We start from the raw sequence: 57,671 nt of genomic DNA on the forward strand, positions 1-57,671 counted from the left end.
GTTCCAGCCGGTCGGACGGTTCTCGTCACGGTAGAACTGACGCAGGTAGGTGTAGAGCCAGTCGGCACCGGAACCATCACCCGAGTTGCGCTGACGCGCAATCAGCGACAGATCCGGCGGCGTGGCGCCAAACCATGCCTTGGACTCTTTCGGACGCATCGCGATGGTCATCAGGTCACCGACACGCTCGCCAGCAAACATCAGGTTATCGCGAATCTGGTCTTCGGTCAGACCGATCTCGGTGAGCTTGTTGTAACGCACGAAGCTCGCCGAGTGACAGTTCAGACAGTAATTCACGAACAGCTTGGCGCCATGCTGCAGGGACGCCGGATCCATGCTGACCGGCGCACGGTCGAGATCGACCGAGGCCGCGGCGCCGAAAGCCAGCGCCGGCGCAAACAGCGCTGCCGCCGCGAGCCGCTTGAGGGACTTGATCATGCGGATTGTCATTTGAAGGTCACCCTTTCCGGTTCCGGTTTGCACTTGTCGATCTTGGTGTACCACGGCATCAGCAGGAAGAACGCGAAGTAGATCACCGAGCAGATCTGCGCAGCCAGCGTACGGCCCGGCGTCGGCGCCAGCACGCCGAGGTAGCCGAGGATGAAGAAGGAAACGATGAACACGAACAACGCGGTCTTGTAGATCGGGCCGCGGTAGCGGATCGACTTGGCCGGGCTGCGGTCCAGCCACGGCAGGAAGGCGATGATGACCACCGAAGCGCCCATTGCCACGACACCCCAGAACTTGGCGTCGAGACCGAACAGCGGGAAGGTGACCGCGCGCAGCACCGAGTAGAACGGCGTGAAGTACCACACCGGCGCGATGTGCGGCGGCGTCTTCAGCGGATCAGCCGGGATGAAGTTGTTGTATTCGAGGAAGTAACCGCCGCCCTCGGGATAGAACAACACCACGGCCGAGAAGAAGAACAGGAACACACCGACACCGACCATGTCCTTGACGGAGTAGTACGGGTGGAACGGAATGCCGTCGAGCGGGATGCCGTTGGCGTCTTTCTTCTTCTTGATCTCGATACCGTCCGGGTTGTTCGAACCCACTTCGTGCAGCGCGATGATGTGCGCGGCAACCAGGCCGATCAGCACCAGCGGTACGGCAATCACGTGCAGCGCAAAGAAGCGGTTCAGCGTCGCGTCACCGATGACGAAGTCACCACGAATCACTTCCGACAGGTCCGGCCCGATGAGCGGAATGGCGGAGAACAGGTTGATGATGACCTGTGCGCCCCAGAAGGACATCTGACCCCACGGCAGCAGATAGCCCATGAAGGCCTCGGCCATCAGGCACAGGAAGATCAGCACGCCGAAGATCCACAGCAGTTCGCGCGGCTTGCGGTAGGAGCCGTAGATCATGGCGCGGAACATGTGCAGATACACGACCACGAAGAACGCCGAAGCGCCGGTCGAGTGCATGTAGCGGATCAGCCAGCCACCCGGCACTTCGCGCATGATGTATTCCACGCTGGCGAAGGCGATGGGGATGCCCGACGCGTTGAGCGAGGCGTCCGGCTTGTAGTGCATGACCAGGAAGATGCCGGTCACGATCTGGATCACCAGCACGAGCAGCGCCAGCGAGCCGAAGAAGTACCAGAAGTTGAAGTTCTTGGGCGCGTAGTACTCGGAGAGGTGCGCCTTGTAGTTCGACGTCAGCGGGAAGCGCTCGTCGATCCAGTTGAGCAGAGCCTGAGATTTTGTCGTCATGGCTTAGGCCTTGTCTTCACCCACGAGAATCGTGGTGTCGGAGAGATACATGTGCGGAGGCACTTCGAGGTTGGTCGGCGCGGGCATGCTGCTGTAGACGCGACCGGCCAGATCGAACATGGAGCCGTGACAGGGGCACAGGAAACCGCCCGGCCAGTCAGCGCCCACGCCGCTCTCGGCACCCATCTTGAACTTCTCGGAGGGCGAACAGCCAAGGTGGGTACAAATACCGACCGTGACCAGATACTCTTCCTTGATCGAGCGGTGCTTGTTCTGCGCGTACGCAGGCTGCATCTCCCTCTCGGAGGCCGGATCGCTGACCTTGTCTTCGGTCTTGTCGAGCGAAGCGATCATCTCGGGCGTACGACGCAGGATCCACACCGGCTTGCCGCGCCACTCGACCGTCATCATCTCACCCGGAGCGAGCTGGCTGATGTCGGCCTCGACCGGCGCGCCGGCCGCTTTGGCACGATCCGAGGGGGTCAGGCTTGCGACAAATGGCACGGCGACAGCGACCGCGCCGGCGCCGCCGACCACCGACGTCGCAACCAGCAGGTTGCGGCGACTACTGTCCATCTCTTGTTCCACGCTCATGGCCTCTTCCTGAAGGAATACAGAATTCCGGTTCAAAAAACTTGCGCATTATAGGGGATAAAGGCAGGTCAGAAAAAGCCCGCAACGACAGACGTATGCCAATTACAGCGCGCGACGGTCCAGTAGCGCCTGCGCGACGGTGCCTGCATCGACATGCTCCAGCTCGCCTCCGACCGGAACCCCGCGCGACAGACGCGATATGCGCACGCCACGCGCCGCGAGCAGCCCCGACACCATGTGGGCCGTGGCCTCCCCCTCATTGGTGAAGTTGGTCGCGAGGATGACTTCCTGCACTTCGCCGTCCGTGGCTCGCGCAATCAGGCGCTCCAGCCCGAGTTCGCGCGGACCGATGCCGTCGAGCGGCGACAAGCGCCCCATCAGCACGTAGTACAGCCCCTTGTAGGCATGCGTCTGGTCGATCACGGCCAGGTCCGCCGGCATCTCGACGACACACAACAGACTGCGATCATGCTGCGGATCGGCACAGCGCCGGCAAATCGCGTCCTCGGTGAAGCTGTTGCACATCTGGCAATGACGCAATACCGCCAGCGCATTGTGCAAGGCTCCCGCCAGCTTTGCCGCGCCGCGCTGGTCGCGCTGCAGCAGATGGTAGGCCATGCGCTGGGCGGATTTAGGCCCGACGCCCGGCAAGCAGCGCAGGGCTTCGATCAAGGCGTCGAGACTGGATGGGGACATGGGGAATATTCACGTCGGTCGGAGAAGGGCAGTACATCTGACGTTCTGCGCCTGCAGAAACCCAGCACGCCAGATGCACGCAAACCGATCTGACCTGCAAGGAGATTCAGAACGGCAGCTTCATGCCCGGCGGGAGGTTCATGCCGGCCGTGACACCGGACATTTTCTCCTGCGTAGTGGTCTCGACACGGCGCACGGCATCATTCACCGCTGCGGCCAGCAGGTCTTCGAGCATCTCGCGGTCGTCCATCACCGAATCGTCGATGGACACGCGGCGCACGTCGTACTTGCAGGTCATCTGCACCTTGACCATACCGGCGCCGGACTGGCCCTCGACTTCGATGGAGGCCAGCTGGTCCTGCATCTTCTTCATGTTTTCCTGCATCTGCTGGGCCTGCTTCATCAGCCCGGCGATTCCGCCCTTCATCATTTCTTCGTACTCCAGGTTGTTTTTACAGCGGCTTGACCGACTCTTCGACAAAACGCGCGTCGAATCGCTCGATCACCTCGCACACAAAAGGATCGCTCTCCAGCGCCTCGACCGCAGCAGCATGCCTGGCGCGACGCTCGATCTCGTGACGCTGCGCCGGGGTCTCGCTCTCGATGGCTCCGATCTCGACGCGCGCCCGCAAGGGGCGCCCGGCGCGTGCAGTGAGCAGTTCAGACAGGCGTGCCGCAGCGCCGGCATTCATTTCCAGCAGGTGATGGTGCGTCTTGGCCAGACGCAACACCAGCGTGTCATCGGCAAAGCCGACCCACTCGCAGTGCAGGCACAGCTCACGCAGCATGCCGCTCGGGCCCAGCGCCCGCTGCAGCGCATGCCAGTCCGCCGCGGCCAGCGCAGCCGAAACCTCGCCGGTAGCATCGGCTGCCACCGGCGCCTGCACGGCTGCAGAGACGGGGGCTTCATCGAAGATTTCCTGCGCCGAAACCGGGCGGTCATCAGGCATTGCCGACGGCACGTCTTCCCAGGGCGGCGGCTCGGCAGCGCGGGACGGCGGCGCGACCGGCTCGGCACGACGCGCTTCGGGAGCCGGCGCAGGTGCAGGTGCTGCGGCCGCAGGCCTTGCGACTGGAGCAGGTGCCGCCGCACGTGCGGGCATCGACTGCGCCCGCCCTGCGCCACCGCCCGCCGCCGGCGCAGCACCGCCCAGCGCAGACGGCTGCTCGGGTCGGAAGGCGTGCAGACGCAGCAGCGTCATCGTGAAACCAGTGTATTCATCCGGCGCCAGCGCCAGTTCGTCACGCCCGTGAATCGCAATCTGATAGGCGAGTTGCAGGTACTCGGCGTCGAGCGCCTCGGCATACGGCACGATGCGGGCGCGCTCGGTGTCATCGGCAATCGCACCCGGCGCGAACTGCGACAGTGCGATGCGCGACAGCAGCGAGGCCAGCGCCTGCAGCGCGGAGTCGAACGACAGGCTGCGCATCTCCATCGCCTCGGCGACCCCCAGCATGGCCTGCACGTCACCTGCAATCAGGCCGTCGAGCACGCCGTAAAGGTGGTCGTCACCCACCGTGCCGAGCATGCGCGAAACGCCCTCTTCCTCGACCTTGCCGGCGCCGTGCGAGATGGCTTGATCGAGCAGCGACAGCGCGTCGCGCATCGAGCCGCCGGCCGCGCGCGCGATGTGCGACAAGGCCGGGCGCTCGAATTCGACGGTTTCCTCGCCGAGGATGTGCGACAGGTGGTCGACGATGGCGCCCTGCGACATCTGCTTGAGGTTGAACTGCAGGCAACGGGACAGCACCGTGACCGGAATCTTCTGCGGATCAGTGGTGGCAAGAATGAACTTGACGTGCTCGGGCGGCTCTTCGAGCGTCTTCAGCATGGCGTTGAAGGCATGCCCGGTGAGCATGTGCACTTCGTCGATCATGTAGACCTTGTAGCGCCCCTGCACCGGCGCATACACGGCGCGGTCGAGCAGCGCTGCCATGTCATCGACGCCGCGGTTGGACGCGGCATCCATCTCTACATAGTCCGGGAAACGGTCCGCATCAATGGCCAGGCAGGCGCCGCACTTGCCACAGGGCTCAGCCGTCATGCCGGTTTCGCAGTTGAGCGCCTTGGCGAGGATGCGGCTGATGGTGGTCTTGCCCACCCCGCGTGTGCCCGTAAACAGCCAGGCATGGTGCAGCCGGCCGGTCTCCAGCGCATGCGACAGCGCACGCACGACGTGATCCTGCCCCACGAGGGTGGCAAAGGAACGGGGGCGCCATTTGCGCGCGAGGACCTGGTAGCTCATGGCGTCGGATTCTAGCAGGCGCGAACAGTCCGCCGGGCAAGCAGCAGGATCATTGCCAAAACCAATCGAAGGAATACTTACGATCCATTAGCTCTATCAAAAACGGAAACCTAAGCTTCATCTGTCCGCAGCCCTTTGCTGCGACCATGAGGAGAGGTAAAGGAGTATGTTGCGGATGAACACCGTCTTCGACTTGGTACTCGAAACCTTGTGCGCCGTACTCGCAGATCTGGCCGAAACGGCCTGATCGGCAGCTGCAGTTCCCCAGGCAAATCCAGAGGAGGATGAAACCATGAGCAAATGTCCCGTAATGCACGGCAGCAACACCGAGAGCTCCAGTTCGGTGACCGAGTGGTGGCCGAAGACACTGAACCTCGACATCCTGCACCAGCACGACACCAAGACCAATCCGCTGGGCGAGGACTTCGACTACCGCAAGGAAGTGAAGAAGCTCGACTGTGCTGCGCTCAAGAAAGACCTCACCGCGCTGATGACCGACAGCCAGGACTGGTGGCCGGCTGACTGGGGCCACTACGGCGGCCTGATGATCCGCATGGCCTGGCACGCTGCCGGCTCCTACCGCATGGCTGACGGCCGTGGTGGCGGCGGCACCGGCAACCAGCGCTTCGCCCCGCTCAACTCCTGGCCGGACAACGCCAACCTCGACAAGGCCCGCCGACTGCTGTGGCCGATCAAGAAGAAGTACGGCAACAAACTGTCCTGGGCCGACCTGATCATCCTCGCCGGCAACGTTGCCTACGAGTCCATGGGCCTCAAAACCTACGGTTTCGCCTTCGGCCGTGCCGACATCTGGCATCCCGAGAAAGACGTGTACTGGGGCTCCGAGAAGGAATGGCTGGCCCCCACCGACAATCCCAACAGCCGCTATTCCGGCCAGCGCGACCTGCAGAACCCGCTCGCTGCCGTGATGATGGGCCTGATCTACGTGAACCCGCAGGGCGTGGATGGTCAGCCCGATCCGCTCAAGACCGCCAAGGATGTGCGCGAAACCTTCAAGCGCATGGCCATGGACGATGAGGAAACCGCCGCGCTGACGGTCGGCGGCCACACCGTCGGCAAGTGCCACGGCAACGGCGACGCGGCGCTGCTCGGCCCCGAGCCCGAAGCCGCCAACGTCGAGGAGCAGGGTCTGGGCTGGAACAACCATACCAAGCGCGGCGTCGGCGCAGATGCCGTCACCAGCGGACTGGAAGGCGCCTGGACCACCAACCCGACCAAGTGGGACAACGGTTATCTTTACCTGCTGCTCAACTACGAGTGGGAGTCGAAGAAGAGCCCGGCCGGTGCGTTCCAGTGGGAGCCGATCAACATCAAGGAAGAGGACAAGCCGGTCGACTCCGAGAACCCGTCGATCCGCCGCAACCCGATCATGACCGACGCGGACATGGCCATGAAGATGGACCCCGCGTACCGCAAGATCGTCGAGCGCTTCTACAAGGACCCGGACTACCTGGCCAAGACCTTTGCCCGCGCCTGGTTCAAGCTGACCCACCGCGACATGGGCCCGAAGGTCCGCTACATCGGCCCCGAAGTCCCGGCCGAAGACCTGATCTGGCAGGATCCGGTACCGGCCGGCAACAAGAGCTACGACGTCAACGCGGTCAAGGCAAAGATCGCCGCGGCCGGCCTGAGCCAGTCGGACATGATTTGCACCGCCTGGGACAGCGCCCGCACCTATCGTGGTTCGGACATGCGTGGCGGCGCCAACGGTGCGCGTATCCGCCTGGCTCCGCAGAAGGACTGGGCCGGCAATGAGCCGCAACGTCTGGCCAAGGTCCTGGCGGCGTACGAAAAAATCGCCAAGGAATCCGGCGCCAGCGTGGCCGACGTGATCGTACTGGGCGGCAACGTCGGGCTGGAGCAGGCCATCAAGGCGGCCGGCTTCAACGTACCAGTGCCGTTTGCGCCAGGCCGTGGGGATGCCAGTCAGGAGCAGACCGATGCCGAGTCCTTCGAGCCGCTGGAGCCGGTACACGACGGCTTCCGCAACTGGCTGAAGCAGGACGACTACATCCCCACTCCGGAGGAGATGCTGCTCGACCGCGCCCAGCTGATGGGTCTCACCGCGCACGAAATGACGGTGCTGATCGGCGGCATGCGCGTGCTCGGCACCAACCACGGCGGCAGCAAGCATGGCGTGTTCACGGACAAGGCCGGTGCGCTGACGAACGACTTCTTCGTCAATCTCACCGACATGGCCTACACGTGGAAGCCGACCGGCAAGAACACCTACGAGATCCGCGACCGCAAGACTGGCGCGGTGAAGTGGACGGCCAGCCGTGTCGATCTGGTGTTCGGTTCCAACTCCATCCTGCGGGCCTATGCCGAGGTGTATGCGCAGGACGACAGCAAGGAGAAGTTCGTGCGTGACTTCGTCGCAGCCTGGACCAAGGTCATGAACGCCGACCGCTTCGACCTCGCCTGAGCCTTCGGGCCCAGAGACAGGCTTCAGGGCCTGTTCTCATTCGCTGCCGCCCGCCGGAGCCAATGAGAACAGGCCCTGAAGCCGTTTACAGCATGACCGGACGCCTTCATACAGCGCACAAAGCACTGAAAGATTGGTGGTTTACCCGACCAAACAGGCTAAGTTAGAGTAGCCCCGGATTTTCCGGTGTCCGCCGCGCCACGCGACGAACAGGCAAGCTCCGGCCCGCCGTGGCCTCAAACCTTGTTCAGGGAAGAGGAAAACGATGGAACAGGCAAGCTCCGCAACCGAAACCTCCCGGCGTCTTCCCGCCCGTCACGGCGGTCATTCGCGGGTACCGCCACACCTGCCCGTCGCGCCGCGACGCAAGGACCGCGCCGCGCTCGACGCGGTGGCCGACCTGCTCGCCGAGGCCGATGTGCAGATCGGCGGCGATAGACCCTGGGACCTGCACTTCCACCACCCCGAAACGGCCGAGCGCATCCTCGCGCGCGGCAGCCTTGGGCTGGGCGAGAGCTACATGGAAGGCTGGTGGGATTGCGACCGACTCGACGAGTTCTTTGCGCGCGTACTCACTGCCCGGCTCGACGAGAAGGTCGGCAACATGACCATGATGGTGCAGGGTCTGCGCGCCCGGCTGTTCAACCTGCAGAGCATGCGCCGCGCCTGGCAGGTCGGCCACGAGCACTACGACATCGGCAACGACCTGTTCGAAGCCATGCTCGACGAACACATGGCCTACACCTGCGGCTACTGGGCGCAAGCCGAGACGCTGTCGGATGCACAGACCGCCAAGCTTGACCTGATCTGCCGCAAGCTCGGCTTGCAGCCCGGCATGAGCATGCTCGACATCGGTTGCGGCTGGGGCAGCCTGATGCGTTACGCCGCACAACATTACGGCGCCCGCTGCAGTGGCGTCACGGTATCGAGGGAACAGGCCGACTACGGCGCTGCACGCTGCACCGGCCTGCCGGTGGAGTTCCTGCTCAAGGATTACCGCGAGCTCAAGGGGCAGTTCGACCGCATCGCCTCGGTCGGCATGTTCGAGCATGTCGGCCGCAAGAACCACCGCATCTATTTCGAGACGGCGCGCCGCGTACTCGCCGACGACGGCCTGTTCGTACTGCACACCATCGGCAAGAACCGCCGCGGCGTGCCGACCGATCCGTGGATCGACCGCTACATCTTCCCGAATGGCGACCTGCCCTCGCTGGGCGAAATCGCCGACACCGCCGAGCCCTTCTTCGTGGTCGAGGACGTACATAATTTCGGCGCCGACTACGACCGCACGCTGATGGCCTGGCATGCCAATTTCGAGGCGGCCTGGCCGCAGTTCGCGGACAAGTACGGAGAACGCTTCTATCGCATGTGGCGCTACTACCTGCTGGCCTGCGCCGGCACCTTCCGCGCGCGCACCACGCAACTGTGGCAGTTCGTGCTGTCGCCGTCGGGCGTACCGGGGAGTTATCGCTGCCCGCGCTGACTATCCGCAATGGCTATCGGATAGTTGACTACGTTTAATTGGAACTATTGACGCCCGCCCGCGATACTTGAATCGTCTTCAACGCATTCAAGGAGTTCGCCATGGTCGCCAAAGTTGCCCGCCTGCATTTCCAGCGCGCCGGCCTGCCGGGCTTCCTGCGCGCGCTCAGCGGCTGGAGCATTGCGCTCACCGGCCTGTCCCTGTTGTTGATGCAGATCGCACACACCCCGCCAGCCCTGCCCGAAGGCCTGCGCGGGGCGCTGGCCGGCGGCACCATGGCTGCGCTCGCCACGGCGCTGGGCGCCATTCCGGCACTGGTCATGCGCCGCATCTCCGCCGGCGTGCAGGGCGCGCTACTGGGCTTTGGCGCCGGGGTGATGCTGGCCGCCAGCGTCTTCTCACTGCTGCAGCCGGCCTTCGACACGGCTATCGCGCGCGGCGCCAGCGACACCGGCGCGGGGCTGCTGGTAGCGGGCGGCCTGGCCATCGGCGCACTGTTGCTGCTGGCCATGGACCGCGCACTGCCGCACACCCACCAGCCCGGGGTCGAGCGCAGCGTCGGCGCGGTATGGCTGTTCGTGTTCGCCATTGCCGTCCACAACATCCCGGAAGGCCTCGCCATCGGCGTGGCGGCGTCTGAGGCCGGCACCGGCAACGCCGTGGCCACCGGCATCTCGCTGCAGAACGTGCCGGAAGGCCTGATTGTCGCCATCGCGCTGGTCACGGCAGGCTACGGCCGCAAACTGGCCTTTGGCGTGGCAGCGCTGTCGGGACTGGTGGAACCGCTTGCCGCCATCATCGGCTCGGCCGCCGTCACCCTATCGGCTGCGTTGCTGCCCTGGGGGCTGGCCGCGGCCGCAGGCGCGATGCTGTTCGTGGTCAGCCACGAGATCATTCCGGAGTCACACCGCCGCGGTCACGAAACCCTGGCCACGGCCGGCCTGATGCTCGGCTTCGTGACCATGATGCTGCTCGACACGCTGCTGTGAACGAAAACGGGCGTCGCTTCACGCGACGCCCGTCTGGATGTTCAGGGTGGCGAGCCTGACCCCCGGCACTTGCAGGTTGCAGCTGTGGCTGCTGCCTTCCGGCCCTGACCAGGTTCACCGCTCTGCAATGCGGGGAGACCCGCCACGGCGTGCATTGTATCAGTTTCGGCCGGCTGCCCTCACAGCAGCCATTCAATCGGCAGGATCGACAGGAAGCGGATGCCGAAGCGCTGCAACGGCCCGGTGCCGGGCTCATAGGCGTGGCGACGCACACCGTCCGGATTGCGCTCCAGCCAATACACACAGCCATCCTCGGACAGTCTGACCTCGTAAGCATTGAGCGGAATCGTATGCTCGAAGGCATCGGCCACCTCGGCCGCCAGCGGCGGACTTTCGATCACAAAGCCAAGCTCGGTGTTGAGGTTCATCGAGCGTGGATCAAAGTTGAAAGACCCCACAAAAACACGCTCATCGTCGATGGCAAAGGTCTTGGCGTGCAGGCTGGAACCCGAGCTACCGAAGGGTCCGACGCGCAGATTGAGCGCCGGACCGGCTGCGGGATTACGCAGTTCGTAGAGGATCACCCCCGCACGCAGCAGATCTTTGCGGCGTTTCGCGTAACCGGCATGCACCACGGCCACATCGGTGGATTCGAGCGCGTTGGTCAGCACGCGCACGCGGATGCCCTGTCGCACCAGCTCCGCAAAGGCGTCCACCCCGGCGGCGGTCGGCACAAAATAGGGCGAGACCAGATCGACCGAGCGCTTCGGCTGCCCCAGGATGGCCCGCAGCTGCGGCATCAGATGCCCCTTGCGATCCGCCTTGGCCAGCCCCTTGGCCGGGTCGTCACTGACCATGTGGGTCGTCGCCCACTCAAAAGCCAGCTCCCCCGCCAGCAGGGCGCGCAGGAATCCCGAGCGGCGTACTGTCCGCAGATAACGGCTGGCTTCGTCGGCACTCTCCGCCACGGCACCGGCCGCCTTGAGCTGCTCCAGCGCATCGGCTTCGGGCTCCGGCAGGATCAGCTCGGCCGGATACGCCGAGGCGCTGGCCCAGTAGCGGTCGAAATCGCGCGAGGTCTCGTCCACCACCGGACCGATCGCGAGCACATCCAGGTCCGCGAAGATCAAGCCGTCGGTAGCGCCGAAATACTCATCGCCGATGTTGCGTCCGCCAACGATGGTGACCTGGTTGTCGGCGGTGAAGGACTTGTTGTGCATGCGCCGGTTGAGCCGGCGAAAATCCGTAACAAAACCAAAATATTTGGGTTGGCGCACGATGAACGGGTTGAACAGGCGAACCTCGACGCGCGGATGCGTATTGAATGCGGACATTTCTTCGTCCACCGCCGCCGTGCCATGGTCGTCCAGCAGCATGCGCACCCGCACGCCGCGGTCGGCTGCGTCGTGCAGCGCCTTGAGCAGCAGCGTGCCGGTGACGTCCCTGCGCCAGATGTAATACTGCACGTCGAGCGAGCGCTCGGCGCTGCGCGCCAGCAAGATGCGGGCGGCAAAGGCATGGTGCGCGTCCGCGAGCGGATGGATGCCGCTCCGGTCGTCGCGCTCGGGCAAGGCGCGCACCACGGCCTGCCCGAGCACGGTGGAGCGCGTTTCCAGCGGATCGGGTGCATGGCTGACACTGCGCCCTTCCAGCGCCGGCAGCGTGCAGCCCGACGCAAGGAACAGCACGCACAGCAATCCGACGAAGCGCCGGAATCCGCCTGCTCGCTGCACCATGCGCTGCAATCGCGTCACATCGTCCTCCAGAGGCCTCAGGCTAAACGCCGCACCGGGCCGATCACAGGACGCCAGCTCCGGGGAGCCTGCGTCGGAACTCCCTGGCATTATCCCCGAACCACGGAGGGATTACCTGACCGCCCAACCGGGCGCTACGGTTGCGCCTGCAGGAACTTGATGATTGGATACGGACATTGCACGCATCCCACGGTCGCACAGACCCTCCAACACGAATGCATAGACGAGACGCTCCGCATGCCCGCCCCCTTTGCCGCTGCGCACGATGAGCCACGCTGCAGCTGACCCCCCCGGCGCGTGCGACATCGTGGCCTCGGCCGACGGCGTCACGCTACGCGTGAGCGGTGCGTGGACCTTGCCGCACTACCGCGCGCTCAATGCTGTCGTCGCGACGCTGCGCGAGCGCTCGGCAAGCGCTGCGGCCATCGACGCCTCGGCGCTGAGCGCCCTGGACACCGCCGGTGCCAGCCTGCTGTGCGAGCTCCTCGGGCCGGAGCAGCTGGCCGCGGCGCTGGCCGCACTGCCCGCAGAACGTCAGGCCTTGCTGCGCACCGTCCGCGAAGCGCGCGAACGCGCCGGAGCAGACACCCCGCTTCCGGCCCGCTACACCCCCGGCGACGTGCTGGCCCACATCGGCCGCACGACACTGGCGTTTCGCGACCACATGGTCGGCGTCTGCGGCCTGCTCGGGCTGACGCTGGAAACCCTCGCCCGCACGCTGTTCAAACCTGCGCGCTGGCGTGTCACCGCGTTTCTCGTGCATCTGGAACGCACCGGCCTGGACGCCGTACCCATCGTCGCGCTGCTGACCTTCCTGGTCGGCGCCGTCGTGGCCTTTCTGGGCGCGACGGTGCTCGCCAACTTCGGTGCCAGCGTCTACACCATTGATCTCGTGGCGTATTCCTTCCTGCGCGAATTCGGCGTGCTGCTGGCAGCGATTCTGGTCGCCGGCCGCACCGCCAGCGCCTTCGCCGCACAAATCGGCTCGATGCGCGCCAACGAGGAGGTCGATGCCATCCGCGTGCTGGGTCTGTCGCCGGTCGAATTGCTGGTTTTGCCACGCGTGCTGGCGCTGCTGGTGGCGCTGCCCATCCTGACCGTGGTGGCGATGGCCTCCGGGCTGGTCGGCGGCATGCTGGTATGCGCCGTCACGCTCGACCTGAGCCCGGCGATGTTCCTCGCCACGGTCGAGAACAACATCGGCTTGCGCCACTTCCTGATCGGGCTCGCCAAGGCGCCGGTATTCGCCTTCCTGATCGCGCTGATCGGCTGCCACGAAGGCTTCAAGGCCGCCGGCAGCGCGCAGTCGGTGGGCGAGCACACCACTTCGGCCGTGGTGCAGTCGCTGTTCGCGGTGATCGTGGTGGACGCCATCGCCGCCCTGTTCTGCATGGAGATGGGCTGGTGAGCGCGCCGGACAACGTCATCGAGGTGCGTGACCTGAGCAACCGTTTCGGCCCGCAAACGGTGCACGAAGGGCTGGATCTGGACGTGCGGCGCGGCGAAATCCTCGGCGTGGTGGGCGGCTCGGGCACCGGCAAGTCGGTGCTGCTGCGTACCATCGTCGGCCTGAACCGCCCCACCTCCGGTCGCATCCACGTGCTCGGCGCCGACCTCACCACCCTGTCGGACGAGCAACGCAGTCGCATCGAGCGCCGTTTTGGCGTGCTGTTCCAGCAGGGCGCGCTGTTCTCGTCACTGACGGTGGCCGAGAACGTGATGCTGCCGCTGATCGAGCACGCCGGCCTGCCGCGCAGCGAGGCAGCACCGCTCGCACGGCTCAAGATCGCGCTGGCCGGGCTGCCGCCGGAAGCCGGCGCCAAGTACCCGTCGGACCTGTCCGGCGGCATGGTCAAACGCGCGGCGCTGGCGCGTGCGCTGGCGCTGGACCCCGACATCCTGTTCCTCGACGAGCCCACCGCCGGGCTGGACCCCATCGGCGCGGCGGCCTTCGACCGCCTGATCCGCACGCTGCGCGACGCGCTGGGACTCACGGTGTTCCTCGTCACCCACGACCTGGACACGCTCTACGCCATCACCGACCGCGTTGCCGTGCTGTCACAACGACGCGTACTCATCAACGCTGATCTGGCCACCGTCGCAGCCTGCGACGACGCCTGGATCCGCGATTACTTCCTCGGCCCGCGCGGACGCGCGGCCGCCGCATCCACTCTGGAGGGCTCCTGAATGGAAACCCGTGCCCATCACATCCTGATCGGACTGTTCACCGTGCTCGGCCTTGGCGCCGCGCTGCTGTTCGTGCTGTGGCTCGGCACCAGCGGCACCGACCGGCAGTACGCGCAATACGACATCGTCTTCCAGGAAGCCGTCACCGGCCTGTCGCGCGGCAGCACGGTGGAGTTCAACGGCATCCGCGTCGGCGACGTCGCCAGTCTGCGACTCGACCCCGACGACCCGCGCCGCGTGCTGGCGCGTGTGCGCGTCGAGCGCGATGCGCCGGTGCGCAGCGACACGCGCGCGCTGCTGGTGCCGGCCGGCATCACCGGCCTGTCGTTCATCCGCTTCAGCAGCGGCGACGATCCGACCAGCACGCTGCTGCTGCCGGAAGACGACAACATCCCCGTGATCGTTGCCCAACCCTCACCGATGAGCCGCCTGATGGCCGACGGCGAAGACGTCATGACCAACGTCAACCAGGTGCTGATCCGCGTCACCGAACTGTTCTCCCAGGAGAACGTGGAGCGACTCGACGCCACGCTGCACAATCTGCAGGAGTTCACCAGTGTGCTGGCCGAACGCCGCGACGATCTGTCCGCCGCCATCGACGCCACCAGCAGCCTGCTGCAGACCACCGACCAGCTCGTCGACGTGGAGCTGCGCGGGGCACTGGCCGACGCACGCAAGTCAGTGGCTGCTCTCGAACGCACCATGGGCAGCATTGAAGCCGTGGTGTCCGACAACCGCGGCAACCTCGACACCGGCCTGCGTGGTCTGGCCGATGTCGGCCCTGCCATGTCGGAGCTGCGCGGCACCATGGCCTCGCTGCGCGCCATCACGCGCGAACTCGAAGAGAACCCACGCGACTATCTGATCGGGCGCCAGCCCTCCCGGGAGTTCAAACCATGAGAAAGCCCCTGATCCTCTCGGCGCTGCTGTGCGCCACCCTGCTGTCGGCCTGCTCGATCCTGCCGGAGAGCCGCCCGGTGGACATCTACCGCCTGCCCACATCGCTCCTTGCGCCCGACGCCTCCGCGCCGCCCCAACGCAAACCCATCGGCGCAGTGCGCGTGCTGCGCCCGGCCACCGGCAACCAGTTGTCGGGACGACGCATCGTCGTCGTGCCCGATGACCTGCGCGTCAGCGTCTATGCCGACGCGGCCTGGGCGGACACCGTGCCGGCAATGGTGCGCGAGCGTCTGGCCGATGCGCTGCGCGCGGCAGGCCGTTTCGACACCGTCAGCACCGATGAACACAGCCTGCGCGCGGAGTTCGAGATCGACACCGATCTGCGCGCCTTCCACAGCGAGTACCGCAGCGGCGCGCCGGATGCGGTGGTGCGCATCGACGCCCACCTGGTGCACGCCGGCTCGCGCCGGGTGGTGGCCAGCCGCAGTTTCGAGTCCCGCGTACGGGCCAGCGAAGCGCCATTACCCGCAGTGGTGAATGCACTGGGCCAGGCCGCCGATGAGGTCACCAGGGCGCTTGCCGCCTGGGCGGCCGACACGGCCGGCACCGTGGAACCGCGCCGCCACTGAATCCCGAACCGCGCTGGTGCATGAGCGCCCCATCACGCACCAGCGCAGTGCATGCACGCAAGGCATGCCACTTCCGCCCCCCTCATTCCCGCGTCAAGCTGACCTTCCCGGATTGGCACAGCGTTTGCTTTCCTGAGTGACAGGAAGGTCCGTCACGCATCGCTGCCAACGGACTTCATCGAATCACGAGTCACTCCAGGCGGGCCGACCAAAGACGGCCGACCCCGCCGATCCGCCAAGGCGGATCGCGGATCAGCGCCGATCCCTGACGACATCGACCCATTTTTCCGGCACAGGCCGGATGGATTGTTGCGAGAGGGAATCATGCGCAAACAGAAACTGGTAATGGTCGGCAACGGCATGGCCGGGGTGAAGACCCTGGAAGAACTGCTCAAGTACGCGCCCGACCAATACGAAATCACCGTCTTCGGCGCCGAACCGCACGGCAATTACAACCGCATCCTGCTCTCGCCGGTACTCGCCGGCGAGATGGGCCTGCCTGACATCATGCTCAACGACCTGGCCTGGTATGCCGACAACGGCATCACCCTGCACACGGGTCGCAAGATCGTCGAGATCGACCGCGTGCGCCGCATCGTGCGCGCCGACGACGGCACCGAGGCCCACTACGACCGCCTGCTACTGGCCACCGGCTCCAAGCCCTTCATCCTGCCGGTGCCGGGCTCGACCCTGCCGGGCGTGATCGCCTACCGCGACATCGCCGACACCGAGACCATGATCAGCGCCGCCCGCAGCCACCGCCACGCCGCCGTCATCGGCGCCGGCCTGCTCGGCCTGGAAGCGGCCAACGGCCTCGCGCTGCGCGGCATGGACGTGACCGTGGTGCACCTGGCCGACTGGATCATGGAGCGCCAGCTCGACAAGCCGGCGGCCGACCTGCTGCAGGCCTCGCTCGAAGCCAAAGGCCTGAAGTTCGAACTCGGCGCGCAGACCGCATCGCTCGAAGCCGGCCCGGACGGCCGGGTGGAATCGCTCAGGCTCAAGAGCGACGTCAGCGTGCCGGCCGATCTGGTGGTGATGGCCGCCGGCATCCGCCCCAACACCGAACTGGCCGAATCGGCACACCTGTACTGCAACCGCGGCATCGTGGTCGGCGACACCATGCAGACCGTCACCGACCCGCGCATCTACGCCATCGGCGAATGCGTCAGCCACCGCGGCACCAGCTACGGTCTGGTCGCGCCGCTGTTCGAACAGGCCAAGGTCTGTGCCAACCACCTGGCCGGCTTCGGCATCGGCCGCTACGAGGGCTCGGTGACCTCCACCAAGCTCAAGGTCACCGGCGTCGATGTGTTCTCAGCCGGCGACTTCACCGGTGGCGAGGGCTTTGACGAGATCGTGCTGCACGACCGCGCAGGCGGCGTGTACAAGAAGATCGTGCTCAAGGACGACAAGCTCGCCGGCGCCGTGATGGTCGGCGACACCGCCGACGGCGCCTGGTACTTCCAGCTGCTGCGCGAGGGCAAGAACATTGCCGAGATGCGTGACCACCTGATGTTCGGCCAGAGCTTCTCGCAGTCGCATCTGGGCGACGCCGGCCACCAGGGTCAGAACCTGGCCGCCAGCATGGCCGACACCGCCGAGGTGTGTGGCTGCAACGGCGTGTGCAAGGGCACCATCGTCAAGGCCATCAAGGAAAAAGGCCTGTTCACGCTCGACGAGGTCAGGAAACACACCAAGGCTTCGAGCTCCTGCGGATCCTGCACGGGGCTGGTCGAGCAGCTGCTGGCCTCGACCGTGGGCGGCGCCTTCCAGGTCACCGACAAGCACTCCAAGCCGATCTGTGCCTGCACCGACCACAACCACGGCGAGGTGCGCCGCGCCATCATCGAGCACAAGTTCCTCTCCATTCCGGAAGTCATGCGCGCGCTCGAATGGAAAACGCCCAACGGCTGCGCAACCTGCCGTCCGGCACTGAACTACTACCTGATCTCGAGCTGGCCGCACGAGGCACAGGACGACCCGCAGAGCCGCTTCGTCAACGAGCGCGCCCACGCCAACATCCAGAAGGACGGCACGTATTCGGTGGTGCCGCGCATGTGGGGTGGCGTCACCACGCCGGACGAGCTGCGCGCCATCGCCAACGTTGCCGAGAAATACGAGATCCCCACCGTCAAGGTCACCGGCGGCGCGCGTATCGACCTGCTCGGCGCCAAGAAGGCCGACCTGCCGCTGATCTGGCACGACCTGGGCGAAGCCGGCATGGTCTCCGGCCACGCCTACGGCAAGAGCCTGCGCACCGTGAAAACCTGCGTCGGCGCCGAACATTGCCGCTTCGGTACGCAGCGCTCGATGGACATGGGCATCAAGCTCGAGAAGATGCTGTTCGGCATGTGGAGCCCGCACAAGGTCAAGCTGGCGGTGTCGGGCTGCCCGCGCAACTGCGCCGAATCGGGCATCAAGGACGTCGGCGTGATCGGCGTCGATTCCGGCTACGAGCTGTACGTGGCCGGCAACGGCGGCATCAAGACCGAAGTCGCGCAGTTCCTGTGCAAGGTTTCGACCGATGAGGAAGTCATGGAGTACGGCGGCGCCTTCCTGCAGCTCTACCGCGAAGAGGGCTACTACCTGGAGCGCACCTGCCACTACGTCGAGCGCGTCGGCATGGAGCACGTCAAGAAATTCGTGCTCGATGACGCCGACAACCGCCGCGCGCTGTACGAGCGCCTGCTCTACACGCTGCGCGACGCGCCGGACCCGTGGGCCGAACAGTCGTCGCAGCCGAAGCTGCGCGAACAGTTCGAGCCGCTCGACGCCTGAACCTCGGGGCGGGGCCAGCCCCCGCCCGTACCGAACATCGCAACAGGAAAGATGATGAACATGCCGATCCCCGAAACCGACCTCACGTGGCGCCGTGTCTGTGCGCTGACCGACATCCCGCCGCTGGGCGCACGCACGCTCGACAACACGCCGCACGGCGCCATCGCCATCTTCCGCAACGCCGAAGACGAAGTCTTCGCGCTGCACGACAAGTGCCCGCACAAGGGCGGCCCGCTGTCGGCCGGCATCGTGCACGGGCGCAGCGTCACCTGCCCGCTGCACAACTGGAAGATCCGCTTCGAGGACGGCCAGGCGCTCGAACCCGACGTCGGCTGCACCAAGCCCTTCGAGGTACGTGTCGAAGACGGCCAGGTCATGATCCGCTACTGAGCGACGTCACTCCCCCGCTCCCCCTTTTGTCTCCGCACGGACAGCCTGTCCGCAGGGTGCCCGTGCGCGCAAGCGAGAAACCGATGGACCGCAAATCATTCCTGCAGGCTGGCCACACGCCTACCCTGATCGCCGCATTTCTTTACTTCGACCTCGCCTTCATGGTGTGGGTGCTGCTCGGCCCGCTGGCCGTCAGCATCGCCACCGATCTGGGTCTGACCCACTCGCAGAAGGGTCTGATGGTCGCCACCCCGGTGCTCGCCGGCGCACTGCTGCGCTTCGTCATGGGCCTGCTGGTCGACCGCCTGTCGCCCAAGAAGGCCGCCATCATCGGTCAGGTCATCGTCATCGCGGCGCTGGCCTGCGCGTGGTTCTTCGGCATTCACAGCTATGAGCAAACGCTGATCCTCGGCATTTTCCTCGGCGTGGCCGGCGCGGCCTTTGCCTCGGCGCTGCCGCTGGCCTCGCGCTGGTATCCGCCCGAGCATCAGGGCACGGCCATGGGCATTGCCGGCGCCGGCAACTCCGGCACCGCCTTTGCCGCGCTGCTCGCACCCGGGCTGGCGATCGCCTACGGCTGGCAGAACGTTTTCGGCCTGGCACTGATCCCGCTGGTGCTGGTGCTGGTGTTCTTCGTCTTCGTCGCCAAGGACGCGCCCGACGCCCCGCCGCCCAAGTCGCTCGGCGAATACCTGAAGGTGCTCAAGGACCGCGACGCCTGGTGGTTCATGTTCTTCTACTCGGTGACCTTCGGCGGCTTCGTCGGCCTGGCCTCGTCACTGGTGATCTACTTCAACACCCAGTACGGTCTGGACGCCCGGACCGCCGGCTACTTCACCGCCGCCTGCGTGTTCGCCGGCTCGCTGGTGCGCCCGATCGGAGGCAATGTGGCGGACCGCGTCGGCGGCGTAAAATCGCTCTCCATGATGTACGTCATCGCCGCCATCTTCCTCGCACTGGTCAGCGTCGGCCTGCCCTCGGCCTGGCTGGCGCTGGGCGCCTTCGTCGTCGCCATGCTGGCGCTCGGCATGGGCAACGGCGCAGTGTTCCAGCTCGTGCCGCAGCGCTTTCGCCGCGAGATCGGCGTGATGACCGGCCTGGTCGGCATGGCCGGAGGCATCGGCGGCTTCTACCTCGCTTCCAGCCTGGGCTATTCGCGTGAGATCACCGGCAGCTACCAGACCGGCTTCATGATCTTCGCCGCACTGGCGGTGCTGGCGCTGGTCGGCCTGACCGGCGTAAAGAACCGCTGGCGCACGACCTGGGGTTCGCCGAAGCTCACGTCCGCCAAGATCTGATGCCGACTGCCGCAGCAGCCCTCGTCGTCGAAGTCGGTCACGCCTCGCTGCGTGGCCCGCGCGAACGCAACGAGGACTTCTGCGGCGCGGCCACGCCCGAAGGCGCCGAACTGGACGCCAAGGGCGTGCTGGCCGCGGTGGCCGACGGCGTGGGTGGCCACGCCAATGGACGCGAGGCCTCCGAATACACGGTGCGCGGCCTGCTCACCGACTACTACGCCACGCCGGATACCTGGAGCGCTGCAAAAGGCCTGAACACGGTCATCGGCGCGCTCAACCGCTGGCTGTATTCCCACACCCAGAAAGCACGCGAAACCGCCGGCATGGCCACCACGCTGTCGGCCATCGTGCTGCGCGGGCGGCGCTACACCATCGCCCACGTCGGCGATTCGCGCATCCTGCGCCTGCGCGCGGGGCAGCTCGAACGCCTGACCTCAGACCACGTGTGGGAACACCCGGAACTCAACAACGTGCTGTCGCGCGCCATCGGGCTCGACCAGCACGTGGCCGTCGACCTGTCGGACGGGGAACTGGAGGAAGGCGACGTCTTCGCGCTACTCAGCGACGGCGTGTGGGAACCGCTTGGTGAAGCACGCATCCGCGACATGCTGGCGCGCGGCGAGTCACCCGAGAAGATGGCCCGTCTGCTCACCGACGCCGCCATCGGCGATGGTGGCCACGACAACGCCACCGCGCTGGTGCTGCGCATTGCGCAACTGCCGGCCGACGGCCTGCTCGACGTCATCGCCCGCCTGCAGGCCCGCCCGCTGCCGCCGGTGCTCAAGCCGGGTCAGACACTCGACGGTCTGACGGTAGAGGAAGTCATGCACGAATCACGCGCCACGCTGCTGTACCGCGTGCGTGACGCGCTGGGCCAGGAGCGCGTGCTCAAAACCCTGCGTCCCGAGGCCGACGCCCCGGAGTTCACCGCCGCGCTGGCGCACGAGGAATGGCTCGCCAGCCGCGTGCTCGACGGCCGCTTCCCGCAGGTCGTTCCGCACCCCGAGGCCGCCCACCTGTATTACCTGATGAACTGGCACGAAGGCGCCAGCCTGAAGGCCCACCTGCGCACCGGGCGACACTTCAGCGCCGCCGAGGTAGCCGACCTGGGCATCGAGATCGCCAAGGGGTTGGCGACGCTGCACCGGCTGGCCATCGTCCATCGCGACATCAAGCCCGACAACCTGCACCTGGCCAGCGACGGCAAGCTGCGCATCCTCGATCTGGGCGTGGCCGCATCCGACGGCCAGACCGAAACCCAGGCTTTCGGCGAGATCAACAACCCCGGCACGCCCAGCTACATGGCGCCGGAACTGTATGCCGGAGAGAGTGCCGGCGTGCAGAGCGACCTCTACGCCGCCGGCGTCACGCTCTACGAACTGCTCACCCGCCACTACCCCTACGGCGAAATCGAGCCCTTCCAGAAACCGCGCTTCGGCGACCCCGTGCCGCCCACGCGCTATCGCCCCGACATCCCGCAGTGGCTCGAATCGGTGATCCTCAAGGCGGTCGCCCGCGACCGCAGCGACCGCTTCGAAACCGCCGAGGAATTGCTCCACGCCCTGGAGATGGGCGCCCACCGCCCGCTCGCCGTGCCGCGCAGCAGCCCGTTGATGAAACGCGACCCGAGCTTCGGCATCCGCCTGTTCGCGGTGCTGTCGGGGGTGGTCAATGTGATCCTGCTGTATCTGCTGCTGGCGCGCTGAGCGGGCTTACGCACCCCTGCCGCCTGCGGCCCTGTCGATCACGGAACGCCACGAGGACGCGACAGGCGTTTGACGACAAACACCGTCCTGATCAACCCAGCAACGGCAAGACCTTGTCGCGGAAGCGGCTGGCGGCGGTGCTGCCGACCGACTGCACCAGCATGGTGGAGAGCTTGTCGACTTCGGCGAGCAGTGCATCGCGGCTGGAGATTTTCTCGACCCGCATCGCGATGTAGTCGGCTTCCGGACCGAGAAACTCGATCAGCATGCCGGTGATGGCCTGCTTGGCCTCGCTCAGGTTCGGGCCGTTCGCAGCAGGGGCTGCGGCCGCTGGCGCTGCAGCCGGCGCGGGGGATGAAGGCGCTTCGCGCATCGAGATGAAACCGCCCTCGAGCAGGCTCTCGAGATAGCCCTGGGCCTCGTCGGGGGTCGGGTGGTTGAGCAGCAGTTCGCCGACCGATCTGCGCCCGTCGACCATGATCAGCATGGTCCGCATACGCGACGGGATGCGCCGCACGCGCGTGTCGATCTCTTCGTGGCCGAGATCAGTCTTGGCAAAAACGGTTGTCGGCTCCATCGGCATGTCCCCCTCCGAGCGTCATATTTTTTTGTGTTTTGCACATGGTGCGCCCGCATCTGCGCTCGGGCAAGGCTCGGATTCCCGCATGTGCGCGGCAGAGCGCCCCCGGACGGCCGGATGGCAGGAGTCCGCCCTGCCCGCCAGGGCCACATATGCTGCGGCGCACCAAGTGCGTGCCTATGGTGCGCGCAGCGGTCCGGCATGGTGCAGATCGCTTGCCATGAGCATCGGCCCGGTCTCGCGCGTCAGGATTTTATCTTGCGAATCTTGCAGTTGGCTGAATCTGACGGATCTGGCACGGAGCTTGCACTACAGGAATCGAGACCACTACGCGCCGTAACCCGATGAAGGGTGCGTGGCGTGATGGCCAGGGGGAGTCAGCTCCCTCTCGGAAAATTTGACGCAGCCCAATGACGGGTTGCAACCGGGCAACGGCGCCCATGACGGATCCAGTGGATTCGCCATGGGCGCCGTTGCCGTTTCCGGTCACAGGATTCTTTCAATAAGGAGTACGACGATGAAGCACGCAAGAACGAAGTCCCTGCCCACCCGGCTGACGCGTTTCGCGCTGGCCTCGGTCGCAGCAATCGGCCTGGCCCTGCACACGCTCGGCAGCACGGCCACCGCGGCCGACGTCGAGAAGCCCGACCTGAAGTTCGGCTTCATCAAGCTCACCGACATGGTGCCTCTGGCCGTGGCCTACGAGAAAGGCTACTTCGAGGACGAAGGCCTGTTCGTGACGCTGGAAGCGCAGGCCAACTGGAAGGTGCTGCTCGACCGCGTGATCTCGGGTGAGCTGGACGGGGCGCACATGCTGGCCGGCCAGCCGCTGGGCGCGACCATCGGCTTCGGCACCGAGGCGCACATCGTCACGGCTTTTTCGATGGACCTCAACGGCAACGCCATGACGGTCTCCAACGACGTCTGGAAGCAGATGAAGCCCAACGTGCCGATGAAAGACGGCAAGCCGGTGCACCCGATCAAGGCCGACGCGCTCAAGCCGGTGGTCAAGGCGTTCCGCGACAAGGGCACGCCCTTCAAGATGGGCATGGTCTTCCCGGTGTCCACGCACAACTACGAGCTGCGCTACTGGCTCGCCGCCGGCGGCATCCACCCCGGCTTCTATGCACCCGATCGCGGCGACACGACCGGCCAGATCAGTGCCGAGGTGCTGCTGTCGGTGACCCCGCCGCCGCAGATGCCGGCCACGCTGGACGCCGGCACCATCAACGGCTACATGGTCGGCGAACCGTGGAACCAGCAGGCCGTGTTCCGTGGCATCGGCGTGCCGGTGATCACCGACTACGAGATCCGCAACAACATCGTCGAGAAGGTCTTCGGCGTGACGGGCAAGTGGGCCGACGACAACCCCAAGACCCACGTCGCGGTGGTCAAGGCGCTGATTCGCGCCGGCAAGTGGCTGGATGACGAGAACAACAAGAACCGCAAGGAAGCCGCCAAGATGATTTCGGCCTCGCACTACGTCGGCGCGGACTACGAAGTCATCGCCAACAGCATGACCGGCATCTTCGAGTTCGAGAAAGGCGACAAGCGCCCGGCTCCGGACTACAACGTGTTCTTCCGCTACAACGCCACCTACCCGTACTACTCGGACGCCGTCTGGTATCTGACGCAGATGCGCCGCTGGGGCCAGATCTCCGAGCAGAAGCCGGACAGCTGGTACCTCGACATGGCCAAGAAGGTGTTTCGTCCGGACGTCTATCAGACCGCCGCCAAGGCCCTGATCGCCGACGGCAAGATGGCCGCCACGGACTTCCCCGACTTCGCCAAGGAAACCGGCTTCCGCCCGGTCGCCCATACCAGCTTCATCGACGGTGTGGCCTTCGACGGGCAGAAACCGAACGCCTACATCGACCAGTTCAAGATCGGCCTGAAAGGCAAAGAGAAGGCCAAGTAACCGTGAGGCCGGGGCGCCCCCGCGCCCCGGTCAATGCATCCGCAGGAGCATCAACATGCTGAATCAAACGGCAAATGTTTTTGGAAAACTGGGCCTGACCTGGTTTGTCCCCTTCTTCCGCCTCGCCGCCGGCGAGGACCCGCGCACGCAACTACGCGAAATCCTGATGCAGATCGGCGTGCCGATCATCGCCTTCTCGCTGTTCCTCGCGTTGTGGGGCGTGCTCGCCTCGGGCGTGCAGACCAGTCTGGGTGCCATTCCCGGCCCGGCCGAGGTTTTTGTCGAAGCGCAGAACCTGGTCACCGAGCACAACAACGAGCGTGCCCGTGAAGCCGCCTTCATCGAACGCCAGGAAGCACGCAACGCGACCATCCTGGCCGAGAACCCGAACGCCGAAGTCTCGGTGCGCCCCTGGACCGGCAAGCCGACCTACTTCGACCAGATCATGACCAGCCTGTACACGGTGTTCACCGGCTTCGCGCTGGCGACCTTCATCGCCGTGCCGCTGGGCATCCTGTGTGGCCTGTCGCGCACCTTCCAGACCGCCATCAACCCGCTGATCCAGATCTTCCGCCCGGTTTCGCCGCTGGCCTGGCTGCCCATCGTCACGCTGGTGGTCAGCGCGGTATATGTGTCGTCCGACCCGATGTTCCAGCGCAGCTTCATCATCTCGGCCATCACCGTCACGCTGTGCTCGCTGTGGCCGACGCTGATCAACACCGCGGTGGGCGTAGCGTCCATCGACAAGGATCTGATCAACGTCTCCAAGGTGCTGCGCCTGCACTGGTACACCAAGGTCGTGAAGATCGTGCTGCCGTCCTCGCTCAAGCTGATCTTCACCGGCCTGCGCCTGTCGCTCGGGGTGGGCTGGATGGTGCTGATCGCGGCCGAGATGCTGGCGCAGAACCCCGGCCTCGGGAAGTTCGTGTGGGACGAGTTCCAGAACGGTTCGTCGAGTTCGCTGAGCCGCATCATGGTGGCGGTATTCACCATCGGCATCGTCGGCTTCCTGCTCGACCGTGTCATGGCCACGCTGCAGCAGCTCGTCAGCTTCGGCAACGACAACGCCTGAGGAGGAAACCGTCATGGCTCAACCCGCCCTCAAACCCGCTGTCGAAATGCCTGCCGACGACACGCCGGTCGCCGCGCCGGTGCCGGCCCAGGCCCTGCTCGAACTGCGCGGCGTATCCAAGTCCTACGGCAGCGGCGCATCCGCCACCTCGGTGCTCAAGGACATCAACCTGTCGATTCGCGAAGGTGAATTCGTCGCCATCGTCGGCTTCTCCGGCAGCGGCAAGACCACGCTGATCTCGCTCATCGCCGGCCTCATCGCGCCGGACGGCGGCGAGGTGCTGTACCGCGGCCAGCCTGTTAAGGGCCCCGGTCCGGAACGCGGCGTGGTGTTCCAGAGCTATTCGCTGATGCCGTGGATGACGGTACGCCAGAACGTGGCGCTGGCCGTCGACCAGATCTTTGCCGACCAGCCCGCCGCCGAGCGCAAGGCGCGTGTCGAGAAGTACGTCGACATGGTCAACCTCGGCAGCGCGCTGGAAAAACGCCCGGCCGAACTGTCCGGCGGCATGCGCCAACGGGTGTCGGTGGCCCGCGCGCTCGCCGGCAGCCCGGAAGTGATGCTGCTCGATGAACCGCTCTCCGCGCTGGACGCGCTGACCCGCGCCAACCTGCAGGACGAGATCATCGAGATCTGGAACAAGGACAAGAAGACCGTCGTGCTCATCACCAACGATGTGGACGAAGGCATCATCATGGCCGACCGCATCATCCCGCTGAACCCCGGCCCCGGCGCCACCTTCGGCCCCGAGTTCATCGTCGACCTGCCGCGCCCGCGCGACCGCCGCGCGATGAACCACGACGAAGGCTTCAAGCGCATCCGCAAGGACGTCACGCAATACCTGATGCGTGCCGGAGAAGCCCGCGCCGCGGCCGGTAGCGCGCAGGTCATCGCCCTGCCTTCGGTGCTGCCCAACACCAGCCGCGAGTACGAAGCCGGCCTCAAGGCCTATGCCGCCGCGGCACCCGAACGCCCGGCGGCCGACCTGAGCCGCTACGTCGACTTCTCCAAGATTTCCAAGGTGTATCCGACCAAGAAAGGCCCGGTGAAGGTCGTCGAAGACTTCGATCTGAAGATCCGCCGTGGCGAGTTCATCTCCATCATCGGCCACTCGGGCTGCGGGAAATCCACCGTGCTGTCGATGGTGGCGGGGCTGAACGAGATCAGCGAAGGCGTGATCGTGCTCGACGGCCGTGAAGTGGCCGCCGCCGGCCCGGACCGCGGCATCGTCTTCCAGGCGCCGAGTCTGGTGCCCTGGCTGACGGCCTACGAGAACGTCGCGCTCGGCGTGGAGCAGGTCTACCCGCACGCCACCAAGCAGGAACGCAACGACATCATCGGCCACTTCCTGGATCGCGTCGGGCTGGCCGATTCCATGCACAAGAAGGCCGCCGAGCTGTCCAACGGCATGAAGCAGCGCGTCGGCATCGCCCGCGCCTTCGCGCTTTCGCCGAAGCTGCTGCTGCTCGACGAACCCTTCGGCATGCTCGACTCGCTGACCCGCTGGGACCTGCAGGAAGTGCTGATGGACGTGTGGGCGCGCACCCAGCTCACGGCCATCGTCGTCACCCACGACGTCGACGAAGCCATCCTGCTGGCCGACCGCGTGATCATGATGACCAACGGCCCGAATGCCACCGTCGGCAAGATCCTCGAAGTCGACCTGCCGCGCCCGCGCACCCGCAAGCAGCTGCTCGAACACCCGGACTACTACCGGCTGCGCGAGCAACTGCTGGGCTTCCTGGAGGAGTGCGACCACACGCACTGAGCGAGCCCTGTAGCAGCCAAGCAAACGGCCGTGCACATGCACGGCCGTTTGCTTGTGCGAGGCCCCGGACCCGACCGAACGCCGTCCGGCCCACCGCCTCAGGTACCCGCGTACTCGCAAAAAACCAGGCGGCGAGGTGGCGACCTGGCCCGACCCGGCACGCTAGACTTCATTGCAAGGGTTCGCACGTCAGGAGTCGCAGATGGATGCGTCACGCCTCTACCAAGTCCTTGCCGATGCGGTGCTTGCGCTGCATGTCGGCGTAGTGGTTTTTGTGGTGTTCGGCTTTGTCGCCATCGTCGGCGGCAACCTGCTCGGCCGGCGCGCCATCAACGCGATGTGGTTTCGCGTGGCACACGCCGTCGCGATCGGCATCGTCGTAGCCCAGTCCTGGCTCGGTCAGGCATGCCCGCTGACCGTGCTCGAAGCGTGGCTGCGCGAACGCGCCGGGCAGGCAGCCTACGACGGCGCCTTCATCCAGTACTGGCTCGACCGGATCCTGTTCTACCAGGCCGAGCCCTGGGTATTCACGACGATCTATACGCTGTTCGGCCTGTTCGTCGCGGCAGCGTGGTGGCTCTTCCCGCCACGGCGCAAGACACAGCGCGAACCCTGACAGACGCGCCTCGGCGAGACTTCCGTTCGAAGCGCCGAACACCGCGCGGCGCGCACGGTCACACCTGCGTCCCCACTGGAGCCGACCCGATGTCCGAGCGCAAACCGAACTCCCCGCCGTCACTTGCCGGGCGCCGGCGCTTCCTCTCCCTCGCGGCACTCGGCGCCCTGGGCTCGCACCTGCCCGCCGCCCGCGCCAGCGACCTTCTCCTGCGCGCCGTGCCCTCCACCGGCGAGCGCCTGCCGGCCATCGGCATGGGCACCTGGATCACCTTCGACATCGAGCCGAGCTTTCGTGCCGGCAACGCGCTCACCGAGCGCTGGCAGGTGCTGCGCGAGTTCTTCGCCGCCGGCGGGCGGCTGATCGATTCTTCGCCGATGTACGGCCGCGCCGAGGCCGTGCTGGGCGAACTGCTGCCGCAGACTCCGGGAGCGGACGCGCTCTACTCCGCCACCAAGGTGTGGACGCCGGGCCAGAGCATGGGCGAGCGCCAGATGGCGCGCTCACTGCAACTGTGGGGGCTGAAACGCTTCGACCTGATGCAAGTGCACAACCTGCTGGACCGGGAGGCCCACCTGCCCACCCTCCAACGCATGAAGGACGAAGGCGCGGTGCGCCACATCGGCATCACCACCTCGCACGGCCGGCGGCATGACGAATTCGAAACCCTCATGAAGCGCGAACAGCTGGATTTCGTGCAATTCACCTACAACCTCGCCCACCGCGAAGCCGAGCAACGCCTGCTGCCCGCCGCCGCCGAGCGCGGCTGCGCGGTAATCATCAACCGCCCCTTCGACGGCGGCGCTCTGTTCAGCCGCGTGCGGGGCAAGGCGCTACCGGGCTGGGTGAGCGAGCTCGGCTGCGAGAACTGGGCGCAGATCTTCCTGAAATTCGTGATCTCTCACCCGGCCGTGACCTGCGCGATCCCGGCCACGTCCAATCCGGAACACATGCGCGAGAACATGGGCGCGCTGAACGGCCCCTTGCCCGACGCGGCACTGCGCCGGCGCATGGTCGAGGACTTCGCACGGATGGCCTGACCGGCCGGCGCTGCGCCCCTCAGGCCGCAGCCGCGGCCTCGCCCCCGGCACGCACGCCAAGCGCAACGGCAATGCGCCGGCGCTCCAGGTCCTGCCAGGCAAATACGGCGTCCACGGCCTGCGTCGCCAAGGCGAAGCATTCGGCGGCCGGAATGCGCACACCGGCTGCGCCGAGCAGACGTTCGCGCAGCGTATGGACGAACCCCTGGACGGCCTGCGCAGCCTGATCCTGTTCCGCAGCCGCGGCACCGCGCGCAGCGGCAGCAAGCAGCGATTCGGCCCGTGACAGCAGGAACACCAGGCGCACGCGCGCCACCGGCGCGACCTGTCCGCGCGCCGCTGCCGCACTGGAGAGCGCGCGCGCCTGGCCGAGGCACTCGGCCAGCGTGGGCAGGCAGAACGAGAAATTGCGTACCGCCGGGCCGGTAGGGGCATTGCCGCCGGGCTGGTCGATGCGCGCCTCGCCCAGCGTACGCAACCAGTCGAGCAGTTTCGCGACGATCTGGCAGTGATCCTGGAAGCTCATCTCCGGCGTGCTGGCCGACAGCCCCCCCGTCAGGGTTTGCCACTGGCCGTGCAGGGCGCGCGCATCGGCGATGCGGAAGCACGGATAGGCCTCGCCCGATTCAACGCGCGCCACGGCTTCCAGCGACTCGAACATGCGTTCGATGACGGCCTGCTTTTGCGGCAGTTTCGCGCCGAAGCTCTTGTCGCCGGCCAGCCACGCACCGCTCATGCCGCGGTGCTGCTGGACGTTCTGCAACAGCACCACGATTTCAGCGGAGGCGGCGAGTGAGCGGCGCGCGCGCTCCGGGCGCCACGACAGCCCGCGCGCCAGCATCAGCCACAAGGGCATGGCGATGGCGAGTACGACGAGGACAGCCAGCCCCAGGATTCCCGTTTCCATGATCCGCTCCTACTCGTAGCGATAGTGCTGAAGGTGTTCTTCGAGTCGCCCCACCAGATGCTTCAGGTAGGTCGCCAGCTCGCTGCTCTCGGCCAGACGCTGGGCGTTCTCATCGGCCAGACGGGCAACGCGTTCGATGTCGCCACCGATGCGCTCACCGGCCGTGCTCTGTTCGCGGCTGGCCGCAGCAATGTCGTTCATGTGCAGCAAGGCGCCTTCGGCTGCAGCGCGGATCGAGGCCAGTGCGGCCGAGGCCTCGGCGGCGGCTGTAGCGCTGAGACGGGCCTTCTCGTCGGCCGAGCGCACGGCGCCGCCAAGCACCGCCACATCGCCATGCACAGAGCCGATCAGGTCGGAAATGCTGCGCGTGGCCTCGGTGGTGCGCTCGGCAAGCTGGCGCACTTCGTCGGCGACCACGGCAAAGCCGCGGCCCGATTCGCCAGCCCGTGCGGCCTCGATGGCGGCGTTGAGCGCCAGCAGATTGGTGCGCCCGGCAATGTCGGCAATGGTGGCGACGATGCCGTCGATCTCGCGTGAGCGCTCGGTCAGCGTCGCGGCAGCGCTGGCGGCACCGCGCACATCCACGGCCAGCGCCTGCATGGCCGAAGCCACGCCGTCGACCATGTCGGTGCCGCGCGCGGCTTCGGCGGCGGACACCCCGGCCGACTCGGCCGCTTCGGCCGCACCGTCACGCGTCTGGCTCAAGCTGGTGATGAGTTGTTCCAGCGTGGCGGCCGACGAGACGGTGATGTCGCGCTGCGCGGACACGCCCTGCTCCCCCGCCGCGGCATTGGAGGCCGCTTCGCCGGACACGCTGCGCAACTCGGCCGTGGCCCGGCCCAACTCGGTCAGCATCGTCGCGAGCTTGCGCGCGGCGCGGTTGAAGCACTCAAACAGCGAGGTGAACTCATCCGCGGCAGCCGTCGGCAGCCGCGAGGTGATCTTTCCCTCGGACAGCTCGTTGGCGAAGACTTCGAGCTCCTGCAGCCGCCCGCGCACGGCGCCCACCACCCGCCAGCCGCAAGTCGCAGCACTGAACGCCAGCACCAGCGCGACGCTGCGCAAGGCCCAGTCGCCGGCCGCAAAGGCCAGCCCCAGGCCCAGCCCCGCCGCCCCCCAGGTCATGCAGGCCCAGCGCAGCAAGGAACGCCGGGCCGGTGCTGCGCGCAGGGAACTGCTTTCAACCACCGTCGAGTCGTCCATGTCAGTTCCTTGAAGTCGTGCGGGATTCACCGGCGCGCACGAGGCGCCGCAGTTCGGGCAGGCAGGAGCCGCAGGACGTGCCGCATTTGAGTCGGGCCTGCAGCCCCTCGACGTCGGCGCCACCGGCAACGGCCTCGCGGATCGCGCTCTCGGACACACCGAAACAGTTGCACACCGTGCGCCCGACACTGGCCGTGCCCTGCGGCGGCGTGGCCACCGGGGCGAACAGCCACGGCCGCAGCGGCCCGATATCGACGCTGCCGACCATGGCGTCGACCAGCCAGTCGAAGGCCACGGTCTCACCCGCCAAACGCAGCGCCAGCAGACGCTCGCCTTCGATGCGGGCGCGCTTGTCGATGCCGCGCTTGCGGTCCGACAGGCGCACCACCGGGTCGGCCTCGGCGCAGCCGAAGGCACTGTCGAGCGGCGCCAGCAAAGCCTCGGGCAGCGCCCAGCCGTTGGCCACGCGCAGCACCACCACCGGACGCTCGCGCCCGGTCAGCGTCAGCGCGGCGTAGCCGAACTGCGCCAGATGCGGGCGCACCGCGCCCATCCACGCCACGGCCTCATTCTGGTCGCGCGCCACGGCGGCCCAGGCCGCACGCCATTCGAGCTTGGCCGGCAGGATGCCGACCGCCGCCTGCTTGAGCGCGGGCTGGCCGGACACCGGGTCCACCGCCGGAGAGGTCAGCACATTGGGGCCGGCCTGGGCCAGCGTGGACGCGCCCCAGTGCATCGGAATCCAGGCCTGACCGGGCGCCACGCCTTCGTCGGCGTCCAGCGGCAGCACGATCTCGCCGCGCTCGCCGGTGATGCGCACCAGCTCGCCGGCCGTGAGGTTGCGGCGCACCAGGTCAACCGGGTTCACCGCAATCGCGGCACGCGGCGTGTGGCCCCACAGCTGCGGCACCTTGCCGCTGCGGCTCATGCCGTGCCACTGGTCGCGCAAGCGCCCGGTGGTGAGCATGAAGGGACGACGTGCGCTGGCCGCCTCGGGCGTGGGTGAATGCTTGACCGGGAAACCGACCGGCGCAAAGCGCGCACGACCATCGGCGGTCGGGAACACGCCGTCTTCGAACAGGCGGGCGGTACCGCCCGTTGCGCCGGGCAGGAAGGGCCATTGCTGCGGGCCCTGCTGCTCCAGCAGCGCGTGGCTCAGGCCGCTCATGTCGCAATCGCGCCCGGCGGTAAGCGAGACGTGCTCGGCAAAGATTTCGGCTTCGGAGGCGAAGTCGAACAAGGCTTCGGGCTTGTCCAGCCGCTTTGCGAGACGGCGCGCAAAATCGGCCGTGATGGCCCAGTCCGGACGCGCTTCGGCCGGCGCTTCGATGGCCGGACGCACGCGCGTGACACGGCGCTCCGAGTTGGTCACCGTGCCCGATTTCTCGCCCCAGCCAGCGGCCGGCAGCAGCAGGTCGGCGAACTCGCAGGTCTCGGTGTCGGCATAGGCTTCCTGCAGCACCACGAACTCGGCCTTTTCCAGCGCGGCGCGCACGCGGGTGAGGTCCGGCAGCGACTGCGCGGGGTTGGTGCAGGCGATGTACACCGCCTTGACCTTGCCCTCGTGCAGCGCGTCAAACAGCCCGACGGCCGCCAGCCCCGGACTTTCGGGCAGCGAATCGACGCCCCACAGACGGGCGACCTCGGCCCGGTCTTCGGGGTTCTTCGGGTCGCGGTGGGCTGGCAGGATGGAGGCCAGCGCGCCGACTTCGCGCCCGCCCATGGCGTTGGGCTGGCCGGTCAGCGAGAACGGGCCGGCGCCGGGGCGGCCGATGTGGCCGGTGGCCAGGTGCAGGTGGATCAGCGCGGCGTTGTTGGCCACCCCGTGATGCGACTGGTTGAGCCCCTGACACCACATCGACAGGGCCGCTTTGGACTTGCCGAAGCGGCGCGCGGCTTCGACGATCTGCGCGGCCTCCACACCACAGGTGGCGGCGACGTTGCCGGGCGAATATTCGGCCAGCTGCGAGCGCAGATCGTCAAAGCCGCTGGTGTGGTTGCGGATGAAATCGCGGTCGATCAGGTCGTCCCAGAGCAATACGTGCAGCATCGCGTTGTACAGCAGCAAGTCGGTGCCGGGTGCGATCTGCAGATGCAGGTCGGCAAACTCGGCGGTCTCGGTGCGGCGCGGGTCGACCACGGTGATGAAGAGTTCGGGGTTGGCGCGCTTGGCGTCTTCGATGCGACGGAACACGATGGGGTGCGCCCAGGCGGTGTTCGAGCCGGCGATCAGCAGATGGTCGGCCAGCGCCAGATCCTCGTAGCTCGTCGGCACGCTGTCGGCGCCCAGCGTGTGCTTGTAGCCGGCCACCGCGCTGGACATGCACAGGCGCGAGTTGGAATCGATGTTGTTGGTGCCGACCAGGCCGCGCGCGAGCTTGTTGAAGACGTAGTAGTCCTCGGTCAGCAACTGACCGGAGATGTAGAAGGCCACGGCGTCCGGGCCGTGCTCGCGGATGATGTCGGCGAAACGGTCAGCCGCCGTGTCGAGCGCGATATCCCAGCTGGTGCGCAGGCGCGGTGCATCGCGCGAAGTGCGCAGTTCCGGGTGCAGCGCGCGTCCGGCGGTGCCGGAGGTGAGGTGCAGCGTGGCGCCCTTGGTGCACAGCCGCCCGAAATTGGCCGGGTGGTCCGGGTCGCCGCGCACGCCGGTGATGACGCCACCGCTGTGCTCGATCAGCACGCCGCAGCCGGTGCCGCAGTAGCAGCAGGTGGAGCGCGTCTCGCGCGTACCGGTGTCGGGCTTCATGAAGTGGATCTCCGCTCTGTCCATGGTCGCGCCGCTCATGCCGCCACGCCGATGCGGGCATGGTCGTTGGCGCTGCGCGCAAAGGCGGCGACCTCGCCGATGACGAGAATGGTCGGCGCGGTGAGCCCTTCGGCGGCGATGTGTTCGGGCAGCTCGGCCAGCGTGGTGCTCACGCTGCGCTGTGCCGCGAGCGTGCCCGAGGCAATCGCAGCGGCCGGCAGGCGTGGCGACAGCCCGGCGGCGATCAGGCGCGCGACGATGGTCAGCACGCGGGCAAGGCCCATGTAGATCACCAGCGTCGTGCCGGTCGCAGCCAGGGCCTTCCAGTCCGGTCCGGAACCGTCGGCGCAGTGGGCGGTGACCAGCGTCACGCCATGGGTGTGGGCGCGGTGCGTGACCGGAATGCCGACCGCAGCCGGCACCGCGATGCCGGCGGTCAGGCCGGACACGATCTCGGCCTCGATACCGGCGGCTGCGAGGGCCTCGACCTCTTCACCGGCCCGCCCGAACACACAGGGGTCGCCCCCCTTGAGCCGCACCACGACCTTGCCGCGGCGCGCATAGCGCACCATCAGACGGTGGATGGTGGCCTGCGGCGTGGACGGCCGTCCGGCACGCTTGCCGACGCGCAACACGCGCGCACCGGAGCGCACCAGGGCCAGCACCTCGGCGGATACCAGATCGTCCGCCAGCACGATCTCGGCCAGTTCCGTCAGCAGGCGCGCCGCGCGCAATGTCAGCAGATCTGCCGCGCCGGGGCCGGCTCCGACCAGATAGACCTTGTTCATGTGTTTCTCCCGCTCGGCCACGCTCCACGCGGGCCTTGATGATTCGTTGCAATGCGCGGGACCGACGCAAAAAAGGCGCCGCATCACGGAACCGCAGCTTCGAGCTGCAGATCCGGGATGGACGCCGTTGTCCGGTTTCCCGCTGCGGGTCGTCGTCGACCCGCACTTGATTTCATCAAAGCATGAGGCGTGCCAGCACAAGCTCATGCAGGACCACGCCTATCCGGCAGCAAAATTCCTTGCGCAGCGGCCCTGCGCACGCATGCAGTGCAGGCACGCCGCAGGCTGCACTCCTCAGGTGCAGCCGCCCACCCAAAAGCGAAAGCCCCGTCCGGAGACGGGGCTTTCGTGGGGGAACCGCTAAGGCTTCAGCGGCACAGCACGTCGTTTCGCACCGATTCGGCGATGCCGGCCACTTCGCCGATCAGCTCCGGTGCTACGCCGAGTTCGGTCAGCACGGCGGCGAGGTTTTCGACCACAGCATCAAAGTGGCTGTCGTTCAGCCCCATGTTGGTGACCAGGCTGGCATGTGCCTCGCGCATGTTCTTGCCGTCGTAGCCGGAGCTGCCGCCGAAGGCGAAGGACAGGAACTTCTTCTGATGCTCGCGCATGCGGGCCATGTCGACACCGGCAAAGAAGTGCTTGATGCGGTCGTCGGCAAGCACCTTGTCGTAGAACATGTCGACGGCGAGATTGACGGCAGGCATGCCGCCGAGTTTCTGGTACAGACTGGCTTCGGCCATGATGGCTCCTTGGAATGAGAGGGTGAAATCACTTCGCGCCAGAAGACGCGAGCATGTAGTCGACGGCAGCACGCACCTCGGCGTCGCTGAGGCTGTCGTTCGCGCCGCGCGCCGGCATCTCGTCGCCCATGGGGCCGAAGAAGCCGTTGATCGCACTTGCGTAGAGCGCCTCGCGCCCCTTGGCGATGCGTGGCGCCCAGGCGTCGGCGTCACCGAACTGCGGTGCGCCGGACAGGGGTTCGGTGTGGCATAGCGCGCAGGTGCCCTCCCACACCGCCTTTCCCGACACCTCGGCGGCGGCGGGAAAGGCGGCGAGCAGGGACGATGCGGCCAGCGCGATTCCGAACTGTCGAGCGGAAACGATGGCAGTCATCGCCTTGCTCCTTACATCGGCAGGCGCAGTACCACCGCACCCATGGTTTCACCCATCTTGAAGTCGTTGCGCGGGCTGCTCTTGTGGTCGTTGTGGCAGGTCACGCAGGCGCGCGCCACGGCACGGTCGGCATACACGGCGGTGAAGTACTTGGTGCCGCCGATGGTCTCTTCCTTGTAGAAGGGCTTGGAACCATTGGCGGCCACAGCCTTGAGGCCTTCGGTCTCGGCCGGCGTGCGGGCGACGTTCTGGTCGTTGATCGGCCACTCGGAAATCAGGCGGTAGCTCCACTTGGCGCCCTTCTCGGCGACCATCTCGGAGCCGGCACGGAACATCTGCGCGGGCAGTACCAGGGCCTTCTTCTCCAGCCAGTCTTCGTGGGCCTCGATGACCTTCTCCTGGTTGGCCAGGCGGTTGACGATGAGGCGGGTGTACACCGTGCGGTCGGTTTCGAGCACCAGATGCAGGGCATCGGCAACCTGTTCGTAGCTCCAGCCCTTCTGCTGGGCAACGGCAGGGAGGGTGACCGCAGCGAGGACGCTGGCGACGACGACGGCTTTCTTCAGTTGCGTGGCTTTCATGATGGCTCTCCTGTTCAAGGATGGTTACTGCTCGGGGGGTGAATCTTTCTGCGCTTCGCGCTGTTGCGTGAGGAGACGATCGCGCTCGACGGCCATGCGGATGCTGTCGACTGCAGTCGAGGGGCGTCCGGTGAAGTTGCGCTGCGCCAGGTCACGGTCGGCCAGCGCGTCGAGGGCAAAGCCGAGTCCGTGGCAGTTCAGGCACACGCTGCGGGCCATCTTGCTGGCCGGGTGCAGCGTGGCGTTCTGGTTGTGCTGCACCAGCGTGCGGCGCGAGAAGTCGTCGCCGATATGCTCGATGCGCGGCATGTGGCAGCTGGCGCACGACACGCCACTGCCTGCTGGCGCGGTGCCGGCCAGCTCGGCCTGCCACAGCGCGTGGTGCGGGCTGTCGCGGTAGGCCTGCGTGTGCTCGTCGTTGTGGCAGCTCATGCAGGCTTCGGCGGCGGCGCGGCCGGTGTCGAAGTCGTGCGCGCCGTGGCAACTCGTGCAGCCGAGTTCGAAGTGGGCCGCATCGCCCTTCATCGGCAGGCGCGCGTCGGCCGGCGTCATCGGCCCCAGTTCGGTGGCCAGCCGCATGCCGTGCAGGCCGGCCTTGAAGGTGTCGACTTCCAGACCGTGGCAGTTCGCGCACGGCGTGTGGTCGGGCTTGGCGACCCACTCCGGTTCGCGCTTGGAGCCGACCTGGTGACAGGCGCTGCAATTGACGCCGGCTTCGGCATGCTTGGAAGCCAGCCACGCGGCCTCGGCGTGAGGGTCCGCCAGCGAAGCGTCGTGGTCGGCGTCCTCGGCGGCCAGCGGCTCGATCGGGTAGTCATCCCACGGATAGCTCTCGGACTCCTCCAGCACCTGCAGCAGGCGACGCTCGCGCACCTTCGGCTCGTCCTTGAGGAAGCCGCCCTCGGCGTGGTCGAGCAGGAAGTTTTCCTTCAGCGACAGGTTGTCGTGGTAGCTGTGGCAACCGCTGTTGGTGCAGGTGAGGAAGCCCATGCCGGCATGGCTGGGGCGGGTCTCGGCGACGTCGGCATGGCACAGCACGCAGAAGTCCTTGGGCACGGTGACGCCGCCGGCATGCGCGATGTCGGGCTTGTGCTCGACGTGGCAGCTCACGCAGTAGGTCGCGTCGATGGCTTCGAGACGCTCGAAGTTGGCGGGATCGGTAAATTTCTTGCGCGGGTGAGAATCCTGCCCGGCCTTGAGCCCGGCGGCGTGACAGCCCTCGCATGAGGCCTGCACCTCGTCGCGATCCGCGAAGCCACCGGTGTGACAGGAATCGCAGGCCAGCTCGATCTGGTGATGGCCGTGCGTGGTCTGTCCCGGCAGGATCAGCGCGCGCAACTGCAGGCTGAGCGGGTCGACACGCCCCGCGGTGATGCTGGCCACGGCGGCGAACACCAGCCCGACCAGGCCCAGCGTCACGCCGCCCCACAACAGCCACATCCGGAGTTTGCGTTTTGATGCGCTCATGGCTGCCGCTCAGAAGTAGTAGAACTTGAAGATGTGGAAACCGAGCAGCGCAGGCAGGCCCCACAAGCTCAGGATGTGGACCAGCGTGGCGGTGCGCTGGGTGCGCCTCACCAGACCCGGTGTGAGCACGTGCTGGCGCGCCAGCACGGCGGCGATGACCACGCCGGACAGCAGCGCGCCGACCATCGACAGGCTCAGCACCAGATCCAGGCTGTAGCCCAGGCGCCCGCCGGTGTGGAACAGCAGGCCGGCGATGAGTACGACGCCGATGACCACATGCACCAGGCGCCACACGTCGAAGCTGCCGACGCGCACGCGCTCGACGCGCTTGCGCAGGGTGATGACGGCCAAGACCGCCATCACGCCGAGCACCACGTAGCCGCTGATCTCCTTGATGTCCTTGTCGCGCCAGATCAGATCCCAGCGGAAATCGGGATCGACGGAATCGGGAAAGGGAATGCCGATCAGCGCATAGAACAGCGCACCAAGCAGCGCCACCAGCGTGAATACCGCGAGGGCTTTGGCCGCGCGCACGGCCGGCAGGGCTGCCCCGCCGAGCAGTTGCGAGAGCAAGGGTCTACAGGAGCCGCATACGCTGCCGGCGCCGGTCTCGCCGGAGAGCGCCTCGACGGTGGTACAGCCGCTGCGACAGGCCGCTTCGAGCCGCCCCTTGGTCAAACCGGTACAGTTGCAGATGGTGGCGCTGGCCGGCCACAGCGCGACTTCGTCGCCCGCGTCGTCCGCCCACACGCGCCCTTCGGCGGCAAAGCGGCTGCGCTGCCACGGCCACACCATGCGCGCGCTGCGCACGGCCTCCTGCACGCGGGATCGTTCGGGCCATTCCCCCACGCCGATGGCGCCGACCAGCCGCCCCTGGCGCAGGCTCAGACGCCGATACACGCCCTCGGCGCGATACACCACGGAATGCGTGAGCGAGGCGGTGCTGACCGGATCAACCTCACCGATGCTGAAGACCTTGCAGCCCATGACCTTGAGATTGGTGGCCGACACCGAGCCTTCGTAGATGGCCGGCACGCCGCTGATGACGCCGGCGGCAACCGCGGCCTGCTCGAGCCCCGGCGCAACCAGTCCGTACACCTTGCCGCGGTGCTCGGCACATTCGCCGATCGCAAAGATGTGCGGGTCGGCCGTACGCAGCCGGTCGTCCACCCGAATGCCACTGCCCACCGGCAAGCCGGCCGCGACCGCCAGTTCGATGCGCGGACGGATGCCGGTGGCGACGATCACCGTGTCACAGGCAATCTCGCTGCCGTCGCGCAAACGCACACCGGCCACACGCCCGTCACCCAGAATGGCGCGCACGCCATCGCTGACGCGGAGGTTCAGGCCCATCTCGCGCATCTCGGCGCTCAACACTTCGGCCGCGCCGATGTCGAGCTGCCGCGGCATCAGCCGATCGTCCTGCTCGATCACCCACACTTCGGTGTTGAAGCGGCGCACGGCACGCGCGGCCTCCAGCCCCAGCAGGCCTCCGCCGATGACTACCGTGACGCGCGAGCGCACAAGGCGCGCCTGCAGACGCTGCGCATCGGCCAGATCACGGAAGGTGAATACGCCCGACAGTTCGATACCCGGAATGGCCGGCACATGCGGCGACGAGCCGGTCGCCAGCACGACGCTCGAATAGGCCTGCTCGCCACCTGCGGCATCGCGCACGGTGTGCGTCTCGCGGTCGATGGAGGCCACGCGCAGGCCGAATCGACAGTCCACATTGGGTGGCACCGGCGCCCCGCCGTTGCCGCCATCGACCAGCGCATCCCACGAGATCTCTCCTGCCAGCAGCGACGACAGCTTGATGCGGTTGTACGGCAGCCAGCTCTCGTCGCCGTACCACACGATCGGCGCGTCCGGCTGCCAGCGCACCAACTCCTGCACCGCACGCACGCCGGCCGGGCCCGCGCCGATCACAACGACGGGGGCGCTCACGCTCGAACTGTCGGGCACTGACGGGCGGGCACTCATCTACGACCTCCTGCCGAAACGAAAAAACGGCGACCATCCCCGGTCGGCGCACGGTGGCTGACGGGGGGATGGACGCCGTTGTCCTGGTGTTGCTGCGACGCACGATCCACATTGATCGGGCGTCGACGCATATCTAGCAGTTTGTATGCCAGAAATACCTTGTCACACCTGAAACCCAGCCACAGAGGCAGATCAGAGGCGATCCAAGAGGATTTTCAGGAGCGTTTTCGAAACGACGAGGCCATGAACTTCGCACTGCTGCAGTGCAGAAGCAGAAAGGCCGCACGTGAGCGGTGCGGCCTTTCGGGGACTCTAAAGGAGGGAATCAGGCCTCAGAGGCTTCTGCGGTCTGAAGGGCGTTCGAAGCAATCGGCCTGTACCGGCACCGAATCGCTCGCCAAGGCCACCTGATCCGCACAGGCATCGGCTTGCTCGACGGCGGCACGCGGCGCACTCCACGCAGCCATCAGTACGAGCACGATGGGCACGACAAAGGCAGTGACGGCATGAATGCGCTGGGCAGGCGTGAGTTGAAGCATTTGCGTTCCGGAACCGAGGCGACCAGGAGGACCGCCACCCGACCGGACGACAAAGCTCCGGTCGACATCACACATGCATCATGCGTGCCAGAACACAAGCCACTGTTTACAAACAAAAAGAGGATAAAAACTTAAAACTGATGCACTTACAACGGGCATCCAGCACGGGCAACGCACCGACTGTGTGCGGCAGCGCCACCGCTCAACCGCGCCGCGCCGACCCCTCGTTGCCCAGAATCCCGGAGAAGCCGATCACGGCTTCGGCCACCTCCACCAGTCGCCGCCCCTGGTCCATGGCGGTCTGGCGCAGCATCCGGTAGGCCTGATCCTCGGTCAGACCACGATGCTCCATCAGCAGCCCCTTGGCGCGCTCGATGAGCTTGCGCTCGGCCAGCGCGCCGCGCGCCCGAGCGAGTTCGTCGCCCATTTCCTGCAGACGTCGCGACTGCTCGTGCAGCAGGTCGAACACCGAGCGGCCGAGCCCGACGCGACCGGCTTCGGCCTCGCTTTCCGCCTCCTGGGAGACCGGAAACATATTCATGGGCACGACGCCCGGCGTGCCCTCACGCATGAAGGCTTCCAGCACCGCTGCGTGATCCTCCAGCGCGGCGCAGGCCTCGGCGGTCTTGCGCTCGGCCAGATGCAGCAGCTCGACGGCGAGCCGGTCTTCGATCTGCTTCATCACGTCAATGCGACGGGTGGTGAGCTGAAACCAGACTTCACTGCCATCGCTGGCGTCGGGGTGCGCAGCGGGCGATACCGCCTTGCGGCGCAGACGCTCCAGATCGGCCAGGTCGGCCGCCGGCAGCGCATCACGCCAGATGGCGGCGGTGGCCGCATCGGCAAACTCGGAGAAGATGTCGAAACAGCGCTGCTGCGCCTCGATCAGATGCACCAGCCGGTGCTGACGTGCGGTATCGAAGCTGCCCAGCGCAAAACCGGCCGCACCGGTGGCACGCTCCTGCCCCGCAAGCTCCTTGCCCTGCATGAAGTTGAACAGCGCCACCAGCGCACGCGACACATCCGGATCACCGGCACTGTCGGCCGCTTCGAACACGACCGCCAACAGACCACCGATCAGGCGCGTATAGGCCTCGATGACTTCGTCCGGCGTGAGCTCGAGCGCGCTCACACGCCGACGCAGATCAGGCAGCGCATCGAGCCAGTGCACGACGGCGGCGATGCGGCTGAACAGGCGCGCGCCACCGGGCAACAGGCCGGTTTCGGTGTCGAGCCGGTCAAAGGCAGCGCGCACCGTAGCCTCGACCGCCTCACTGTCGGCAATGCGGCTGGCGATCTGGTCGTCGAAACGCGCGCCACGCGAAACCGCAAACACATTGGACACGCCGCGCTCGCGCTGCAGCATGTGGATGAGCTGACCAATGCCGCTGACCAGCTCGCAGGTCAGCGCGAGCTGGTCAAGGCCGTGAATTTCACAACGCCGGGCGGCGAGCAGGAACTTGAGCGCGGCAGGCATGCCACTGAGCCTCCGGGGCGCGACGGCATGAGCGGTCACGCCCGATCATGAATCGGGAATACCCGGTACCAGCAATATGCGTGCCGGGTCACTTGCTGCGCTGACGCGTGGCTTCGAACAGGCAGATGCCGCTGGCCACCGAGACGTTGAGACTCTCGACACTGCCGTGCATCGGAATGGAGACCAGTTCGTCACAGGTTTCGCGCGTGAGGCGGCGCATGCCCTCGCCTTCAGAACCGAGCACCAGGGCCAGCGGGCCGGAAAGGTCTGCCTGAAACAGGGACTTGTCGACGTCGCCGGCCGTACCGATGACGCGCACGCCGGCCTCCTGCATCTCGCGCAGCGCGCGCGCAAGGTTGGTGACGGTGACGTAGGGCACGCTGTCGGCCGCGCCGCTGGCGACCTTGACGGCCGTGGCGTTGAGGCCCACGGCCCGGTCTTTCGGCGCGATCACGGCATGCGCGCCGGCCGCGTCGGCCACCCGCAGACATGCACCAAGGTTGTGCGGGTCCTGTACACCGTCCAGCACCAGCAGCAGGGCATCGCCCTCGATGGTATCGAGCACGTCGGCCAGCTTGATCTCGCGCGTCTTGGCGTCAACACGCGCCACCACGCCCTGGTGGCGGCGCGTGCCGACCATGCGTTCAAGTCGCTCGTTGTCGGCGGCGATGATGCGCACGCCTTCGGCTTCGGCAATCTTGTTGACCTCGCGCGCCCGGATGTCCGTGCGGCTGTCGGCCAGATACAGCTCGAAGATGCCGCCGGCGTCGCGCCGCAGCTTGCCGAGCACGGCATGGAAGCCGTAGATGAGGCGGCTTTCGCGCGCGCGAGGGTGTTCGTTGTCAGCCATCAGTTTCCTTTCTTGCCAGCGCGCGATCCGGCGCGACGGCTACGTTTCTTGGGTTCGGCCGCCTTGGGAGAAGGCGCAGCCGGTGCAGCGGTCGCCTTGCCGCGCGAGGCCGTGCTCTGCGAACGGCCACGGCCCTTGCGCCGCGCCGGTGCGGCATCCTCGGTACGCGGCGCAGCCGCTTCGCGTTCGCGCGACGTTTTACCACGCCGCTCGGTCGGGCGCTCGCCCTCGCCGTCGATCATGCGGAAATCGATCTTGCTGGTTTCCAGATCGACACGCACGACCTGAACGCGCACGCGGTCGGACAGGCGATAGCGCACATTGCTGCGCTCGCCGGCCAGCTCGTGGCGGGTTTCGTCATAGTGGAAATAATCCGAGCCGAGATCGGAGATGTGGATCAGGCCTTCGATGAACACGTCGTCCAGCGCCACGAACAGGCCGAAAGGCACGACCGAGGACACGCTGCCGGTGAACTCCTCGCCGACGCGGTCCTGCATGAACCAGCACTTGAGCCAGGCCACCACATCGCGCGTGGCTTCGTCCGCACGGCGCTCGGTGCCCGAGCAGTGCAGGCCGATCTGCTCCCAGTCGCCCGGAGTGTATTGCTTGCTGGCCAGTGCAGCCTTGATGGCACGATGCACCAGCAGGTCGGGGTAGCGACGGATCGGCGAGGTGAAGTGGGTATAGGCCTCGTAGGCCAGACCGAAGTGGCCGACGTTGTCGGGGCTGTACATGGCCTGCTTGAGCGAACGCAGCATGACGGTCTGCAGCAGCGCGGCGTCAGGGCGCGTCTTCACCGATTCGAGCAGCTTGGCGTAGTCCTTGGCACGCGGCTCGTCGCCCCCGCCCAGGCCCAGGCCGAACTCGGCCAGGAAGCCGCGCAGGCGCTCCAGACGATCCGCTGCCGGGCCTTCGTGGATGCGGTACAGCGCAGGCTGCTGGCGCGTCTGCAGGAAGTCGGAGGCGCATACGTTGGCGGCCAGCATGCATTCCTCGATGAGGCGATGCGCGTCGTTGCGGGTCTCGGGGATGATCCGCTCGATCTTGCCGTTGTCGTCGAAGATCATGCGCGTTTCGGTGGTCTCGAAGTCGATTGCACCGCGCTTGGCGCGCGCCTTGAGCAACACGCGGAACAGCCGGTCGAGATCCTGCAGGTGCGGCAGCAGCGGCTTGAGTTCCTGCCGCGTGTCGGCATCGTCCTCGTACAGCGCAGCCGCGACCTGGTTATAGGTCAGGCGTGCGTGCGAGAACATCACCGCCGGATAGAAGCGGTAATCGACGATGTCGCCGCTGGCGCTGATGTTGGCATCGCACACCATGCACAGACGCTCTTCCTTGGGCACCAGCGAGCACAGGCCGTTGGACAGTTTCTCCGGCAGCATCGGAATGACGCGGCGAGGGAAATACACCGAGTTGCCGCGCTCCTGCGCATCGACATCCAGCGCACTGCCCGGCTCGACGTAGTGCGACACGTCGGCAATCGCCACGATCAGGCGGTAGCCGTCACGCGTGCGCTCGCAGTACACAGCGTCGTCAAAGTCCTTGGCGGTTTCGCCGTCGATCGTCACCAGCGGCAGTTCGGTGATGTCCTCACGCCCGGCGAAATCCTTGCGCCGCACGGCGTCCGGCAGCTTGCGCGCCTGCGCCTTGGCTTCCGACGAAAACTCAAAGGGCAGCTGATGCTTGCGCAGGGCGATCTCGATCTCCATGCCGGGATCGGCATAGTTGCCGATGACCTCGACGACACGGCCGATCGGCTGCGACACCTTGGTGGGTTGCTCGATCAGTTCGACCGTGACCACCTGCCCCGCTTTCGGACGCTTGCCGCCCGGCGCAACCAGGATGTCCTGCGCGATACGACGGTCTTCCGGCACCACCAGCAGCACGCCGTGTTCGTCGAGCACGCGGCCGACCACGCGGGTGTTGCCGCGCTCGAGGATCTCGACGATCTTGCCCTCGGGGCGGCCGCGGCGATCCTGCCCGATGATGCGTGCGATGACGCGGTCACCGTGCAGCACCTCGCGCATTTCCTTGGGGCCGAGGAAGAGATCGGGCTGCTTGTCGTCCCGCACGACAAAGCCAAAGCCGTCGGCGTGGCCCTGCACGCGGCCACGGATCAGATCAGCCTTGTCGGGCAGGATGAAGGTGCCGCGACGGTTGCGCAGCACCTGCCCGTCACGCTCCATGGCGCGCATGCGGCGCTCGAACAGTTCGACTTCATGCTCGGCCACGTCCAGCGCCTCGCACACTTCCTCGAAGCTCAGCGGCACGCCGCGCTCGGCAAGGATCTGCTCGACGTACTCGCGGCTCGGCAGCGGTTGCTCGTAATCGGCGCTCTCACGCTCGAAGAACGGGTCGGCCAGACGGACGGCGGAAAGTCCGCCGGCGGCTGTTTTTGAATTTTTCGGTTTTCTCGTCATTGACAGTTTCTTTTGAGTGCTTATAATGCGCGGCTCTTGCCCAGATGGCGGAATTGGTAGACGCGCTGGTTTCAGGTACCAGTGTCGCAAGACGTGGAGGTTCGAGTCCTCTTCTGGGCACCAGTTCTGATGAAAGCCGACCGAAAGGTCGGCTTTTCATTTTGGTGCGACGCTTGCTTCATGCAGTGGTGAGTGTTCAAGTAAATTCGAGTTGAGCTTAAAGTGAAAAAGCCGGTCTTGCGACCGGCTTTCGCGTTTCTGCGTCAGGCGCCGAACGGATGGCGACGCAGGATGGTTTCGTCCCGCTCCGGACCGGTCGAGATCACGTCGATCGGAATCTCGCAGATCTCCTCGATGCGGTGCAGATAGGCACGCGCTTCCTGCGGCAGCGCCTCCCAGGTCTTGGCGCCGAAGGTCGAGGTGGTCCAGCCCGGCATGGTCTCGTAGATCGGCTCGCAACGGCTGACCTCATCGGCCCCCATCGGCAGCAGGTCGATACGCTTGCCGTCGAGCATGTAGCCGGTGCAGATCTGCAGCTCTTCAATCCCGTCGAGCACGTCGAGCTTGGTGATGCACAGACCGGTCACACCGTTGATGATGATCGAGCGCTTGAGCGCGGCCATGTCGAGCCAGCCGCAACGGCGCTTGCGCCCGGTGACGGTGCCGAACTCGCGACCCTTGGTCGACATCTGCTCACCCGGCGTAGCGGCGGTTTCGATGTCCAGCTCGGTCGGGAACGGACCGGCGCCAACGCGCGTGCAATACGCCTTGGTGATGCCCAGCACGTAGTGCAGACGCCCCGGACCCACACCCGAACCCGCGGAAGCCTGACCGGCCACGCAGTTGCTGGAGGTCACGAAGGGATAGGTACCGTGGTCGATGTCCAGCAGCACGCCCTGCGCGCCTTCAAACAGCAGGTTGCCGCCGTTCTTGTTGACCGCATACAGCTCGGCCGATACGTCCGTCACCATCGGGCGGATCTCGTCGGCGTCGGCCATGGCCTGCTCGAACACGGCGTCAAATTCCACCGCCGGCTGACCGAGCTGGCCGACCAGTACGTGGTTGTGGTGCTCGATGTTCTCGCGCAGCTTGACGGCGAAACGCTCGCGGTCGAACAGGTCGTACACACGCAGCGCACGGCGAGCGACCTTGTCTTCGTAGGCCGGGCCGATGCCCTTGCCGGTGGTGCCGATCTTGTCGGCCGGTGCACGCGCCGCCTCGCGCGCCACGTCCAGCGCAACGTGGTACTGCAGGATCAGCGGGCAGCCCGGGCTGATACGCAGGCGATCGCGCACCTTGAGGCCACCGGCTTCGAGCTTGCGGATCTCGGACAGCAGGTGGTGCGCATCCAGCACCACGCCATTGCCGATGTAGCAGGCCTTGCCCTCACGCACGATGCCCGAGGGCACGAGGTTGAGCTTGTATTCCTGATCACCGATGACCAGCGTATGGCCGGCGTTGTGGCCGCCCTGAAAACGCACCACGCCTGCGGCATGGTCAGTCAGCCAGTCAACGATCTTGCCCTTGCCCTCGTCGCCCCACTGGGTACCGACGACGACTACGTTCTTTGCCATGTTCTTACCTTTCTCCCTGCAGGGCGGTAACGGTCCAGCCGTCCGCACCCCTGACCAGCTGCCGGTCACAGCCGGCCGCTTTCCAAGTGCCCGAGTGGTCGGGCAGTTCATTCATGACGATCTCGCCGCGTGCGCGCAGCGCCGCAACGGTCTCCAGCAACGCTACATCGTCGGACAGTGGCGCGAGGATCGCACCAGCCACGGCCTGGACCGGCGTCCGTCGTGCCAGCTCACGCAAATCAAGGCTGAAGCCGGTGGCCGGCCGCGCACGCCCGAAGGCCTGACCCACGCTGTCATAACGGCCGCCCAGCGCCAACGCCGCAGCGGAACTGCCGGCGTAGGCGGCGAACACGACCCCGCTGTGATAGTGGTAACCGCGCAGATCCGCCAGATCGAAGGACAAGGGCAGGTCGCCCAGCTGACCGGCCAGTCGCGCCAACTCGGCCAAGGCCGCCCGCACCTCGGGCAAAGCCGGCAAGGTTTCGGCCGCGCGCCCCAGCACCTCACGCCCGCCATACAGCTGCGGCAGCGCCAGCAACGCGGAGCGCTGCGGCTCGGCCACGTCAGCCAGCATCTCGGTAAGGCCGGGCACGTCCTTGGCCTGCAACAGATCAAACAGCGCTTCTTCGCGCGCAGCATCGAAACCGGCCCCGGCCGCCAGCGCACGGAACAGGCCAACGTGGCCGACGTCGATACGCTCGGCCGGTACGCCGCCCAGCGCCATCACATCGGCAAGCAGGCGGATGACCTCGACATCGGCCTCGATGCCGCCATGACCATACAGCTCGGCGCCGAGCTGGATCGGTTCGCGGGTCGCGGTAAGCGATTGCGGCAGGGTGTGCAGCACGCTGCCGCAGTAGCACAGCCGCGTCACGCCCTCATGATTGATGAGGTGCGCGTCGATGCGCGCAACCTGCGGCGTCATGTCGGCACGCACCCCCATGGTCCGACCGGAAAGCTGATCGACCAGTTTGAAGGTGCGCAGACTCAGATCCTGGCCGGCGCCAGTGGTCAGCGAATCGAGGTACTCAAGCAGCGGCGGCTGCACGAGCTGATAGCCACGCAGCCGGAAGGCATCGAGCATGCTGCGGCGCAGCCGCTCGATCGCGCCGGCCTCTGCGGGCAGCGCGTCCTGGATGTAGTCGGGGAGAACCCAGCGCATCGTTGTCACACCAGAATCAGGATCAATACGCCGGCCGCAATCGCGGTGAGGCCGACGAAGCGGATCTGCCCGTCAGCAAGACGGGCGATCTGCAAAAAAGCTTCGCGCCAGCGAGCCGGCGCGACGAAAGGAAGAAGGCCTTCGAAGATCAACATCAGCGCGAAGGCCATCAACAGGGACGTGCCCATGGATCAGTTACGTCTCGCTCCGCCCGAGTCCTTCAGGTACTTGAAGAAATCGGAGCTGGGGTCGACCACCATCACATCACTCTTGTTGGTGAAGGTGCTGCGATAGGCGTCGAGGCTGCGGTAGAAGGCGTAGAACTCGGCGTCTTTCTGGAAGGCATTGGCATAGATCTGGGTCGCCCTGGCATCCCCTTCACCCATGACCTTCTGCGCTTCACGGTAGGCCTCGGCAATGATGACCTCACGCTGACGATCAGCATCAGCACGGATCTGCTCGGCCGTTGCACCACCTTCCGAACGCAGCTCGTTGGCCACCCGCGTACGCTCCGCCTCCATGCGGCTATACACCGACTGCGACACTTCGCTCGGGAAATCCACCCGCTTCAGACGCACGTCGAGAATCTGCACACCGATCAGTCGGGCATCGGTGTCGGCGCGCACACGCATGTTTTCCATGATGAGGTCACGCTCGCCCGACACCACTTCCGGCACGGTACGACGACCGAACTCTTCACGCAGGCCGGAGTTGACGGTCTGCAGCAGACGCGTGCGCGCACGCGTTTCGTCGCCGGCAACGGACTCGTAATACAGACGCGGATCGATAATGCGCCACTTCACGAAATGGTCGACCAGCACGTTCTGCTTTTCGGCCGTGATGAAGCGCTCGGGTTCGGGGGTGTCGATGGTCAGGATACGACGATCGAAGAAACGCACGTTCTGGATCAGCGGCATCTTCCAGTTCAGGCCTGGCTCGTCGATGACGTCTTTGACTTCACCAAGCTGGAACACCACGGCGTACTGGCGCTGATCGACGGTGAACAGCGTCATCGAGGCAAGCACACCAGCGAGAATCAGCGCCCCAAGGACGACTTGAATACGGTTGTTCATCAACGACCTCCCAGATCGCGCATGCGCATGGCGTCGCGATCACGCGGATCTACCGGAATCGGCTGGCTCTGGTGTACACCGGCAACCGGGCTGGTGGGCTGCTGCGAGCGCTGGCTCTCGCTCATCGCGACAGCACCACCGCTCTGCCCCAACAGTTTGTCGAGCGGCATCAGCAGCAGATTGCCGCCGTTGTCGGCATCGATCATGACCTTGCTGGTGCTGGACAGCACCTGCTGCATGGTCTCGATGTACATACGCTCACGCGTCACGCGCGGGGCCTTGGCATATTGCTCATAGACCTGGATGAAGCGGGAGGCCTCACCCTCGGCGTTGGCTACCACACGTTCGCGGTAGGCACTGGCCTCTTCGAACAGGCGTGCTGCCGTACCACGTGCGCGCGGCACGACGTCGTTGCGGTAGGCCTCACCTTCGTTACGCAGACGCTCACGGTCCTGACGGGCGCGGACGACGTCCTCGAACGCGGCCTGCACCTGCTCGGGCGGCTGGGCGTTCTGCATCATCACGCGGCTGATCATGATGCCGGTCTGATAGCGGTCGAGAATGTCCTGCATGAGTTGCTGTGCCGTGGCGCCGATCTCTTCACGACCTTCGTACAGCACGAAGTCCATGGTGCTCTTGCCGACGATCTCGCGCATTGCGGTTTCAGCCGCCTGGATCACGGACTCGTCCGGCACGCGAACGTTGAACACGTAGTCTTCCGGCGACTTGAGGATGTACTGGACGCTGAACTGGATGTTGATGATGTTCTCGTCCTCGGTGATCATCAGCGCCTCGCGCAGGACCTTGTTGCGGTCCGATCCCCGATAACCCACCTCGACCGTACGTACGCCCGAAAGGTCCACGATCTCGTGGCTCTCGACCGGGTACGGAATGCGCCAGCGCAGACCCGGCTCGGTGGTTTCGACGTGCTTGCCGAAGCGCAGTACGACACCGCGCTCGGCAGCATCGACGGTATAGAAGCCGCTCGCCAGCCAGACCACCAGCAGCAAGACCAGCAACGCGCCCAGGCCACCGCCGATCTGGCGGAAACCCAGATTGGGCATCTGCGGACCTTTGCCACCACCGCCCCCATTGGAGCGACCACCGCCGCGCTTGCCCCCGAGCATGCCCGTCAGTTTCTGGTTGAAATCACGCCAGACGTCTTCAAGGTCCGGCGGACCCTGATTGTCGCCACGGCCGCGGTCACCGCCGCGCCGATCGTCGTCGTCTTTCCCCTGGTTGTTACCCCAGCGAGGATCATTCAGTGACATTGGGAGACCCGTATCAGATTGAAAGGCGTTCAGACCATCATATCCGGAACTGCGTTCCGGTCATTTGCGGTACTGACGCGTTGCGCTGCTTCGGCCAGTGCGTCACGCAGCAGGGGCAGGCCCTCGCCGCTCGCAGCGCTCAAAAAAGCGCCCACGATGTTACCACACTCGCCCCGATTGACTGCCGCAGGGGCGCCCGTCAGATCGATCTTGTTGAAGACCATGATCTGAGGAACGTCGCCCGCTCCGATCTCGCGCAGCACATCGTTTACCGCGTCGATCTGGGCTTCGCGCTCAGGGCTCGCGGAGTCAACCACATGCAGCAGCAGATCGCTGCTGGCCGTCTCTTCCAGCGTGGAGTGAAAGGCCGCCACCAGCGCATGCGGCAGATCACGGATGAAGCCGACGGTGTCGGACAGGACGACATCACCGACCGGCCCGACATACAGGCGCCGCGAGGTCGTATCCAGCGTTGCAAAGAGCTGGTCGGCCGCGTAGGTACCCGCCTTGGTCAAGGCATTGAAAAGCGTTGATTTCCCGGCGTTGGTATAGCCCACAAGGGACACCGACAACACATCGTGACGATCCCTCCCACGGCGGCGTACCTTGCGCTGCTTCTCGATCTTGGCGAGCCGCTCCTTGAGTGCCTTGACGCGCACACCCAGCAGCCTTCGGTCGGTCTCGAGCTGTTTCTCGCCCGGGCCACGCAGGCCGATACCCCCCTTCTGGCGCTCAAGGTGGGTCCAGCCGCGCACCAGACGCGTCGCAAGATGGCTGAGCTGGGCGAGTTCGACCTGCAGCTTGCCCTCGTGGCTGCGCGCGCGCAGCGCGAAGATGTCCAGGATGAGCGCCGTGCGATCGATGACGCGACACTGCAGTACGCGCTCGAGGTTGCGCTGCTGCGCCGGCGACAGGATGTGGTTGAAGACCACCAGATCACCCTTGGCGGCAATCAGTGCAAGCTCGATCTCGGTGACCTTGCCCTTGCCTGCGAACAGCGCGGGATCGGGCCGCGAACGCCGCCCGGTCACAACGCCCTCGACACTCCCGCCGGCACTCTCGATCAGCAGGCGGGTTTCGGACAGGCGATCTTCCAGCATGCCCTGGTCGAGATCGAGCTGGACCAGGATGGCCCGCTCGCCGGACTGCGGCCGATCAAACATGGGAAATGCTCAGAACGAAATCAGGCGTCACTGCCGTCCTGCTGAATACTGACGGGACGCGCGGGCACAACGGTGGAAATGGCGTGCTTGTACACCATCTGGGTCACGGTGTTCTTGAGCAGTACGACGTACTGGTCGAAGGAGTCGATCTGGCCCTGCAGCTTGATGCCGTTGACCAGATAGATGGACACGGGAATGTGCTCACGCCGAAGAGTGTTCAGGAACGGGTCTTGTAGTAGCTGCCCTTTGTTACTCATTTTTGCTCCTTGAGCATTGGTTTTGTTATGAGCCTGCAGCATAGCATGGTGCGCCGCACCACAATGACCACTTCCCCCGGCAGGAGTTCAGGCCTTGTCGGCATACGGGTTGTGTGCCGTCTTGAACTGTACCCGCAACGGCGTGCCCTGAAGCTTGAAGGCTTCGGTGAACGTCCGCTCAAGATAGCGCACGTAGGCCGCCGGCACTTTATCGAGCGCAGAGCCGTGCACCACGACGATCGGCGGATTGCTGCCGCCCTGGTGGGCATAGCGCAGCTTGGGGCGGAACACGCCGGCACGCGGCGGCGCCTGCTTGACGAGGGCGGCCTGCAGCACGCGGGTCAGGCGCGGCGTGGCGAGCTTTGCCATGGCGGCCGCGTAAGCGGCATCGACGGACTTCATGACCGCAGCCAGACCGCTGCCCTTGAGTGCCGACACATAGTGGAAGCGCGCAAACGACAGGAAGCCGAGCTTGCGCTCGATATCGCGCTTGACCGTCTCGCGACGGTAATCGTCGATGGCATCCCACTTGTTCACGACCACCACCAAGGCACGACCGGCATCGACGATGAAACCGGCGATGTGGGCATCCTGGTCCGCAATGTCCTGCGCTGCATCTAACACCAGCACCGCGACGTTGGCCTCCTCGACGGCCTGCAGCGTCTTGATCACCGAGAACTTCTCGATGGCCTCGAAGACCTTGCCCTTGCGGCGCAGGCCGGCGGTGTCGATCAGCGTGTAATGACGACCGCCGCGCTCGAACGGAATCTCGATGGCGTCACGGGTGGTACCCGGCAGGTCGAAAGCGATGACGCGCTCTTCACCAAGCAGCCCGTTGATGAGCGTGGACTTGCCGACGTTGGGACGGCCGGCGATGGCAATACGCGGCCCACGGGAAGGATCCTCATCCGGCTCGCCATCCACCGGAAACGGCGCCAGCACATCATTGATGACCTGGGTGACGCCGTCGCCATGGGTTGCCGAAATCGGCAGCGGCGTACCCAGCCCGAGCGCGTGGAATTCAGCCGCGACCACGTCGCGGCGCATGCCTTCGGCCTTGTTCACAACCAGATGCACAGGGCGGCCGGAACGGCGCAGACGCGCGGCGATCTGCTCGTCGTGAGGCGTCAGTCCGACGCGGCCGTCGACCAGGAACAGCAGGACGTCGGCCTCTTCGATGGCGCGCTCGGCCTGCTGGGCCATCTCGTGCATGATGCCGGCCTTCACGACCGGATCGAAACCAGCCGTATCCACGACCAGATAGTCGCGCTCACCTACGCGGCCGATGCCGTAGTGGCGGTCGCGCGTGAGGCCCGGCATGTCCGCGACGAGTGCATCGCGGGTACGGGTGAGGCGGTTGAACAACGTCGACTTGCCGACGTTGGGGCGTCCTACGAGGACGATGGTGGGTTTCACGTTGACCTTGTGTGTTGTTCTTATTGGATCTCGAAGGCCTGCACCGAGCCGTCGCGCGTCTGCACGACGAAGCTGCGCTCGCCCAGGCGGCGCGGCGCGGCTTCGATGGCTCCGTCGGCGCGACCACGGGCGATGAAGCCGCCCTGTGTGCGATCGAGCACGTGTACATAGCCTTCAAAGTCGCCGAAGACCACGGCATCACCGACGATCAGCGGACGCGACAGGCGGCGCAAGGCCATCGGCCCCTGCTTCCACAGGCTCACGCCGCTGCGGGCATCAAGGCCATGCACGGAATCGTCGGCGGAAGTGATGACGACCATGCCCTCGTCACGATCCAGACCGGTGCTGCTGGAAAATTCGCGCGTCCAGATCACGCTGCGCGAGCCCAGATCAAAGCACGACACGCGCCCCTGATAGGCCACTGCGCAAGCCTGGCTGCTGCTCAACACGGCGGTTCCGGCAATGTCGGTGACGCGTTCAAGCTCGGTAACGCCGCGCGGGGTGGCGACGGTCAGCTCCCACAGCGGTGCGCCATTGTCGAGGTTGAGCGCCAGCAGCTTGCCGCCGGGGAAACCGATGATGGCGAAGTTGCCTTCGACCTGCATTCCGGCCGTCGCACGCAGGGAAAGCGGCGGCACGCTGCGCGAGTAGATCCAGCGACGCTCGCCACTGCCGACGTCAAAACCAAGGACGCGGCTATCGGACGCTCGGATGGCAATCGTGCGCTCCGACACTCCCGGCGGCGCCAGCACTTCGACCCCTGCCGGCTTGCGCCATTTCTCGCTGCCGTTCTCGGCGTCGAGCACGATCAGCTCCCCGCGGACGGTAACCACGGCGACATGGCGACCATCGCTGCCAACGCCGGCAGTCAGATCGCTGCCGACATCACGGCTCCAGCGTGTGCGCCCCGTCTCGTCAATACGGGCAACCGTACCGCCAGCTCCGGCGGCATAGACCGACCCGCCCACCACCACCGGCTGGAACAGATAGCCATCGCCACCACCGACCCGTGCCTGCCACAGCGGGCGGATCTCCACCTTGGGCTGGAAAGCAGGCGGCTCGGCCGGCTTGGGCGCCTTCGCAGCAAAGGGGTTGAGCGAAGAGCAACCGGACAGCGCGAGTCCGGCAACGAGCAACAGTGCAGACGCGGTGATGGGCCTCATATTTCAGGACTCCAGGGATTCGAGCTTGATACGGATGATCGAACGCGCCATGTCGTTTGCCTGCCCACTTTCGGCGCCGAGCGCGGCAAGTGCGGCGGTGTAGGCAGCGCGGGCCTCGTCGCGACGTCCGGCGGCGAGCAGCACGTCGCCCTTCAGGTCGGCATACCGTGCGGTCAGCGCGACTTCGGGGTCTGTCGACAGACGCGCCAGAGCCTCGTCATGACTGCCTTCGTCAAACAGCAGGACGGCCAGGCGCAGACGCGCGAGGTCACGCAACACCGCGTCGCCGCTGTTGTCGGCGACCCATTCCAGCTGGGCACGTGCGTTACGCGGGTCACCGCCATCCACCTGCACGGCCGCGGAGAGCAGCGAACCCAGCGCAGCATAGGGCGAACCGGCGTGCCCTTCGACCAACTGACCGGCGGCGTCGCGCGCCCGGGCCGCATCACCGGCGGAAGCCGCCTGCTGCACGGCGTAGTACAGGGAGGCGGCCTCGGCCGACTGCTTGTCCTGATACCACTTCCAGCCCTGCCAGCTGACCGAAGACACAGCCGCCGCCACGATCAGGGCCGTCACGTACTTGCCGTACTGCTCCCACCAGGCCTTGATCTGGGAGAGTTGTTCCTGTTCTTCAAGGTCATAGTGCGCCATCGTCTTCCTCGTCTTCCTTGAATAGATATTCGACTACCGCGTCGGCCAGCGAATCGAGCGCGATACGCTGCTGCGCACCCGGCCCACGCAGAGGCTTCAAGCCCGCTTCGCCAGCTGCGGCCTCGTCATCGCCGATGATCACGGCGAGCATTGCGCCGCTGGCATCGGCCTTCTTCATCTGCGACTTGAAGCTGCCGCCTCCACAATGCATCAGCACGGCAAAGCCGAAACCACGCAGCGCCTCGGCAGCGCGAAATGCCACGCGCTGGGCTTCGGCACCGGAGGCCACGACGTAGACATCAGGCTGCGGTGTCTCGGCCTGACCGCCGCTCTCCTGCCACAGGGCCAGCAGGCGCTCGATGCCGATGGCAAAACCGGCCGCCGGCACACTCTTGCCACCGAGCAGCTCGACCAGCGTGTCGTAGCGGCCGCCAGCGCAGATCGTACCTTGCGCACCGAGCTTCGTCGTGACCCATTCGAAGACGGTACGGTTGTAGTAATCGAGGCCGCGCACCAGCCGGTGGTTGATGCGGTAGGGAATGCCTGCGTCGCGCAGCACGCGCTGCACGCCGTCGAAGTGCTCGAGCGATTCGGCACCGAGGTGATCGAACAGTTTCGGCGCCGCTTCTACGATTTCCTGCAGCGCCGGATTCTTGGTGTCGAGAATGCGCAGCGGATTGGTGTGCAGGCGGCGCTTGGCGTCGTCATCGAGCACGTCCTGGTGCTGCTCGAGGTAGGCGATCAGCGCAGCGCGGTGCGCCTTGCGCTCGTCGGCCGCGCCAAGCGAGTTGATCTGCAGCTCGACGTCCTGAATGCCCAGATCGTCCCACAGGCGCGCGCACATCAGGATCAGTTCGGCGTCGATGTCCGGGCCGGCAAAGTTCAGCGCCTCCACCCCGATCTGGTGGAACTGGCGGTAGCGGCCTTTCTGCGGGCGCTCGTGACGGAACATCGGGCCGTGGTAGTACAGACGCTGACCACCACCATGCAGCAGGCCATGCTGGATTGCGGCGCGCACGCAGGACGCCGTGCCTTCCGGACGCAAGGTCAGGTTTTCACCGTTGAGCGCATCCTCGAAGGAGTACATCTCCTTTTCGACGATGTCCGTGACTTCCCCGATGGCGCGCTTGAACAGCGGCGTGTGCTCGACGATGGGCATGCGGATGGGGCGGTAGCCGTAGCTGCGGAGCCAGTCGCGGACGATGTCCTCGAAGTGCTCCCACAATTCGGCATCGTCGGGCAGGATGTCGTTCATCCCGCGCACGGACTGAAGATTGTTCTGACTCATTGAATGTTTTCGCTGGAGCGGGTCTGCCCCGCCTTTTTCGGATATTTTTTGGCGACGTAGTCGTCGACGAGGGCGCGGAATTCTGCGGAGATGTTGTCGCCACGCAGGGTGACCACCTTTTCGCCATCGATATACACGGGCGCGGCCGGGCTCTCGCCGGTACCGGGCAGCGAGATGCCGATGTTGGCGTGCTTGCTTTCGCCCGGCCCATTCACCACACAGCCCATGACCGCCAGCGTGAGGTTCTCGACGCCGTCACGCTCTTCGCGCCAGATCGGCATCTGCGCCCGCACATAGTTCTGGATGCTGGAGGCCAGCTCCTGGAAGAAGGTGCTGGTGGTACGTCCGCAACCCGGGCAGGCCGTGACCATCGGCGTAAAGGCGCGCAGGCCCATGGTCTGCAGGATCTCCTGAGCGACGATGACTTCCTCGGTGCGCTTGCCGCCCGGCTCAGGCGTGAGCGACACGCGGATGGTGTCGCCGATGCCTTCCTGCAGCAGCACCGCCAGCGCGGCGGTGGAAGCGACGATGCCCTTGGACCCCATGCCGGCTTCGGTCAGACCCAGATGCAAGGGGTAATCGCAGCGGCGCGCCAGATCGCGATACACCGCAATCAGGTCCTGCACGCTGGAAACCTTGGCCGACAGGATGATGCGATCTCCCGCCAGGCCGTATTCCTCGGCCTTGGCAGCGGATTCAAGCGCCGACACGATCAGCGCCTCACGCATCACCGCGCCGGCGTCGCGCGGTTCCGCGAGTTTGGCGTTGGCATCCATGATGCGCGCCAGCACGGACGGGTCGAGGCTGCCCCAGTTCACGCCGATGCGCACCGGCTTGTCGTACTTGCAGGCGATCTCGACGATGGCCGCAAACTGCGGGTCACGCTTGGTGCCGGCGCCGACGTTGCCGGGGTTGATGCGTAGCTTGGCCAGCGCCTCGGCGCAGGCCGGGTATTTGGTCAGCAGCGTGTGACCGTTGTAGTGGAAGTCGCCGACCAGCGGCACGTCCATGTTCAGGGCCAGCAGGCGGTCGCGGATGTGCGGCACGGCCTTCGCGGCTTCTTCGTTGTTGACCGTGATGCGCACCAGCTCCGAGCCGGCGCGAGCCAGCTCGGCCACCTGCATCGCGGTGCCGAGCACGTCTGCGGTATCGGTGTTGGTCATCGACTGCACGACAATCGGTGCGTCGGAACCGATCAGGACGCGGCCGATGCGTACCTGACGCGTCAGCCTGCGCGCTGCGGACGAGAAGGATTCGACCATCGCCTACTCCACCGTCAGCCGGGCGACACCGCCCGACGACGTATGCGGCCCGAGTTCAATGTTGCGCCCGGCGTGCTCGAGACGCACCCCGGCGGCGTTGCCGATGACAATGGTGAACGGGCGCTGCCCCTGCACGACACGCACCGAGCCGGCACCGCTCACGCCCGCATACAGACGACGATCACGGTTGTCGCGCACATCCAGCCAGGATTCCTGCTCAAGCCGGAAAACCAGGCGCCCCGGGCCGGAAGTGACTTCGGCTTCGGTCGCAGCATCGGCTATCGGCGCCTCCTGGACCTCCGCCACAGGCGCTGCGGGGCTCACCGCTTCGGCCGCCGGCTCCACCGGTAAAAGCTGCTCGGGCAAGGGCTGCACCGCGGGGGCCGCCACAGACGGCGGTAACACCACCAGCCCATCCTGCTGCCCCTCGCCTTCACCAACCTCTTCGCCAAGCGGCGGACCAAATCCCTCGGCCTCCGGCTCGATGACCGGACCCGACACAG

General features: G+C 66.1%; 50 protein-coding genes, 1 tRNA gene and 1 other RNA gene (2 of these 52 only partly in view). 17 read left to right on the forward strand and 35 right to left on the reverse strand.

Annotated features, from left to right (window positions below):
* The 6 genes from AC6H0R_RS02700 to dnaX all read right to left on the reverse strand — a co-directional run.
* A protein-coding gene (locus AC6H0R_RS02700) for a cytochrome c1 (protein ID WP_497579794.1) crosses the window boundary here: on the reverse strand, positions 1-450 show its 5' portion. The gene continues 303 nt to the left of window position 1, outside the view; 450 of the gene's 753 nt are visible here — the first part of the coding sequence; it begins with the start codon at positions 448-450; its stop codon lies off the left edge, out of view.
* Positions 447-1,715 carry a cytochrome b gene (locus AC6H0R_RS02705; protein ID WP_497579795.1) on the reverse strand — a complete coding sequence of 423 codons (1,269 nt, stop codon included), beginning with the start codon at positions 1,713-1,715 and terminating at the stop codon, positions 447-449. Before AC6H0R_RS02705 ends, AC6H0R_RS02700 begins: the two co-directional genes overlap by 4 nt.
* Before the next feature lie 3 nt (positions 1,716-1,718).
* Entirely contained in the window at positions 1,719-2,309 is a 591-nt protein-coding gene (gene petA / locus AC6H0R_RS02710; protein WP_497579796.1) for a ubiquinol-cytochrome c reductase iron-sulfur subunit, read from the reverse strand.
* A 102-nt stretch (positions 2,310-2,411) separates the two neighbouring features.
* A complete protein-coding gene (recR, locus tag AC6H0R_RS02715; RefSeq protein WP_497579797.1) occupies positions 2,412-3,005 on the reverse strand; it encodes a recombination mediator RecR in 594 nt (197 codons plus the stop codon).
* Between the two features lie 106 nt (positions 3,006-3,111).
* Positions 3,112-3,435 carry a YbaB/EbfC family nucleoid-associated protein gene (locus AC6H0R_RS02720; protein WP_497579798.1) on the reverse strand — a complete coding sequence of 108 codons (324 nt, stop codon included), beginning with the start codon at positions 3,433-3,435 and terminating at the stop codon, positions 3,112-3,114.
* Between the two features lie 22 nt (positions 3,436-3,457).
* A complete protein-coding gene (gene dnaX / locus AC6H0R_RS02725) occupies positions 3,458-5,251 on the reverse strand; it encodes a DNA polymerase III subunit gamma/tau (RefSeq protein ID WP_497579799.1) in 1,794 nt (597 codons plus the stop codon).
* A gap of 292 nt (positions 5,252-5,543) precedes the next feature.
* Here dnaX and katG point away from each other — a divergent pair, with 292 nt between their 5' ends.
* The 3 genes from katG (at position 5,544) to AC6H0R_RS02740 (ending at position 10,169) form a co-directional block, all read left to right on the forward strand.
* Positions 5,544-7,697 (forward strand): catalase/peroxidase HPI, encoded by a 2,154-nt coding sequence (gene katG / locus AC6H0R_RS02730; RefSeq protein ID WP_497579800.1) that lies wholly within the window; start codon positions 5,544-5,546, stop codon positions 7,695-7,697.
* Positions 7,698-7,962: 265 nt separating this feature from the next.
* Complete coding sequence (cfa, locus tag AC6H0R_RS02735) at positions 7,963-9,180, forward strand: cyclopropane fatty acyl phospholipid synthase (protein WP_497579801.1); 1,218 nt, start codon at positions 7,963-7,965, stop codon at positions 9,178-9,180.
* 101 nt (positions 9,181-9,281) lie between these two features.
* Positions 9,282-10,169, forward strand: coding sequence for a ZIP family metal transporter (locus AC6H0R_RS02740; protein ID WP_497579802.1), 888 nt, complete (start codon positions 9,282-9,284; stop codon positions 10,167-10,169).
* Between the two features lie 45 nt (positions 10,170-10,214).
* On the opposite strand, the gene ffs is transcribed toward AC6H0R_RS02740, so the two are convergent.
* Positions 10,215-10,313: signal recognition particle sRNA small type (gene ffs / locus AC6H0R_RS02745), an RNA gene on the reverse strand.
* A 35-nt stretch (positions 10,314-10,348) separates the two neighbouring features.
* Complete coding sequence (locus AC6H0R_RS02750) at positions 10,349-11,923, reverse strand: phospholipase D family protein (RefSeq protein WP_497579803.1); 1,575 nt, start codon at positions 11,921-11,923, stop codon at positions 10,349-10,351.
* Between the two features lie 265 nt (positions 11,924-12,188).
* Here AC6H0R_RS02750 and AC6H0R_RS02755 point away from each other — a divergent pair, with 265 nt between their 5' ends.
* From AC6H0R_RS02755 to AC6H0R_RS02790, 8 genes are all read left to right on the forward strand, one after another.
* Positions 12,189-13,331 carry an MlaE family ABC transporter permease gene (locus tag AC6H0R_RS02755; RefSeq protein ID WP_497579804.1) on the forward strand — a complete coding sequence of 381 codons (1,143 nt, stop codon included), beginning with the start codon at positions 12,189-12,191 and terminating at the stop codon, positions 13,329-13,331.
* Complete coding sequence (locus AC6H0R_RS02760; protein ID WP_497579805.1) at positions 13,328-14,110, forward strand: ABC transporter ATP-binding protein; 783 nt, start codon at positions 13,328-13,330, stop codon at positions 14,108-14,110. The genes AC6H0R_RS02755 and AC6H0R_RS02760 overlap by 4 nt, the downstream gene beginning before the upstream one ends.
* Positions 14,111-15,010: an MlaD family protein gene (locus AC6H0R_RS02765; protein WP_497579806.1), complete on the forward strand. Its 900-nt coding sequence runs from the start codon at positions 14,111-14,113 to the stop codon at positions 15,008-15,010. It abuts the gene before it with no gap.
* A complete protein-coding gene (locus tag AC6H0R_RS02770) occupies positions 15,007-15,639 on the forward strand; it encodes an ABC-type transport auxiliary lipoprotein family protein (RefSeq protein ID WP_497579807.1) in 633 nt (210 codons plus the stop codon). Before AC6H0R_RS02765 ends, AC6H0R_RS02770 begins: the two co-directional genes overlap by 4 nt.
* Positions 15,640-15,963: 324 nt before the next feature.
* Positions 15,964-18,420, forward strand: coding sequence for a nitrite reductase large subunit NirB (gene nirB, locus AC6H0R_RS02775; protein ID WP_497579808.1), 2,457 nt, complete (start codon positions 15,964-15,966; stop codon positions 18,418-18,420).
* Between the two features lie 54 nt (positions 18,421-18,474).
* The gene (gene nirD, locus AC6H0R_RS02780) at positions 18,475-18,810 is read left to right on the forward strand and encodes a nitrite reductase small subunit NirD (RefSeq protein ID WP_497579809.1); all 336 of its coding nucleotides are present in this window, start codon (positions 18,475-18,477) and stop codon (positions 18,808-18,810) included.
* A gap of 83 nt (positions 18,811-18,893) precedes the next feature.
* Positions 18,894-20,108 (forward strand): nitrate/nitrite transporter, encoded by a 1,215-nt coding sequence (locus AC6H0R_RS02785; protein ID WP_497579810.1) that lies wholly within the window; start codon positions 18,894-18,896, stop codon positions 20,106-20,108.
* Positions 20,108-21,814, forward strand: coding sequence for a bifunctional protein-serine/threonine kinase/phosphatase (locus AC6H0R_RS02790; RefSeq protein WP_497579811.1), 1,707 nt, complete (start codon positions 20,108-20,110; stop codon positions 21,812-21,814). The genes AC6H0R_RS02785 and AC6H0R_RS02790 overlap by 1 nt, the downstream gene beginning before the upstream one ends.
* Positions 21,815-21,905: 91 nt before the next feature.
* Here the strand turns inward: AC6H0R_RS02790 and AC6H0R_RS02795 are convergent, their stop codons facing one another.
* On the reverse strand, positions 21,906-22,391 hold the full coding sequence (locus AC6H0R_RS02795; protein WP_497579812.1) for a hypothetical protein: 486 nt from the start codon (positions 22,389-22,391) through the stop codon (positions 21,906-21,908).
* Positions 22,392-22,911: 520 nt separating this feature from the next.
* On the opposite strand from AC6H0R_RS02795, the gene AC6H0R_RS02800 reads away from it, so the two are divergent.
* The 5 genes from AC6H0R_RS02800 (at position 22,912) to AC6H0R_RS02820 (ending at position 28,808) form a co-directional block, all read left to right on the forward strand.
* The gene (locus tag AC6H0R_RS02800; RefSeq protein ID WP_497579813.1) at positions 22,912-24,312 is read left to right on the forward strand and encodes a CmpA/NrtA family ABC transporter substrate-binding protein; all 1,401 of its coding nucleotides are present in this window, start codon (positions 22,912-22,914) and stop codon (positions 24,310-24,312) included.
* Positions 24,313-24,367: 55 nt separating this feature from the next.
* Positions 24,368-25,384, forward strand: coding sequence for an ABC transporter permease (locus tag AC6H0R_RS02805; protein ID WP_497579814.1), 1,017 nt, complete (start codon positions 24,368-24,370; stop codon positions 25,382-25,384).
* Positions 25,385-25,397: 13 nt separating this feature from the next.
* Positions 25,398-27,152 carry an ABC transporter ATP-binding protein gene (locus tag AC6H0R_RS02810; RefSeq protein WP_497579815.1) on the forward strand — a complete coding sequence of 585 codons (1,755 nt, stop codon included), beginning with the start codon at positions 25,398-25,400 and terminating at the stop codon, positions 27,150-27,152.
* A 202-nt stretch (positions 27,153-27,354) separates the two neighbouring features.
* On the forward strand, positions 27,355-27,768 hold the full coding sequence (locus AC6H0R_RS02815; protein ID WP_497579816.1) for a DUF2784 domain-containing protein: 414 nt from the start codon (positions 27,355-27,357) through the stop codon (positions 27,766-27,768).
* A gap of 89 nt (positions 27,769-27,857) precedes the next feature.
* Complete coding sequence (locus AC6H0R_RS02820) at positions 27,858-28,808, forward strand: aldo/keto reductase (protein WP_497579817.1); 951 nt, start codon at positions 27,858-27,860, stop codon at positions 28,806-28,808.
* Between the two features lie 19 nt (positions 28,809-28,827).
* On the opposite strand, the gene AC6H0R_RS02825 is transcribed toward AC6H0R_RS02820, so the two are convergent.
* From AC6H0R_RS02825 to rnr, 13 genes are all read right to left on the reverse strand, one after another.
* Positions 28,828-29,715, reverse strand: a complete 888-nt coding sequence (locus AC6H0R_RS02825) for a nitrate- and nitrite sensing domain-containing protein (protein WP_497579818.1) — start codon at positions 29,713-29,715, stop codon at positions 28,828-28,830.
* Between the two features lie 9 nt (positions 29,716-29,724).
* Positions 29,725-30,918, reverse strand: coding sequence for a methyl-accepting chemotaxis protein (locus AC6H0R_RS02830; protein WP_497579819.1), 1,194 nt, complete (start codon positions 30,916-30,918; stop codon positions 29,725-29,727).
* Position 30,919: 1 nt separating this feature from the next.
* Positions 30,920-33,667, reverse strand: coding sequence for a nitrate reductase (locus AC6H0R_RS02835; protein ID WP_497579820.1), 2,748 nt, complete (start codon positions 33,665-33,667; stop codon positions 30,920-30,922).
* Between the two features lie 35 nt (positions 33,668-33,702).
* Complete coding sequence (cobA, locus tag AC6H0R_RS02840) at positions 33,703-34,455, reverse strand: uroporphyrinogen-III C-methyltransferase (RefSeq protein WP_497579821.1); 753 nt, start codon at positions 34,453-34,455, stop codon at positions 33,703-33,705.
* Positions 34,456-34,823: 368 nt separating this feature from the next.
* Complete coding sequence (locus AC6H0R_RS02845; RefSeq protein ID WP_497579822.1) at positions 34,824-35,198, reverse strand: group I truncated hemoglobin; 375 nt, start codon at positions 35,196-35,198, stop codon at positions 34,824-34,826.
* A 28-nt stretch (positions 35,199-35,226) separates the two neighbouring features.
* Positions 35,227-35,571, reverse strand: a complete 345-nt coding sequence (locus AC6H0R_RS02850; RefSeq protein ID WP_497579823.1) for a c-type cytochrome — start codon at positions 35,569-35,571, stop codon at positions 35,227-35,229.
* Between the two features lie 11 nt (positions 35,572-35,582).
* Entirely contained in the window at positions 35,583-36,152 is a 570-nt protein-coding gene (locus AC6H0R_RS02855; protein ID WP_497579824.1) for a Tll0287-like domain-containing protein, read from the reverse strand.
* Positions 36,153-36,176: 24 nt separating this feature from the next.
* Complete coding sequence (locus AC6H0R_RS02860; protein WP_497579825.1) at positions 36,177-37,619, reverse strand: cytochrome c3 family protein; 1,443 nt, start codon at positions 37,617-37,619, stop codon at positions 36,177-36,179.
* A 9-nt stretch (positions 37,620-37,628) separates the two neighbouring features.
* Positions 37,629-39,602 (reverse strand): FAD-dependent oxidoreductase, encoded by a 1,974-nt coding sequence (locus AC6H0R_RS02865; RefSeq protein ID WP_497579826.1) that lies wholly within the window; start codon positions 39,600-39,602, stop codon positions 37,629-37,631.
* 332 nt (positions 39,603-39,934) lie between these two features.
* A complete protein-coding gene (locus AC6H0R_RS02870; protein ID WP_497579827.1) occupies positions 39,935-40,141 on the reverse strand; it encodes a hypothetical protein in 207 nt (68 codons plus the stop codon).
* A 202-nt stretch (positions 40,142-40,343) separates the two neighbouring features.
* Complete coding sequence (locus AC6H0R_RS02875; RefSeq protein WP_497579828.1) at positions 40,344-41,618, reverse strand: nitrate- and nitrite sensing domain-containing protein; 1,275 nt, start codon at positions 41,616-41,618, stop codon at positions 40,344-40,346.
* Between the two features lie 88 nt (positions 41,619-41,706).
* Positions 41,707-42,468, reverse strand: a complete 762-nt coding sequence (gene rlmB, locus AC6H0R_RS02880; protein WP_497579829.1) for a 23S rRNA (guanosine(2251)-2'-O)-methyltransferase RlmB — start codon at positions 42,466-42,468, stop codon at positions 41,707-41,709.
* A complete protein-coding gene (rnr, locus tag AC6H0R_RS02885; protein ID WP_497579830.1) occupies positions 42,468-44,888 on the reverse strand; it encodes a ribonuclease R in 2,421 nt (806 codons plus the stop codon). Before rnr ends, rlmB begins: the two co-directional genes overlap by 1 nt.
* 38 nt (positions 44,889-44,926) lie before the next feature.
* Between rnr and AC6H0R_RS02890 the strand changes: the two genes are divergently transcribed.
* A tRNA-Leu gene (locus AC6H0R_RS02890) sits at positions 44,927-45,011 on the forward strand.
* Between the two features lie 140 nt (positions 45,012-45,151).
* On the opposite strand, the gene AC6H0R_RS02895 is transcribed toward AC6H0R_RS02890, so the two are convergent.
* From AC6H0R_RS02895 to AC6H0R_RS02955, 13 genes are all read right to left on the reverse strand, one after another.
* Complete coding sequence (locus AC6H0R_RS02895) at positions 45,152-46,462, reverse strand: adenylosuccinate synthase (protein ID WP_497579831.1); 1,311 nt, start codon at positions 46,460-46,462, stop codon at positions 45,152-45,154.
* Between the two features lie 4 nt (positions 46,463-46,466).
* Positions 46,467-47,624: an ATP phosphoribosyltransferase regulatory subunit gene (locus AC6H0R_RS02900; protein ID WP_497579832.1), complete on the reverse strand. Its 1,158-nt coding sequence runs from the start codon at positions 47,622-47,624 to the stop codon at positions 46,467-46,469.
* A gap of 5 nt (positions 47,625-47,629) precedes the next feature.
* Positions 47,630-47,812, reverse strand: coding sequence for a DUF2065 domain-containing protein (locus AC6H0R_RS02905; protein ID WP_497579833.1), 183 nt, complete (start codon positions 47,810-47,812; stop codon positions 47,630-47,632).
* A gap of 3 nt (positions 47,813-47,815) precedes the next feature.
* Positions 47,816-48,697 carry a protease modulator HflC gene (hflC, locus tag AC6H0R_RS02910; protein ID WP_497579834.1) on the reverse strand — a complete coding sequence of 294 codons (882 nt, stop codon included), beginning with the start codon at positions 48,695-48,697 and terminating at the stop codon, positions 47,816-47,818.
* Complete coding sequence (gene hflK, locus AC6H0R_RS02915) at positions 48,697-49,968, reverse strand: FtsH protease activity modulator HflK (protein ID WP_497579835.1); 1,272 nt, start codon at positions 49,966-49,968, stop codon at positions 48,697-48,699. Before hflK ends, hflC begins: the two co-directional genes overlap by 1 nt.
* 29 nt (positions 49,969-49,997) lie before the next feature.
* On the reverse strand, positions 49,998-51,131 hold the full coding sequence (gene hflX, locus AC6H0R_RS02920; RefSeq protein WP_497579836.1) for a ribosome rescue GTPase HflX: 1,134 nt from the start codon (positions 51,129-51,131) through the stop codon (positions 49,998-50,000).
* A 20-nt stretch (positions 51,132-51,151) separates the two neighbouring features.
* Positions 51,152-51,388, reverse strand: coding sequence for an RNA chaperone Hfq (gene hfq, locus AC6H0R_RS02925; RefSeq protein ID WP_497574565.1), 237 nt, complete (start codon positions 51,386-51,388; stop codon positions 51,152-51,154).
* 87 nt (positions 51,389-51,475) lie between these two features.
* On the reverse strand, positions 51,476-52,804 hold the full coding sequence (der, locus tag AC6H0R_RS02930; protein ID WP_497579837.1) for a ribosome biogenesis GTPase Der: 1,329 nt from the start codon (positions 52,802-52,804) through the stop codon (positions 51,476-51,478).
* A gap of 20 nt (positions 52,805-52,824) precedes the next feature.
* A complete protein-coding gene (gene bamB / locus AC6H0R_RS02935) occupies positions 52,825-53,967 on the reverse strand; it encodes an outer membrane protein assembly factor BamB (RefSeq protein ID WP_497579838.1) in 1,143 nt (380 codons plus the stop codon).
* A gap of 3 nt (positions 53,968-53,970) precedes the next feature.
* Positions 53,971-54,618 carry a YfgM family protein gene (locus AC6H0R_RS02940; protein ID WP_497579839.1) on the reverse strand — a complete coding sequence of 216 codons (648 nt, stop codon included), beginning with the start codon at positions 54,616-54,618 and terminating at the stop codon, positions 53,971-53,973.
* Positions 54,605-55,906, reverse strand: a complete 1,302-nt coding sequence (gene hisS, locus AC6H0R_RS02945) for a histidine--tRNA ligase (RefSeq protein WP_497579840.1) — start codon at positions 55,904-55,906, stop codon at positions 54,605-54,607. Before hisS ends, AC6H0R_RS02940 begins: the two co-directional genes overlap by 14 nt.
* Positions 55,903-57,168: a flavodoxin-dependent (E)-4-hydroxy-3-methylbut-2-enyl-diphosphate synthase gene (ispG, locus tag AC6H0R_RS02950; protein WP_497579841.1), complete on the reverse strand. Its 1,266-nt coding sequence runs from the start codon at positions 57,166-57,168 to the stop codon at positions 55,903-55,905. The genes hisS and ispG overlap by 4 nt, the downstream gene beginning before the upstream one ends.
* A gap of 3 nt (positions 57,169-57,171) precedes the next feature.
* A protein-coding gene (locus AC6H0R_RS02955) for a RodZ domain-containing protein (protein ID WP_497579842.1) crosses the window boundary here: on the reverse strand, positions 57,172-57,671 show its 3' portion. It continues 472 nt past the right edge of the window; the window shows 500 of its 972 coding nt (coding positions 473-972); its start codon lies beyond the right edge, outside the window; it ends in the stop codon at positions 57,172-57,174.

Source organism: Pseudazoarcus sp. NS36, from assembly GCF_059703705.1.

Coding starts and splice junctions, on each gene's coding strand:
- petA (WP_497579796.1), bottom strand. CDS start 2,309: ATGAGCGTGGAACAAGAGATGGACAGTAGTCGCCGCAACCTGCTGGTT.
- AC6H0R_RS02805 (WP_497579814.1), top strand. CDS start 24,368: ATGCTGAATCAAACGGCAAATGTTTTTGGAAAACTGGGCCTGACCTGG.
- AC6H0R_RS02815 (WP_497579816.1), top strand. CDS start 27,355: ATGGATGCGTCACGCCTCTACCAAGTCCTTGCCGATGCGGTGCTTGCG.
- AC6H0R_RS02720 (WP_497579798.1), bottom strand. CDS start 3,435: ATGATGAAGGGCGGAATCGCCGGGCTGATGAAGCAGGCCCAGCAGATG.
- AC6H0R_RS02860 (WP_497579825.1), bottom strand. CDS start 37,619: ATGAGCGCATCAAAACGCAAACTCCGGATGTGGCTGTTGTGGGGCGGC.
- hflC (WP_497579834.1), bottom strand. CDS start 48,697: ATGAACAACCGTATTCAAGTCGTCCTTGGGGCGCTGATTCTCGCTGGT.
- rnr (WP_497579830.1), bottom strand. CDS start 44,888: ATGACGAGAAAACCGAAAAATTCAAAAACAGCCGCCGGCGGACTTTCC.
- AC6H0R_RS02900 (WP_497579832.1), bottom strand. CDS start 47,624: ATGCGCTGGGTTCTCCCCGACTACATCCAGGACGCGCTGCCCGCAGAG.
- AC6H0R_RS02740 (WP_497579802.1), top strand. CDS start 9,282: ATGGTCGCCAAAGTTGCCCGCCTGCATTTCCAGCGCGCCGGCCTGCCG.
- AC6H0R_RS02765 (WP_497579806.1), top strand. CDS start 14,111: ATGGAAACCCGTGCCCATCACATCCTGATCGGACTGTTCACCGTGCTC.
- AC6H0R_RS02790 (WP_497579811.1), top strand. CDS start 20,108: ATGCCGACTGCCGCAGCAGCCCTCGTCGTCGAAGTCGGTCACGCCTCG.
- hflX (WP_497579836.1), bottom strand. CDS start 51,131: ATGTTTGATCGGCCGCAGTCCGGCGAGCGGGCCATCCTGGTCCAGCTC.
- AC6H0R_RS02755 (WP_497579804.1), top strand. CDS start 12,189: ATGAGCCACGCTGCAGCTGACCCCCCCGGCGCGTGCGACATCGTGGCC.
- rlmB (WP_497579829.1), bottom strand. CDS start 42,468: ATGGCTGACAACGAACACCCTCGCGCGCGCGAAAGCCGCCTCATCTAC.
- AC6H0R_RS02785 (WP_497579810.1), top strand. CDS start 18,894: ATGGACCGCAAATCATTCCTGCAGGCTGGCCACACGCCTACCCTGATC.
- AC6H0R_RS02810 (WP_497579815.1), top strand. CDS start 25,398: ATGGCTCAACCCGCCCTCAAACCCGCTGTCGAAATGCCTGCCGACGAC.
- AC6H0R_RS02875 (WP_497579828.1), bottom strand. CDS start 41,618: ATGCCTGCCGCGCTCAAGTTCCTGCTCGCCGCCCGGCGTTGTGAAATT.
- AC6H0R_RS02865 (WP_497579826.1), bottom strand. CDS start 39,602: ATGAGTGCCCGCCCGTCAGTGCCCGACAGTTCGAGCGTGAGCGCCCCC.
- AC6H0R_RS02830 (WP_497579819.1), bottom strand. CDS start 30,918: ATGGACGACTCGACGGTGGTTGAAAGCAGTTCCCTGCGCGCAGCACCG.
- AC6H0R_RS02905 (WP_497579833.1), bottom strand. CDS start 47,812: ATGGGCACGTCCCTGTTGATGGCCTTCGCGCTGATGTTGATCTTCGAA.
- hisS (WP_497579840.1), bottom strand. CDS start 55,906: ATGAGTCAGAACAATCTTCAGTCCGTGCGCGGGATGAACGACATCCTG.
- ispG (WP_497579841.1), bottom strand. CDS start 57,168: ATGGTCGAATCCTTCTCGTCCGCAGCGCGCAGGCTGACGCGTCAGGTA.
- AC6H0R_RS02825 (WP_497579818.1), bottom strand. CDS start 29,715: ATGGAAACGGGAATCCTGGGGCTGGCTGTCCTCGTCGTACTCGCCATC.
- cfa (WP_497579801.1), top strand. CDS start 7,963: ATGGAACAGGCAAGCTCCGCAACCGAAACCTCCCGGCGTCTTCCCGCC.
- AC6H0R_RS02855 (WP_497579824.1), bottom strand. CDS start 36,152: ATGAAAGCCACGCAACTGAAGAAAGCCGTCGTCGTCGCCAGCGTCCTC.
- AC6H0R_RS02845 (WP_497579822.1), bottom strand. CDS start 35,198: ATGGCCGAAGCCAGTCTGTACCAGAAACTCGGCGGCATGCCTGCCGTC.
- cobA (WP_497579821.1), bottom strand. CDS start 34,455: ATGAACAAGGTCTATCTGGTCGGAGCCGGCCCCGGCGCGGCAGATCTG.
- hfq (WP_497574565.1), bottom strand. CDS start 51,388: ATGAGTAACAAAGGGCAGCTACTACAAGACCCGTTCCTGAACACTCTT.
- AC6H0R_RS02940 (WP_497579839.1), bottom strand. CDS start 54,618: ATGGCGCACTATGACCTTGAAGAACAGGAACAACTCTCCCAGATCAAG.
- recR (WP_497579797.1), bottom strand. CDS start 3,005: ATGTCCCCATCCAGTCTCGACGCCTTGATCGAAGCCCTGCGCTGCTTG.
- AC6H0R_RS02795 (WP_497579812.1), bottom strand. CDS start 22,391: ATGGAGCCGACAACCGTTTTTGCCAAGACTGATCTCGGCCACGAAGAG.
- AC6H0R_RS02820 (WP_497579817.1), top strand. CDS start 27,858: ATGTCCGAGCGCAAACCGAACTCCCCGCCGTCACTTGCCGGGCGCCGG.
- dnaX (WP_497579799.1), bottom strand. CDS start 5,251: ATGAGCTACCAGGTCCTCGCGCGCAAATGGCGCCCCCGTTCCTTTGCC.
- bamB (WP_497579838.1), bottom strand. CDS start 53,967: ATGAGGCCCATCACCGCGTCTGCACTGTTGCTCGTTGCCGGACTCGCG.
- hflK (WP_497579835.1), bottom strand. CDS start 49,968: ATGTCACTGAATGATCCTCGCTGGGGTAACAACCAGGGGAAAGACGAC.
- AC6H0R_RS02895 (WP_497579831.1), bottom strand. CDS start 46,462: ATGGCAAAGAACGTAGTCGTCGTCGGTACCCAGTGGGGCGACGAGGGC.
- AC6H0R_RS02870 (WP_497579827.1), bottom strand. CDS start 40,141: ATGCTTCAACTCACGCCTGCCCAGCGCATTCATGCCGTCACTGCCTTT.
- katG (WP_497579800.1), top strand. CDS start 5,544: ATGAGCAAATGTCCCGTAATGCACGGCAGCAACACCGAGAGCTCCAGT.
- AC6H0R_RS02835 (WP_497579820.1), bottom strand. CDS start 33,667: ATGAAGCCCGACACCGGTACGCGCGAGACGCGCTCCACCTGCTGCTAC.
- AC6H0R_RS02850 (WP_497579823.1), bottom strand. CDS start 35,571: ATGACTGCCATCGTTTCCGCTCGACAGTTCGGAATCGCGCTGGCCGCA.
- AC6H0R_RS02770 (WP_497579807.1), top strand. CDS start 15,007: ATGAGAAAGCCCCTGATCCTCTCGGCGCTGCTGTGCGCCACCCTGCTG.
- AC6H0R_RS02705 (WP_497579795.1), bottom strand. CDS start 1,715: ATGACGACAAAATCTCAGGCTCTGCTCAACTGGATCGACGAGCGCTTC.
- nirB (WP_497579808.1), top strand. CDS start 15,964: ATGCGCAAACAGAAACTGGTAATGGTCGGCAACGGCATGGCCGGGGTG.
- nirD (WP_497579809.1), top strand. CDS start 18,475: ATGAACATGCCGATCCCCGAAACCGACCTCACGTGGCGCCGTGTCTGT.
- AC6H0R_RS02800 (WP_497579813.1), top strand. CDS start 22,912: ATGAAGCACGCAAGAACGAAGTCCCTGCCCACCCGGCTGACGCGTTTC.